Origin of the sequence: Cohnella sp., from assembly GCF_041640265.1 — a bacterium.
In the GTDB taxonomy this organism is placed as follows: domain Bacteria; phylum Bacillota; class Bacilli; order Paenibacillales; family Paenibacillaceae; genus Cohnella.
Genome location: NZ_JBEQAP010000004.1, coordinates 1 through 57,671, shown reverse-complemented (window position 1 = coordinate 57,671; position 57,671 = coordinate 1). Strand labels below are relative to the sequence as shown.

Sequence of the window (57,671 nt, the reverse complement as noted above, 5' to 3'; positions counted from 1 at the left end):
AAAGGGGGTCCAAGTATGATAAAGCCTACAACCGCTGCAAAGAACGCCGCAACAAGCACGGCGCCGGCAGCAGTATCCTTAGCCGCTTTGGCAAGCGGGTGAACCTCAGTCGTCGCCAAATCAACCGCTCTTTCTATCGCTGTATTTAACAGCTCGGATACCCATACGCCGGTAATGGCTGCGAGGAGCCACAGCCACTCCATTCGCCCCACCTGTAACCAAGCAGCCAGAATCACGACAACTATAGCAGCCGCAAAGTGAAACCGCATATGACGTTCGCGCCGAAGCGCACCCTTAATTCCATCAAAGGCATGACGGAAAGCTTGGATGAAGTGCGAACGCCCGCGGCTCATCGCATGAGTCCCGCTTCCTTCAGCACCTCTTCTTGTTTAGCAAACATACTGCGTTCTTGCTCTTCATCTCCATGATCGTGACCGAGCAGGTGAAGGAAGCCGTGTACGAATAGAAACCCAAGCTCCCGTTCGAGACTATGCCCATATTCCGCAGCCTGAGCTTCAGCTCTTGGAACAGAAATAACGATATCCCCAAGCAAATCCGCAAATGGGTTTTCCGATTTGACTTCGTCCTTCCAGTTCTCTTCTCCTTCTTCCCCATCCTCGGAAGCTTCGTATTCATCATTGAAATGAATATCCGGATCCTCGCCTTCAACAAGTGAGAAAGACAATACATCCGTAGGTTTGTCTAGCCCGCGGTATTGTCGATTCAGCTCCTGTATCCCTGCATCGTCCGTCAATGTCAGCGTAACGATTCCATCGGTAACCTCTTCCTTACGCCCTGCAATATGCAACAGCTTCTCCAATTGATCCATCCATTGCTCTACCTTGCTGCCTGCTCCGCCTTCACGTTCATCGATCCATTCCAGACTTAAGGTCATCCTTTATTCTCCTTCGCTTCTTTCATTTTCTTCAATTCTTTATCGTCGGGATACTCAATTCGCGAGTGGAACATCCCTATGACTGTTTCTTTGAGCGTCTCCGCAATTTTGTCCAATTCCCTGAGCGTTAAGTCGCATTCGTTGAATTGGTTATCATCCAATCGATCTTTAATGATTTTGCCGATAATCTCTTCAATTTGTTCAACCTTCGGGTGGTTGAGCGAGCGTACTGCCGCTTCCACGCAGTCAGCAATGCCTACGATAGCCGCCTCTTTGGATTGTGCCTTGGGTCCCGGATATCGATAATCATCTTCGGTCCACTCACTATTTAACCCTTGATCTTGCGCTTGCTTAACCGCTTTGTGATAAAAATATTTCAAGAAAGTCGTTCCGTGGTGCTGCTCGGCAATATCCCGGATGTGCTTGGGAAGCTTATGCGCTCTGAGCATGTCTGCACCATCCCTAGCATGAGCGATAATGATGGAGGCACTGACCTTAGGATCCAGCTTGTCGTGCGGGTTGCCCGCCGCATTCTGATTCTCGATGAAATAAAGCGGTCTCTTCGTTTTCCCCACATCATGATAGAATGATCCAACTCTGCATAATAGACCATTTGCCCCGACAGATTCCGCAGCTGCTTCGGAGAGGTTTCCCACCATAAGGCTATGATGATAAGTACCCGGAGTCTCGGTAAGCAGCTTACGTAATAAGGGATGGTTCGGATTAGCAAGCTCCACAAGCTTTAATGCGGACAATATACCGAAAGTCACTTCAAAGAAAGGCATAAGGCCGATCACAAGTACGGCCGTTACTAGCCCGCTGGCGAACATGAAGCTAACCCCTTGCAACAGCTGCGTGCGATTGGGTTCTGGATCAATAAGCATAAGCGCAAGTACCGCAACCGAACCGAATAGACTGACCATAATACCCGCTTTGAGGATCGAGGATCGCTGGCTGGCACGATGAATGGCAAGGACGGCGGTGAACGATACGACGGCGGCGACGAATCCGTAATGAAAATCGAAAATATGCTCTTGCTCCACGTTAAGTATGATACTGGCCAATAAAGTGAACAGAAAAGAGCTCACCAAGCCTAGATGTAAATCCAGAAGCAAAGTCACCATCATACTCCCCATGGCAACAGGGGCTAGATAGCCAATAAACGGCCATTGCTCGTTATGAGCCAGCGCAACCAAATGCATAAACAGCATATTTAATGCGAATATCAGCAGCAGCATGACCCAATGTACATTGTTTCTCTTCTGCGCAGCGGAAGCGCCTGTAGTCAGCTCTCCATAACCATACAAGGCTAGCGTGAAAATAATTGAAAATAACAGAACCCCAAGCTGCGGCAAATAGGTTTTCCGTTCCTGCAGCAGCCCAAGAGAATCAAGCTTCTCATAAATATTCTCAGTGATAACCTGTCCGGCTTTAACGACTATATCACCCTGCTTAATCAGAACCGGCGGAGTATTCTGCTTCGCTTCAACCTTCGCATCTTCCGTAGCTTTTTTATCATAGAATTTATTAGGCAAAATCGCCAGACGCGCAAGCTCCTGCACGATTTCCCGCTCTGTCTTCTGCGAGAGAGAGCTGGCGTTCACGAGCTCTGCCACCTTTGTTCGAGCCGTCTCAGCCTCTGACAAGGATTCGCTTGTCAGCTTGCGTACGACTTCTCGTCCGACTGAACGCATTTCGAACAATTGCTCTGGGGTTAGACGGGGGAGCTTGTAAAACGTTTCTTCGGGTATCTGATATCTCTGCTCTAACACGACCCGCTCCATCTCTGCAAGCAATCCCGCAGAGTAAGTCTCCGATCCTCTGTTTGCGGACAGGAACGTGTCGACATATTGCTTCACTCGCTCAGGGATAACCCGTCGGAAGATTTCCACCTTGTCGGTGTCCGTAAGCTGATCATCTAGATTAAGCTGCTCAATTCGCGTGAAAATCTCGTTGATAAGCCCTTCATTCCGAAGTGCCACAATAGAATAGATAAGTCCCACCTTATCGGCGGCTTCCTCTTGTGCCTGCAGTGTTGCCTTCTCATCCAGCTCTTGGCGGGGTGCCTTGATATCCTTGTCGCTTTTGGCGTTTAATGTTATATCGTAAGTTTCCGGGACAAGCCGCGGAGAGATGCTAAAATAAAACAAAAATACAAAAAGCAGGAGCAGGAGCCAACGCATTGCTGCACTGTTCTTCCATCCTGCCGCTGCCCTTGACAAGGTGAGCTGATTGCTGGGCGGGCCGTTACTTTTCCGACTCATCCGGCACTCTCCTCCTTATTGTTGTAGATCGTTATCCTTATTATAGGCTACGATAATTTTCTGAACGAGGGCATGCCGAACGACGTCCTGCTCGGTGAAGTATACGATACCGATTTCCTCGATCTGTCTTAATATGCGCTCAGCTTCTATTAGACCGGATTTTTTGCCTTTAGGTAAATCGATTTGCGTGACATCACCGGTTATAACCATTTGAGAGCCAAAGCCTAGGCGTGTCAAAAACATTTTCATTTGCTCGGGAGTCGTGTTCTGCGCTTCATCCAGGATAACGAAGGAATCATCGAGAGTACGCCCCCTCATATAGGCAAGCGGAGCGATCTCAATTAATCCGCGCTCCAGCGCTTTAGCGACACCTTCAGGGCCCAATACATCGTTCAGTCCATCATACAGCGGGCGAAGATACGGGTCTACCTTCTCCTGTAGATCGCCGGGAAGAAATCCAAGGTTCTCTCCAGCCTCCACCGCCGGACGGGTAAGCAGAATACGCTTTACCTTTCCTGACTTCAAAGCGGCAACCGCACAAACAACGGCTAAATAAGTTTTGCCCGTACCCGCAGGACCAATTCCGATTACGATATCCTTCTTACGGATCATCGTTACATAGTGGCGTTGCCCTAACGTTTTGGGAATAATGGATTTGCCGCGGAAGGTCGTGGCTATTTCACCCTTGAACAAGGAGAGCAATTGATCCGCTTTCATCTCTCGGGACAGCTCCAACGCATATCGAATGTCCCGTTCGTTTAGCTGCAAGCCGCCTTGAATGAGCTGAATCAACGTATCGAACAGCTGCTGCAAGGAACGGACCTCCTGTGCAGGCCCTTCGATGTAAATTTCCGCGTCGCGGGAATGAATGAGGGATACAGTTTCTTCTTCTATAATACGCAAGAACTTGTCCTGTGGACCGAATAGAGCTAGACCTTCGGCTGCATTGCGTAATGGGATCGTGGTATATTCTTTCAATTCCGCCAAAAAGCCTCATTCCCCCAGTTCTATCGTGTTTATAGTATAGGACGTTCGACCTCGATTGATTGTTCCACTTCAAAAAGGACGGTTAACAATACTTTACCATTCTCAGTATGTTCATGCAAAATCTTTTCCGCTTTGATAAGCGTATCTTTGCCGTTTTTCGCGAGCAGCTCATCTCGAGCTTGCTTCAGTCCCGCTTCTTTCGCTTGTTCGGGAGATAGCTTTAGCTCAACCTCCAAAACCTCCAGCTCATGCTCCTTCATCATTCCAATGGGCAACAGCCGTCTCCATAATTGTACTTTTTGTATAGTCGTACGGGTTTGCGAGCTCTCAAAGGCTTGACCCCGATATCCCGAGATTTGCAAGGCACGATTGCCAACCATTATGTACGAGCGATTGTTCGATACTCCCGTAAAGCTTTTAGTTTTCGTCGTTAGCGGTGAGACGATACGATATTCATGCCAAACCAGCCCCATCACTTTCCCTTTAGACACGACCAGCTTGCTGTGCTCCGCTCCATCCCCTAGAAGGCCGGAAATCAGGACATCACCCTTCCTGACTCTATCGTTACGCTCAACCTTAGGGCGGCCATTCTCAGCCACGATGCGAGTAATAACAGCATCTGTCTTGGCGACAAGATCTCTTGGACTGTCAAGCTGCCGCTTATCGGGTTTCGTGGAATCGATAACGGTAATCGTAATCGAGGTCCCCTGTTTGTCCACTCCGATCCATGCCGCTCCCGGCAAATGAACCGCTAAGCGTTGAGATAAGGATGCCGCATCTTGAAGACGGAAGGACCATTGAAAGGGATATATGCCCTCCGCTCTTGCCGCTTGGCGAATTTCCTCGTCCGAAACGGAGGAGCCCCCCTCGATTTTGACATTCCACACCAGTGTGGAAAGCACGAAAAGAGCCGCAATGAAAATAAGCATCCCGCCCGCGAAAGTCTTTCTTCTCGATAAACGCGCCAGCTTAAAAGGCAAACCGTGACGGGATAAAATACGTGTACGGCTTCCGTTATCACGTAACAAAGGACGCAGCCGAAAAAAATCGGGGATCGACACGCCGAAGGAAAGCCTTCCATCAGGCGTGAAAGAAATATTCCACAGTGTTATTTTCTCCGATGTTGCTGAATTGAGGAACCTCTCTGCCTCTCCCCCTATAAGCTTAACCCAGACGTACCCCCGCATCATGGCAACCCATGTTCCTTTCATGAACGCTCTCCTCCCGGCTCAGAGCCTGTCCATCCTAAAGACGAAAGTCCGTTTCAAACGGACTTATGTAAATCCTAGTGCCTTCTTTATCGGTGCTTCGGCATCAGGTTATGCGGCTTCTCTTTCGCGAGTAACTTTACACCAAGTATCTTTCCTTCCACGAAAACTTCCTCTGCTCCAATATTCCGAATGATTAAATCTTCGCCTGTCACTTCCATTTCCCCATTGTCCATGGCAAGCCGGAGCAATTGCGGGGAGAAATGGATGACACCACGGTGATTTTCCACCGTTAGCTGAAGACCGCCAATCATTGTGATGCGAGGCAAGTCTAGAACCACATCCTGCGGCAGGTCGAGAATGGTTGCGGTCCATTTACGCAGCTTCCGACTGACACGCATCATAGGGCGGTCCTCCCTCCTATACGGTAAAACATATGCATCACGATTGCGCTTTATGAAGCGAAGGCAGGTCAAGCTCTGTTTGCTTTTTCCTCCCCGAGGATAGGGGTTCCCAAAATTAAAATAGTGGTGGTGCAGGAATAACACCCTGCACCACCACTATTCCGTTATCACCATGATTATTTGATTACGCTGCGGGTTTAGCGGCGGTAAGGACGTCTAGCCCTTGGAGGACCTAGAATCTCTGCCCACACCACAGCACGAGATAAGTCGTCACGGCTTAAAGCCTCTGCACCAAACCCCGTCTTACTCTGTTGAGACCTCTGCAATATAGCTTTTTCCTGAGCCCCTGCAGGCGCGTAGATCGGAGAATTCCTCTTAGCGGGCATTCCCTCCTGTTGACGCGTTTCCATCCATGGCGGTTGCTCTATGGACGCAGGCGGCGGTATCTGACGGTCAGGAGCCGTTTGACCCGGCCTGCCGCCTTCTCCAAAGTCCGGCATCCGATTCGGATTTCTTTCCAGAGGCGATTTGCGGAAAAACAGGGAGTAAATAATTCCCACTGCGACAACAACAATGAAGAAATTGTCCATAATAAACGTAATTAGTTGCTCCACGTTTCACCCTCCTTACAAGCAGTTAAACCCTATCGATTGTCTTAAACCTCTCCGCGAGGATTATCATTTTGTTTGCCGATTGAGCCCCTCATTTTGGTGTCGGCTTCAATGTTCTTAAGATTCATGTAATCCATTACGCCTAATTTGCCCGATTTCAGCGCATCCGCCATAGCTAGCGGAACCTCCGATTCTGCTTCAACGACCTTCGCTTGCATCTCAACTACACGCGCTTTCATCTCTTGCTCTTGCGCGACAGCCATGGCGCGGCGTTCTTCCGCTTTCGCTTGGGCAATCCGCTTATCCGCCTCAGCCTGTTCGGTTTGCAGATGTGCTCCGATGTTCTTCCCTACGTCAACATCCGCAATATCGATTGACAGAATTTCGAAGGCTGTACCTGCGTCCAAACCTTTAGCTAGTACAGTCTTGGATATAAGATCCGGACTCTCCAACACGTCCTTATGGGATGCGGCTCCCCCATTCGTGCTGACAATCCCTTCCGCTACGCGGGCCAGAATCGTTTCTTCACCCGCACCGCCGACTAGACGATCAATATTAGCTCTCACCGTTACACGAGCTTTAACTTTAACTTCAATTCCATCTTTTGCAACGGCAGACACAACCGGGGTTTCAATAACCTTCGGATTTACGCTCATCTGTACTGCTTGCAGCACGTCACGCCCAGCGAGATCGATAGCTGCCGCACGTTCGAATATGAGAGGAATATCTGCGCGCTGTGCGGCAATCAGAGCGTTCACGACACGGTCAACATTACCGCCTGCTAAGAAGTGACTCTCAAGTTGGTTAATATTCAGTCCTAATCCCGCCTTGGTTGCTTTAATCATCGGGTTTACGATTCTGCTTGGAACAACACGACGAAGTTTCATACCCACCAGCGTTATGATGCTAATTCTTACTCCGGAAGCCAAAGCCGAAATCCAGAGCATAAGAGGGAAGAAGCTCATAAACACCGTTACCGCAATAATTGCTAACGCCACGATTACAAGAAGTTGAATGTCCATATTTTCCATTTTGTACCTCCGTCAATTTATTGGTTATCATTGTTTCATGTCATGTCTTTATTCGAATTTGCAATTAAATCTCCTTCACTAGAATCCGGGTTCCATCCACTGACAGTACACGAATCGGCTTTCCCTTATCGACATATTCTCCCGATGTAATGACATCGATACGTTCTCCGGCAATTTCCGCTATCCCTGAAGGGCGAAGAACAGATATCGAAATGCCTTCCTGCCCGATCCACTTCACTCGGGAAAGCTGAGGAACATATCCTTTATCTGCCGTCAGCTGTTCCCTTAGGATAAATCGGTTCCAAATCCCCCTGCGACGGAATACATAGGCGAAAACAACCACTAAAATCGCTGCGATCAATACTGCGATTCCTAGTGACTGCAGGGCATTACCCGTATCGTAAGCCCCCATCGTTATTCCAAATATTAGTGCTGCAATTCCAAGTATTCCAAGAATACCGAAGCTCGGAACGAACATCTCCGCAATGAGCAGCCCAATCCCTATCACGAACAAAATGATTGCTTCCATTCCTGCAAACCCCGCAATCGATTGCCCGAAAAAATACAAACCAAAAGCAACGAGACCCGTAAAACCAGGAATACCGAAGCCAGGGACAAGCATTTCAATAGCGATACCTGCGATTCCGATAATCAATAATAGCGTTGCGATCCCTGGACTTGTCACGAAGGCAGAAACGCGTTCGGCGAACGACGGATTCAAGTCAACAACCGCACGATCGGATAGACCCTTCCATGCAATGACCTCTTCAACCGTCTTTGCGAGTGAATCCGCATATCCAACCTTAAAGGCTTTCTCTGCGGACAAGGAAAGGATTTGTCCTTTCCCGTTCGTCTCACCCAACTCCTTAAGCTCCAGCACCCGGTTAGGATCCACCATCTTCACAGCGATCGCTGGATCGCGCCCGTTAAGCTCTGCTGCTGCTGCCATTTGCTCGCTCCAGAAAGATACCAGCTTCGGATTCTCAACAGCATTTCCTGATAAATCCACAATCATAGCAGCACCGATTGTTGTTCCTGGAGCCATCGCGATATCTCCTGCGTTCAGAGCGATATAAGCGCCCGCGGAAGCCGCTTTACCGCTGACGAACGCAATCGTAGGAACATTAGCATTCCTGATTCGTCCGCCTATTTCCTCAGCAGATGTCAAGCTGCCGCCTGGCGTATCGATATCTAACACAACAAGTGACGCTTTAGCTTCTTCCGCCTCGCTTAATGCGCGATCCAGGAAGGATGCCAAGCCAGTTTGAACGGTTTGTTGAACCGGGATGACGTACACAGAGCCTTCTGATGGAGTTTCCGCAGCGTGAGCGCTTTCATTCCACACACTCAGCAATGGTATTCCTGCAAGAATGAACAATAGCATCAACCGAAATAATCTTGTCCAGCCTACATTTCTTTTGCGATGGGGATCAATCAGAATCAAGCTCATTCCTCCTACAGCTAGATTTCCAAGATAAACTGTAATACGGTGAGAAATATCTTTCGTTTCATCATACCCTATATTTGGTCATTTAGAGCAAACTTTCAGCAAAAGCAAAAAGCACCCCCGATTAGGGAGTGCCTGTCGTTTACATCAGAATTATTGCAGAGATTGTTGGACAATTGCGTTGACGAGCTTACCGTCTGCAATACCCTTCACCTTGGGCATTAGAGCCCCCATCAATTTTCCCAAATCGGCTTTAGAAGAAGCACCGGTTTCTTGCATGGTCTGTAAAACGATAGCTTTGACTTCTTCTTCATTCAGCTGTTGCGGAAGATATTCTGTGATGATCTCAATTTCTGCTTTAACATTACTTACGAGATCTTCCCGTCCACCTCTTGCGAAGTCTTCAAGGGAATCGCGTCGTTGCTTGAGTTCACGGCTCAATATATTAAGCGTATCGTTATCTTCAAGCGGACGGCGCAGCTCGATTTCTTGATTCTTAATCGCTGCACGAACCATTCGAATTGTCGAAAGGCGGAATTTGTTTCCGTCTCTCATCGCTTGTTTCATGTCTTCGTTCAAACGCTCCGCGAGACTCATGAGTGCGGATTCCTCCTAGAACTTCCGTTTACGTGCGGCTTCGGACTTCAACTTCCGCTTAACGCTTGGTTTCTCGTAATGTTTACGTTTCTTAACTTCCGCGAGAACGCCGTCTTTGGCAATGGAACGCTTGAAGCGGCGGAGTGCAGCGTCGATTGTTTCATTTTTTCTTACTTTCGTTTCTGCCACCTGTTTTCCCTCCCTCCGCAATAGACCAGAACACGGTTATCAAACTATATTATATGTGAAGAGGAAAGCAGGTGTCAACTTAAGTCTGCCGGAAAATAACGAATGGTTAAATCTATTCACAATCAGCCTGCGGCTTTGGATTAAGCGGAGCTAATTTCTCTCCGCCAAGAATATGCCAATGAATGTGATAGACAATCTGTCCAGCATCTCTTCCGCAATTATTAACGAGTCGGTAGCCATTGTCTGCAAGACCTGCTTCTCGTGCGATCTCCTGGGCTTTCATTAGGATATGTCCCAATAGAGCACTGTCATTCTCTTCACAATCATTCATAGTTGCAATATGTTTCTTCGGGATCACAAGCAGGTGAACGGGGGCTTGGGGCTGAATATCATGAAACGCGACAACTAGATCATCTTCATAAACTTTACGGGAAGGAATCGTTCCTTGGACAATTTTGCAAAAAAGGCAATCCATTTTCTGACGCACCCCTTTTTTTTCCTTTATCGCTATCATAACGTATTCTCCACCGCTTCGTCCAACCGTTGCCCATACCAAAAGAGCCTGCAGCAAATGCTGCAAGCCCCTTATTTCCCTTTGTCGATTACCAATAATAAGGCAGCAGCGAGAGTGCGATCAAACTGGCTAAAGGCAGTATGAGCCGATTGAACCGTCTCGGACGGTACGGATAGTAAGGACCGTAAGATGGATACAGCGGCGGGTACGGGAAAAACCCACGCATTTCATCCACGGGTCCAGGAACAGCGATACAAATCCATTCTTCATCCACATGCTCAACAATGCCGTCATAACAAAAGCCATCAACTGATTGGATTTCGACATACCGATGCATATGGGATTCGCAATGGCCCTTTGAAACCTTTTTTGCAACCGGCTGGGCAACCGGTACATGCTGTTTGTTAGCAACCGGATGTATTTCTTTTTTGGGCATGTGATGAGTCACCGGCTCTGTTAGTTTTATTTTTTCCATGAGCATTCCCTCCTTGGGCGCCTTTATCCACAGCATATGCCGCCGTAGGCGAATGGCTACTTCGATGTGAAAAAAAGGAGCGCCGGCAACAGAATAACTCTGCAACTTCAATGGGACTTTGATAGTCTATACCTGTGTAGGAAAGAAAGAGGAGGCTGTTTCATGAGAAAGCTTTTGTGTGCAGTAGTCGTTGCGATGATAGGTCTTTCGGCCTTTGGTTCTTCAAGCTTCGCGGCTTCACCGATCAAAGTATTCGTCTATAACAAACAAATAAAGACGGATTCAGCCCCGTTTATTGAAAAAGATACAGTTCTCGTGCCCCTCCGCGCAGTTGCAGAATCACTGGAAGCTACTGTCAGTTGGGACTCGAAAAAAAATGCTGTCAGCATTCGTAAGTGGTCTGAAACCATTGTACTTACCGTAGGTCAGAGAAGCGGCCTGCTTCTAGGTAAACCTCAGGTGTTCGGTGACAGTATCATTCTGAGTGTTCCTGTTCAATTGATCAAAGGTCGTATTTATGTTCCGCTGCGCTTCGTATCCGAGCAATATGGATATAGGGTGGAATGGGAGAACAATACCGTATACATTGATTCCCCTTTTGATGCAGATGCGCATGCGACTCTCTATGAAGGTGATCTGCAAGCAGCCCGAGAGCTGATCATTAACAAACCGCTATCGGAAATTCATTACTCGGATAAACCGTTGGAAGGCATCGAGGATGATGAACATATCAGCAGCACCTATTTGTTTCCTGAGGGTGAGACGCTGCGTTTTTATTTGATAAGGAATGGTACGATTTCACTAGTCGAGATCAAGGATGACTTCTTTATTATTACTTGGCAGGCCTCAATCGGACAAGGGGATGGCTTGAAGCAGTTTATTGAGAAAAAGTTCAAGGATGAAAGAGGAACCGCACAAAAAATAGAAAAATCCTTTGTGTATTATAGCACGGGTTTTCTCGGAGATAGCAGCCATGAGTCAAGCGGGATCATTGATTTAGTGGGCAAAATTACGGTGACGGGACACAAGAGCATGATAGATGGAAAAGTATCGCAGGAAGTAGGAACGATTGGGTTAAAGCAGTCCGAAGAAATACGGACGGTTGGTTTGGAGAAGTAGTTTGAGTTGACGGGGGCGAGCAATGTTAACGGAGATATTAATGCCTCAGCACCCAAGTGACTCGCTTGCAACATCTATAGCCGTAGATTCTACTGCTTCAGCACCCCAGCGACTCGCTCATGCATCAATAGCCGTAGATTCTACTGCTGCAGCACCCCAGCTACTCGCTCATGCATCTATAGCCGTAGATTCTACTGCTGCAGCACCCCAGCGACTCGCTCGTGCATCCTATAGCCGTAGATTCCACTGCTGCAGCACCCCAGCGACTCGCTCATGCATCAATAGCCGTAGATTCTACTGCTGCAGCACCCCAGCTACTCGCTCGTGCATGTAAGTGTCTTTAAACGAAGAATATTTATATCTAGTATTTACGTTCGATTCCGGCGGTTTAAGTACAGATTCGAGGCTGTCGATTAACAGTTCATAACTTCGGAAATCTGCGGGAGACCACAAAATGAATGCGAAAAATCATACAAAATGAGCGTCACACACATCGAATCAGTCGATTCTGAACGAAATTTCATACAAAAAATGCGATTTGAGCCCGGATTCTGTAAATGTATGTGAAAAATCATATACATTCTCTGCATGTGTAAATTCACGTTAAAACTGTCCACAATTAATCGACAGCCTCGATTCTGAACCTACAGCTACTTCGGCGCTTGACTCGGCGTGTTGGTACAGATTTTATTTCAAACCCGCAGCTATTTGCTCAAGGCTCTTAGTCGCTTCTAGAGCAGGCGCAATCCACTCGCCTATCGTCATCATCTGACGAAAGCCTGCTTCGCCGGAAGGCGGACGGAAACGGCTAAGAGCCTCCTTCATTTGCGCTGCCCCATCTCGGATAATGGTTACAGACGCACTCTCATCGGCTGATAGTGGACCCTCATGCTCTGCGAGCTTCGTGATGATACCTTCGAAGCCCATAAACGCATTCACAGCTAGCATAAGCGGTTTAGCCGCTTCTTCCCTCTCTAGTCCCGAGTCTAGATGCGCGGCTTCAACTAACATTCCCAGCATTTCACTCGAAGTAATCGTTGCTTCACCCAGCAGCTTAATCGCACGCAGCCTCTCTACCTCAGACTTGGCAATCAATAGACCATCCGTTCCATCGTGAAGCCTATCGGCGAAAATCACTGCATATGCGTAACGCTCTGCCAAGCGTTGTCCTTGATCCGTCGTATGCAACTGTTGAGATATCAGCAGCTTTGAATATAGGATTACGATCAACGTAGACATGATTACAATGATGATTAACAGAACAGGCACTGTATAAGTTCGTTTGCCATTTTCCGACATGATATTTCCTCCCGCATTACCGTAAATAGATCCCATTTCCTTACTCCATAACAATCACTATATTAGACGAACCGTCTTACCCCCGTCAAAGAAATAGACGTAAGCTTCCTTGACTGGCTTACCCAGAATACTGCCGACCGCTTCACTGTATCTTTCGACTTGAAAACGATGCTTCTCTGCCGCCTCTGTCCCTGTTGAGCCTTTGAGCACATCGGTTTTGTAATCTACGAGTACGAGCCCATCTTCCTCAGCGAACAAACAGTCGATAACCCCTTGAATAATGACGGTTTCCTCTGAAGATTTCTCGACCACTCCCGGATATACTGCTGCGGCAGGAATACCATAAGTAAACGGTATTTCTCTCCATACCTGAGAAGCCAGGTAAAGTCGATTATACAACGGAGTCTGACAAAAAGCGGAAACATCCGCCGCAATTACACCCTCCCGCTGATCGACAGACAAAATCTGTTGCTTCACCAAACGAACGAGTAATTCTTCTATTTCTTTTACACCAGTCCCCTCGCGAACAGGTAAATGCTGCATGACCAAATGAAAGGCCGTTCCCCGTTCCGCAGCTGTCAGTTGCTTCGCCGACATAAACCGCGGTCGCCTTAAACGAAAATTCGAAGCTGTCGTCATAGGCGAAGAATCGTTAGAACGCTCCGACCAGCCTTCAGCCGCATCACGCTCCTGCTGTCCGTCCATTAAATCCGAAGATTCGACAGCTGCATCAGGAGCAACGGCCGATTGTTGATTTTTTAATGCAGTTATGGAGGTTTTGGCGGCAACCTGTGCCGCCGATTTGTGGTTATATTCCCAGGATAAAATCCGTGCCGCTCGGTCCATTGTCTTGGCGTCGGCTACGTCGACCTTATCTCCATTAACTACAGCATTCCATAGTTCCCCCTCATTGGAATCAGCCTCTTGAATATCCGCAGCATGACGAGTGTACGTAATGGAAGGAACAATACGACAGTTCCATCGCCGTACAGGGTCAGGAAGCTCGCGTGCCAACACGGCCGCCGGTCCCAGCCAATCCAAATATCGAGAGGCAGCCGCAACCGTATAAGTCGGCAGGCCCTCCTCTGTGATCGCAGCGGTTTCGCTCCACTGCTCCCATTGCTTGTTCGCATCCTTGCTGGTACCGATAAGATAGAGCTTCTCCTTTGGCCTCGTCATCGCGACATATAACACTCGCATTTCTTCTGCCAGCATCTCTGCCGCCAGCTTGCGGCGGATGGCCAGCTGGGGCAAAGTCGGATAAGTAACCCGAGTATCTATCTCCAGCATCCTCGGCCCGAAGCCTAGCTTCTTATGCTTCAGGAAAGCCCCGTTTAAATCTCTCCGGTTGAAGTTCCGACCTAACCCCGCGGCGAAAACAACTGGAAACTCAAGGCCCTTGCTTCGGTGAATCGACACAATCCGCACGACATTCTCGCTCTCGCCAAGCGCTCGGGCAGCTCCCAAATCCGCACCGGTATCCCTCATTCTTCCTAGGAACCGGAGAAAACGGAACAACCCGCGAAACCTGGAGGACTGCTCATACTGGACTGCTCTATGGACCAGCGCCCGTAAATTTGCCTGCCGCTGACCCCCGCCTGGAAGCCCTCCTACATAATCGTAATAGCCCGTTTCGCGATATAACATCCACAGCAAGTCCCCGAGAGGCTCTCTTCTTGCAAAGTCACGCCACTTGCCAAGACTCAGAACAAACGCCGCTAAAGCAGCCTGCAAGCCTTCATTTCTGTTAACTTCTCGTCCTTCTGCAAAATAAAAACCCGCAGCGGTAAGATTAACAGCATCCCAGAAGGAACCGCTGCGCTTAGCTAGACGAATCTGGGCGAGCTGCTCAGCCGTCAAGCCCGCGATGGGCGACCGCAATACCCCCGCTAGGGGTATATCCTGATGCGGATTATCGATGATGGAGAGCAGGGAAAGCATAATATCGACTTCCGTAGCAGCGAAATAACCTGTTGCGAGGTCGGCATAAGCGGGAATACCCGCAGCTTTTAACTCCTCGAGAAAAGCGGGCGCAAGCGCCGTAACCGCACGCAGCAGAATGACAATATCCCTATATTGAACCGGGCGGTGAAGCTTGCTCTTGCTATCATAGACTGGGAAAGGGGACGAGTGCTCCCCTTCTCCCTCCAGCCCCATTAGCTTGTGGATTTCCGCCGCAATACATCTCGCTTCAAGCTGAGCTGCTTCTGCATCCTCGATCTCTTCGGCAGCTCCGTCTGCCGAAGCTTGAGCCCCTTCGCTCCCATCCGCACTTGGATCTACAGCTTCCTTCGCTTGTGAATCCTCTTCCGATCTGGCTGCCGATGAGTCCAGTAAAATCATCTCAACGGAATAAGGGTTAGATTCCCCCTCAGCATCCGCATACCCGTCCCCATAAATGAGCTCTGCTCGAGCATCATAATTCATTTCTCCAACAGGCTCACGCATGATGAGCTGGAATACATGATTGACCGCATGAACGATTTCTCGGCGGCTCCGGAAGTTCCGAGCTAAATCGATTCGAAGTCCGTCTGTGTCTGCAACCTTGTCTAAACCTTCAAACTCTAATCCCTGAGAATAATCTGTCTCCCCCAGTGTTGTGAAAGCTTCATAAACCTTATATTTACTCAGGAACAACCCCGGTTCCGCCAGTCGGAAACGATAAATACTCTGTTTAACGTCGCCAACCATGAACACGTTGCCAGGTTCTTTTCTTGCGATTAACGAAACAATCGCTTCCTGCACCTCATTCGTATCCTGATACTCATCTAAGTAAATCTCAGAGAATCTTTCACTGAAATTAAGCGCGGCTTGCGAGGGTATGCTCTGCTCGGGCGTAGAAGAAGGATCACGCAAGATTCGCAGCGCATAATGCTCCAGATCGCCGAAATCCAGCAGTCCCTTAGCTCTTTTGGCTTGCTCATAACGCTCCCCGAATTGCACGGTAAGCTCAGACAGCCGCTTCATGGACGGTGCCAACGAATGAAGCTCGGAGGCATATTGCTCAGGGGAGCGAACAAGCCATTCCTCCGATAGACGTCCGGCCGCTTTCTTCGCTGCGTCTCTCAGCCCTTTGACCCTTTCAATTAAAGAGGTATCGTATTCGTCACCTTTGCATGGCTTTAGACGGCCAAAAGTAATATCCGCGACCGCCGCTTGCCAATCTCCCCATGTTCCTGTTTCAAAAGCACAAGCGACCTTCTCCAGGCTATCGATATCTGCGAATAAAGTATCGATATAAGGCTCTGGTCCTCCGGGCTCGTGCGACAATCGCAAAGCGCCGCGCAACAGGTACAATGTGCCTTGAAGCAGCAGTACGGCATCTTCCCGCAGGCTTTTGACCCACAAGGTATGCAGAAGCGTCTCCGCTTGAACTTCCTCGAAATCATCCGCCATCTTAGTCAGCCAGTATTCAGGCCAAGGATGGCTGCCAGCGAATTCATGCAGCTCCAGCACAAGACGGTGCAGGGGCTCGTCGCTTCTCTCCCCCCCAAAGCGATCGGCAAGCGATGCTAACGCTCCAGCTTCTCCTTCACTTTCGTATCTTTCCTCGAACAGCTCATCCAACGTATCCATCCGCAGCAATTCCGCTTCCGTAACGTTTGCCATTCGAAAGCCAGGATCAAGCTCAATTAACGGAGCATAACGCTCCACGATTTCCAGACAGAACGAGTGAAGCGTCGTCACGGAAGCTCTTGGCAGCAATGCGATTTGGCGGCGTAAATGTCTCGAGTCCGGATGTCTCTCCAGCGCTTCCTCCAGAGCGTGACGGATTCTTTCCTTCATCTCGGCAGCTGCCGCTTTCGTGAAGGTCGCTACAAGTACGGCATCCACATCCAAAGGCCGTTCCTCGTTAGCAATACGAGAAATAATTCTCTCTACAAGCACAGCGGTTTTACCGGATCCCGCAGCTGCAGCTACCAGAAGATGGGAACCATCAGCCGTGACGGCTGCCCACTGCTCGTCCGTCCAACGGCTATCCTTTGGTTTTACCGGCCAATTTCTAATCTGCTTCAATACGGTTCCCTCCGTTGTGCTCCGTCTGCGAGTCGCTGCCATAATTCCTCTTTACTGCCTGATTTACTTAGAGATTGATACGAATTACCTTCAACTTGGTTGTCAAAATGGCACACCGGACGGAAATCACAGTATGTGCATGGGCTCCGGCGATCCATCCGATACGGGGTAATGGCCACATCCCCATCCACAATCCTTTTGCCGATCCGGCGGATTTGTGATCGTACGGAAGAACGAAGAACTTCCCATTGGCTCGAATCGGCGACCTGAGAACGAGCCGAGAAAGCTCCGTCTTTCTTGAATTCCACGGGAACCACCGCGGACTTCGTATTATGATTAAGCGATTCATCCATCAGCTTAACGGATTCCCCGTCGGCTAATAACAAGCCTTGCATCCGGTATTGGCGGAAGAGAGCGTCGCGAGCATCCTCCTTAGGCATTCCATTCGGTGTGAGGAGAAGCGGATTCTGCACGTGAAAATAGAGCACGCCTGCCGGCTTAGCCGACCGACCAAGCCAATGCGGCGCATGGGAAACTACAACATCCAAATAAGTGAGCATTTGCAAAGAAAGTCCATGTGCAACCTCCTCCAGCTTCAGCTTCATCGCGCTGGATTTGTAATCCATGATCCGCAGCAGCAGCCCTGAAGAAGATTCCGCAGCATCAACGCGATCGATTTTACCCGCGATATCCATCCATCGTCCTCCGTCTAACTCAAGGGATAGAGCAGGAAGTAATCCGTTAGGACCGAAGCTAAGCTCCAGCCCGACAGGCTTGAATGCAGACAACGAAGCATGCTCCCCCAGAATGGAGGAAGCTCGACTCACGATATCTCGCAGCTTGCGCGCCATAACCTGATGTCGATGGGAGGACAATAAGATCTGGGATTGCAGACGAGGCAATAGCCTGTCCACCGCAGCCGCGGCCTCCATCTGCCACCGCATCGCATCCATCTCCGCCGGACCTTCCGCGAACAGCTTCTCCGTCGTTTGACGAAGCGCTGCATGGAATAATTGCCCGATATCGGGCGAGTCCACCCGATATAAGCGACGGTCTTGGAGACGAAGGCCGTGAACGGCAAAATGCTGAAAAGGACAAGCTATGAAGCGCTCCATCCGCGAAACGCTGGCCAGCAGACGATCACCATACAACAACCGACTCGTCTCGGGTGCCAGCGGCTTCTCTTCATTCGAATAATTCAAAGAAGAAATAAGAGAAACGAGTTTATTTCTCCATCTCTCTTGCTCCCACAGCCAGTTATAAACCGACCACCAGCCAGGCTTCATGGCTTCACCTTGACGCCAGCTTCGCAGCCTTGATAACAAATGCGTGAGAGCTTTTCCAGGATGTACGGCAAAGTCTAGCTGCTCTTCCTCTGATTGAGTCTCCTGCGGCTCGCCTGTTACCGTTCTGATAGGTAAACCTGGGAACTGATTCCGTAATCGGCGAATCCACTCCGACGGAAGCAAGCCTGCCCCCTCCTCATCGGCTAGCGGATAGCTGATCCACAAATGATGCGAGGCAGTCGTTAAGGTTAAATAAGCCAAAAACGACTCGTCTAATAACCGGCGTCGTGAGCCAGGCGCCATTGTCAAGCCAGAGGAGACAAGCTGGTCGCGTTCTTCCTCCGCAAGTAAACCATTCTCGGATATGCGCATAGGTAACACGCCGTCGTTCACCCCGAGCAGATAGACAACTTTGATACGGTCGGAGCGCGTACGTTCCGGACTGCCTATCAGAACGCTGTCCAGGGAAGGAGGAACCGCGCCCAGCTTCAGCTCCTCCATACCGGAATCAATCATGCCGGCGAACAAAAGAAGATCAGGGGACTGCTCTCCCATGAGCTCTACAAGCTGGTCCAACAAATGAAGCACGCCATCCCATAATGGCCGATGAAATGCCATTCGTCCGGGCTGTCCTGCTGCAGCATCTTCTACGCTCCAGCTTTCCAGCGTATCAGCGGCACCCGTCTCCTCCAAGAAATAGTATAGACTTTCACAGAGCTCGCGGACGGAAAGAGCATTTTTCATGCGAGCCTCGAGTGATCTGAGAGGAGTTAACAAAGCGTTACGAACAGAGAGAAGCTCCTTCATGGCTTCTTCGGCGTTGCTTGCCACCTCTTCTTCTTCCAGATCCCCTCGATAGAGAGGGGACCAAACGCGATCGTCATGCCAACGCCAACCGTCTATTCCGACTGCAAGCGCGTAATTTTCCAGTCGATCTATCTCGTCACGGGTTACTTTTCTATCGATTGTTCCAAGCAGATCCGTCTTGGCGCATCGAAAAAAAGCCTCAGCTTTCCAGCCGCCCGTCACGCATTCTAGTGCGGAACGGATGAATTCCACGAATGGATGGTGGGAAACGCTAGCTTTGCCGTCCAGATAATAGGGAATCCCGTAATCACCGAACACGGCTGCCAGCAAATCCGCGTAATCCTCCATCCGTCGAATGAACAGAGCCATATCCCGCCAGCGACCGCCTTCCTCTCTGACACGGCGAAGCATATCTCTGGCAACGGCTTCAGCTTCAGCCCTTCGATTAACGGCTGCATGCAAAGATAACCCGCATAGCGGATTCTCCTGCTGCAAATAAGCAACGTCGCCGTCCCAGCGCTTGCGACTCTCCCATTGGCTCTCCATAAACGCAATGATCGGGTTGTTCATGAAACGCGGAGCCACCTCCGAACGGAGAATGACTGGAGGGTCAAGATTGACTCCTGCAGCTTGAGCTTTCTCGGACAATTGAGCCGACGTTTCCGCGGTAGGATGAAAAACATTCAGCTCGTCAGGTCTTTCTCCCGCACCGTAAGGCTGATCTAGGCAAAGTGTAACTGAAACCCTGCCCACTCTCTTGAGCAGCGCTTCTAATACGGCGTATTCGCTAGGAGTAAAGCCATGAAAGCCATCAATCCAGATTTCGGAACCTTCAAGTACAGAGGCTTCTGCAGCGCCTTTCGCAAGCCAGCTCAGCATATCCTCGCCGTCTAGCCAGCGTCCGGTCAGCTCCCGCTCCATCTCGGAGTAAACTAGCGATAAATCATGAAGCTTGTCCGACAGCAGACTCGCCCGTGCAGAGCTCTCCGCCATCTTGGCTGCTGTTTCCGCATGCAAAGAAAGCTGGCTGCTATCGACCCCATACCTCTTCATCTCCGTGAGCAAATCGTTCATTCGGGCAATGAGCCCAGTCTCCGCTTTGCCGCCGCGAAATATCCGCAAGCTTTCTCTCCGGGCTTCAAGAACTTTATGTAAAAGCATCGCTTTACCGTTATCGTGAATAGGAACGATAGAGGAACCGCCGGTTTCCTGCATGACACGAAAGGCTAATCTTCGAAAGCTCAGCACCTGCGCCCTCATAAATCCGTCCAGTCCAGGCGAAGTTGCCATCGCGTATTCCGCTTGAAAGGTAGCCTGCTCCGGAACGAGCAGAATGAGCGGAGCACCTTGGGGATCCTCTTGCAGCCTGCTCCTAATTTCGTCCAAACAGAACCGTGTCTTTCCGCTCCCGGAACGACCCGTTATAAGCCGAAGCGACATGCCGCACACCTCCACCTTGCTTTGAGAAATAGTATAGTTTATATATGATACTCATTGTACCACACGCATGAAAAAGGGACCCTCATCAGTCATATCGACATGAGAAAGTCCCCGGTTATCTTTAAGATATATTCATATACCATTTAGTGCCATCGTCGTACTTGAAGATCGCAGCGTCTGACCAAAGCTCAATGCAGCGCACATGCTTCCAGCGGCGGCGAAATTCCAAATCGCTTACCATATCCTGCATGCGGTTGTTAAACCGACTCCGGCTAGACACCGCTTTTGCTCTATTCTCAATCGGAACTGCACGTTTCCCGAATAAGATCACTTCATGGACCATTTTAATTCCTCCCGTTTCCTAACCCTTGAATTAAGAATAATCCAGAGGCGTTAGAAATGTTCCCGAAAAGAGATCAAAACATCCTTCATTTTCCTAACATTCTCTTAACAATCTCTTCTAAGCTTCGCATCACAGCTCTTTGCGGGTACGCACCTCGAAAATTCCAAACTTCAAGTAATGCCCTTCCTCTACCCCCGCAAGCTGAGGATGGTCCTTACCCGCTCCCCGCCACTCGATACGGCGAATAATCTTGCCTGCGTCCTTAGCGGCTTCCTGGATCGTTTCCAGAAAAAGCTCAGGGCGCACATGATACGAGCAGCTAGCTGTTACGAGATAACCGCCTTCATTAAGCAGCTTCATCGCTTGTAAGTTAATATCCTTATAGCCGCGGCAGGCTCCCTCGACCGCACGTTTGGTTTTAGCGAAAGCCGGAGGATCGAGTATAATGACATCCCATGTTCTCCCCTCGGTAGAAAGTGGTTTGGACGTGTCAACCTTAGCCCCGGACAGCTTGGCATTCGCACGTACCTGACGTTCATCACGCCCAGCTACCTGCTGGCGCAAATATTCGAAAGCATCCGCAGCCACAAATTCTACGCGATCCGTATAGCCGTTAATCTCCGCATTATGGCGTGCGGTTTGCAGGGCATGCTCGGAGATGTCGAGGCAGGTTACTTTTTTGGCGCCGTACTTACAGGCATGCAAGGTAAAGCTTCCCGTATGGGCGAAGCACTCCAATACGGTCGCTCCATCCCAATAAGGGAAGGTGACCATACCGCCATTGGCATTAACCGGAACAAGCTTATTTACGCCATCCTCCGATTCTTTTTCCTGCAAGGTGATTCCGCTCCGCGCTCCCCAACCTCTTATAAGGGGTTCAATAGCAGCACGGTTCTCGCGTTGATCGAAGAAATAGCCGGTTTTCTGACCGCCCTCTATATCGACCTGCACCTTCAGCCCATTTTCTATTATTTCCGCATACCTTGGACACTCCCCGTACAGAATACCGGTCCTTTCCTCTAAGCCCTCTAATGTGCGAACGCCGACATCGCTTCTCTCATAAATACCGCGAGGCGCGAAAACTTCAATCAAAGCAGCAAGCCACGCCTCCTTAGCTTTCTCCATTCCTAGAGACAGCACCTGTACAACTAAGACGTCATTAAAGCGATCAACGACCAATCCCGGTAAAAAGTCCGCTTCCCCGTAGACAAGACGGCAAGAAGCACCGTCTCCGAGAAATCTCGTCCGATGAGCCGAGGCATGCATAAGCCTTTTACGAAAAAAGCCGGTGTCCAAACTCTCGAGCGGACCGTAAGCTACGATACGAACCGTAATTTGCGAAGCAGGATTCCAATACCCGGTTGCAAGCATTAGGCCGCGGTGATCCCGGACCTCTACGAGCTGTCCCGGCTCTGGCTCCCCTTCGGTCTTCGCGATCTCTCCCGCATATATCCAAGGGTGACCTTCCTCTATTCGCGCCCGTCGTCCTTTGTTTAACCAAATCGATGCTTGTGTGCTCAATTTAATCTCCACTCCTTATCCGTTCATAAACTTGTCTTACTTTGGCATAGTCTTAAAAGGGGGTGCTTGTATGATATCCAGTTTCATTATCCCGTCGCTTCTCGGGTTTGCGCTATTATTATCCGGAATGAAGGTCATGGAAACGTCCCTGCAGAACTGGGCCGGTCACAGGCTCTCTAACTGGATGGCCCGTTCAACCGCCACTCCGCTCCGAGGCTTCGCCGTAGGGACTATTGCATCCGCTCTTCTACAGAGCAGCACGGCCGTTACCGTTCTTACGATCAGCTTCGTAAATGCCGGATGGATCTCGCTGTCACGCAGCTTTGCTATTATCCTAGGCACGAACGTCGGGACGACTTTGACGACAGAGCTTATGAGCCTAAAGCTTCATCAATTCGGATTCCCAATCCTTGTGCTTGCCCTCGCCGGGTGGACTCTCACCGTTCTTATGAATGAGCTAAGAAATGTGACTGCGGCTCCCAGGCGGGGGCTGACCCTTCGTTATGTATCCGTAGCGTTAGGCGGATTCGGGCTCTTGCTTATCGGCTTCAAGCTGCTCCAAGGCATGGGCCCCTCCTTGCGGGAAAACGGTACCTTCGACGCTCTCATGCGAATAACAAACGATAATCTGTTCTGGGGTGTTGTCGGTGGGGCAATACTTACTGCGCTGATCCATTCCAGCGCTGCGGTAATAGCTATGTGCATGGGACTAGCAGCGACTGGAGCCATGACCCCCGAGGCGGGTATTGCCATCGTTCTGGGTGCGAATATCGGCACCTGCTTTACCGGTCTGATCGCCTCCCTAGGCGGAGGCAGAGGCGGCCGCTTCGTCGCTTTGTCGCAGCTTGCTCTGAACACGAGCGGCGCATTACTGTTCTTCCCGCTTATTGGACTATTGCAGACATTGGCTACTCTAATATCACCTAATGATCCGTCAGCGCAAATCGCGCATGCCCAGACGATTTTTAATGTCGTCTGCTCGCTCGCGGCATTGCCAATCGCTTACTTGCCTTTATGGCGGCCTTCGCCCCCGAGCCCTTCATAAAATAACTTTCATTTCATTTGTCCGTTAACAATGTCCATGCCTGAGCTGCTGCCAATCCGATTCGCCCCTGCTCTCAAGAGGGCGACGGCGGAGGCAGTGCTGCGGATGCCGCCTGCAGCCTTTATTCCCATAGAGGCTGATATCTCCGCCCTTAGATAGCGGATATCCGCTTCTGACGCCCCTGCACCGCCAAAGCCCGTTGAGGTTTGAATAAAATCCGCGCCGGCCTCCTCTGCAAGCCTTCCTCCATGCGCTTGCTGCTCTTGCGTCAGCATTCCCATTTCAAGAATAACCTTCACGAGCGCACCGCCCTGTACGGCTTGAACGACTGCGGCAATATCTCTCTCCACCGTCTCATAATCTCCATCAATCAATTTCCCAATTGGGAGCACCATATCGATCTCCGAAGCTCCGTCATCGATTGCGGCTGCCGCTTCGAAAGCTTTTGCTCTTGTCGCATGAGAGCCGAATGGGAATCCGATGACGGCGTTAACCTTAACGTTCGTTCCGCTTAGACGTTCCCGGCACAATCGAACCCAGCCTCCGTTCACGCAGACGCTATAGAAGTTATGAGCTTTCGCCTCTTCACATAATCTAATAAAATCTTTGGCACCGGCATCTGCTTTTAACAGTGTATAGTCCATAAAAGGGGCTAATGGTTGATTCGGTTCCCATACAGGCCAAATAATTTCCTCAGGCAACTGGCCCCACCTCGACTCCCAGCTTAATAAATGCTAGACGAAGTACCTCATCGTTGTTGTCATAGCCGGAGTCTCTTTGCAGTTGCCAAGCCTCTAACGGAGCATACCATGCTACACCCTTGATTTCGTCAATTTGAGCCTCCAGCTGACCCGAATTCGCCTCAACCAAGTAATAATGTACTTCCTTCTGGACCCTGCCTAACTGAGCGTGTTCATACACATATGAAATGATTGTTAAAGGCACAGATATTTGCCCCGTCATTCCCGTTTCCTCTGCAATTTCCCGCAGCGCTGTCTGCTCTATCGTCTCACCAGGCTCCATCTTACCTTTAGCTAAGGTCATTCGGCCAAATCTGTCCTCGATAAGCTGAATTTCCAACTGACCTTGTCGATGACGGTACACAACTCCGCCTGCAGAAATTTCCTTCTTCATCCTGAAAAATCCCCCTGCTCCGAATACGAGAAAAAGACTCCAACAATGGCCGGAAGCTGTGCAGCCTGCCACGGTGAAATCTTTACTCGAAACCTTTTATGCCTGCAATGCAACCGGACGGATCTTATCCTCGATAACCTCAAGGAGCTCGCCTCGGCATTCATTTACCCCGGACTCCGTAATTCGCACACGACACAGCTTGCCAATCAAGGAGTGATCTCCATTCAATACAACCTGAATGTAGTTGTCGGTATATCCGGACATCAAGCCCATCCCTTCAGCACCTTTGGCTTCACGCTCCGGAATGACATCTAGAATATGCCCGACCCATTCGCGGCCATAGGCAGCTTGCATTCGTTCAGATAAGTCGATGAGCTGATGTACGCGCTCGTGCTTCACTTCTTCATCAACCTGTTCATCCATGCGTGCCGCCGGGGTACCCGTTCTTTTGGAATAAGGGAACACGTGCATTTCCGCGAATTTCATTGACTCCATAAACTTAAAGCCGTTCTCGAACTGCTCTTGCGTCTCGCCCGGGAAACCAACTATCACATCCGTGGTAATCGCTACGCCCGGCATCGCTTCCTGAATTAATCGGATTTTCTCCGCGAATTCGGCAGTCGTGTATTTCCGACGCATTCTCTTCAGGATTTCATCGTCTCCCGCTTGCAGCGGAATATGCAGATGGCGGCACATCTTTGGAGAGCTGTTAAGAATAGCGATCATCCTCTCATCGATCTGGCTTGCCTCAATGGAGCTGATCCTTATGCGTTCTAACCCATCAATCTTGTCCAAGTCGGCAAGCAGGTTCGCCAGCCGATAATTTTCCAGGTCGTCTCCATACCCGCCAGTATGAATACCTGTGAGTACGATTTCTTTATACCCTGCCTCTACAAGCTGACGAGCTTGATTCAGAACGCTCTCCGGCTTGCGGCTGCGTGAAAGTCCGCGAGACCATGGAATAATGCAGAACGTACAGAAATTATTGCAGCCTTCTTGAATCTTCAGAAATGCACGCGTTCTCTCGGAAAAATCCGGGACATCCAGCTCCTCGAACTCACGTGTTTTCATAATATTCCGTACCGCGTTTACCGGCTTCCGGTCATTCTGTATATCGGTAATAAACGACATCAGCTTCTCCCGGTCCTGTGTTCCTATAACGAGATCAACGCCTGAAATCGCCATAATCTCTGCCGGGGACGTTTGCGCATAACAGCCTGTTACTGCAATAACGGCGTCAGGATTGCGGCGTACGGCGCGGCGGATAATTTGCCGGCTCTTCTTGTCGCCCGTATTGGTCACCGTACAGGTATTAATTAAATATACGTCGGCGGTTTGCTCGAAATCTACCTGTTCATAGCCTTCATTTTTGAATAGCTGCCAGATCGCCTCGGTATCATAGAAGTTAACTTTACAGCCTAATGTATAAAATGCCACGTTCGGCATCTCAGATTCCTCCCAACTCTCCGGACTCATATGCTAGACAAGCAAGCGCATATAGCGCCGCTGTCTCCGTCCGTAATATTCTTCTTCCCAAACCAATCAGCTTAGCGCCCGCCAGGACTGCTGCTTCCGCTTCCTGAACGGTAAACCCGCCTTCTGGGCCAATGACAACGAGTACGCGCGGGTTGATAGAGGCAAATTGTGTCCGATAATCCGATAACAAAGCACGCAGCCCGCTTCCAACGCGACCTTCTTCCTCATAACAGAACAAGATAAGATCGTACTCCGTAAATTGCTTAAGCAAAGACTTCCACGTGCTGACTGTCTTGATTCCCGGAATGACACTGCGGTGACTTTGTTCTGCGGCTTCTTTGGCAATTTTGCGCCAGCGCTCGAGCCGCTTTGCTTCTTTGCGTTCATCATATTGAACAACGGTGCGCTGCGATAAGAATGGCTGAAAGGCGATAGCGCCCGCCTCCGTGCCTTTCTGTATAACGATCTCGAGCTTGTCTCCTTTAGCGAGACTTTGTGCTACCGTAACCTTCCAAGCCATTTCCGCCTGGGCGATTAATCGTTCGGTTATTTCCGCTCTAACCCTATCTTTATCAACCGTTATGATTTGGGCTAGCACATCCTGGCCATTACCATCGCATGCGATGAAGCAATCACCGGGCTTCGCTCTCATGACGGCCGCCAAATGCCGTGCATCGTCGCCTTCAAGCACAACGGAATACTCTTCCATTTGCGCCGGAGGCACAAAATAACGTTGCATCTAAAGAAGCCTCCCGCCATTATTCCATCCTTCATAATAACTCGTTCTGCTTTCTTTCGCTAGCATCCTTTATTTAGAAGCCCCTATAAAATACGCTGCCCCCTGCGAATGAAAACAGCTGGTTCAATAACCATGCCATTCCTTCGATAATCGGTGTCCTTAAATTTAGTAAAGGTCCGATTGTATTATCGCGCAACGGCGGGATAAAGATTAGAAGAAGAAATAAGAAAGTTGTCCATTGCGCCCATTGTTGGATTTGAATACGTATCCTGACTGGCAGAAACTCCTCCAAGATTCGGTACCCGTCCAGCGGCGGAATCGGAATTAAATTAAAGATGAATAAGGCCAGGTTAATGATTATCCACAGATTAATGAATGTGGACATTCTATCAAGGAATGACACCGATACGTTATCGAATACATGGAAAGCACTCAGTAAATCAATGAATAACATAAATAAAAAGGCAAGTAATAGATTGCTAAGGGGACCAGCGGCGGAGACGAGAATACTCATGAGACGCGGGTTTTTGAAGCGGCTTCTGCGCACAGGCACGGGCTTCGCCCAACCAAAGCCGGCGATCAACAAGAAGAGCATACCAATCCAATCCAGATGGGCTATCGGATTTAAGGTAACCCGGCCTTCTAAATAAGCCGTATCATCGCCGAATTTCCAAGCGGTCCATGCATGCGCGAATTCATGCACACTGAAAGCAACAAGCATAACAAGAATAATGACGGGCAGATACTCTATTGGAAACCAGAAAAAATTCACTCGCCATCCCCCTTCGGCTTACCGGCTACGAACGCGATCCATTCCTCTTGACGCAATACATCGATGATTTCAAACCCGGCAGCGAGCAAGCCCGCTTTCACGACCATTTCCTTATTCTTGTATATACCGGAAGTAATATAAATCCCGCCAGGCTTTAGTACTTCCATGACATCGCTTAGGAAGAGTAAAATAATTTCCGCAAGAATATTGGCTACGACGATTTCTACAGGAGGAGTTACGCCCATACCCGCTTTGTCTTCGTGATCGTGGAGAACACCGAGCAAATCGCTCAATCGCACTTCGATGTCACTCTCTAACTGGTTCTGCGCAACATTTTCTGCAGCGCATTTAACTGCAACCGGATCAAGATCCAGCGCCAGCACCTTAGCTGCTCCGAGCTTCATCGCACCAATAGCTAGAACGCCCGAGCCCGTTCCGACATCAATAATTTGATCTCCTTCGGAAATTGATCTCTCTAAAGCAATTAAACAAAGCGTAGTCGTTGGATGCGTACCCGTCCCGAATGCCATACCGGGATCAAGCTCAATGACAAGCTCGTCTTCACGTGCCGTATAATCCTCCCAGGTTGGTTTTATCGTTAGGCGTTCGGTTATTGCGATGGGCTTGAAATATTGCTTCCATGCATCCGCCCAATCATCCTCATGAACTTCACCTGCCGATATCGAGAATTCACCGGCGTCATAGCCGAATTCCGGTAAGCCTTTCAGTAGGGCGTCCAGATCGATCGCTATCTGTTTCATATCCGTGCCTTCAGCGAAATAAGCTTTAAATTCCGCATAACCTTGGCGGATATCATTCAACTTCGTGTCGTATAGTTCACCAAAGGAAGTATCTCGGGGCTTATCGGCCGACCACGATTCCTCAATGGAAACTCCGCCTGCACCAAGCTCTGTTAAATAATGGGTCACCATCTCCTGTGACGATTCCGTCGCAAGGACGGTCAATTCATGCCATCGCAATTCTGTTCCCCCTCAACTGCTCAATGAATTTCATTATACACGTACTCTTTTGCAGGATGCAAAATGCCACATTCCACTTTATTGTGCATCATCCGTTTCAAACAACGACTTCAGATAAAAATAGGACGCACCGCTGAAAAACAGCGGTGCGTCCCTTCCTCTATATCATTTCGCCGCCAGCTTGTAAAATGACTGTGCGAGCCTGCTCGGCGGCTTCACCCGGTACGTTCGCGGATAACGTAAATTCAGCTGTGGGGCCGCCTTCCGGCGAAACGCCCCATTGATGGGCCGCCGCATCTGCGGATGCCATAATTCCGCTTGACGATTGAAAGGCGGAGCCCGCCAATACAGATGCAGTCAAACCATCTACGGATTGAGATGCATCGATAGCTGGAGTACCGGTATCGGCATAAGCACCGACCCGCTCTAATCGGAAACGGTCGCCGCGGAGAAAAGCCAGCTTTCGTATAGCTGATTCAGCTTGATCCTGCGTTGCAAACTTAGCCTGCATGGGCTGCATGTCCAAGAGAATCACTCCTCTCTGCCAGCGGTGGCTCGCTCGTCAGCCGCTGCCGCTCGTTGCTGTGCTTCTTGGTCTTCCTCATCCGCAAGCTCGTCGGAAAATTCAATGTCTTCCGCTGATGCAATAGGCAGATTCGATGGCCGAGAAAACTCCTCAGCGCTAATATCTTCAGTCATTGGAATCCCTCCTTCTTGCTGGCGTCCCATTATCCGCCGCACGATGATTCCTATATTGCACTTTCGGTGTTCCGCTTATGCAAATAAAAATAACCGCCAAGAAGTTTCCTTGACGGTTCTGTTCTATAGATGAAGAATCAATCGCCTAAGATGGCACGTTTCATTCTCTCGAATATGTTGCCGCTATGCTCATGATTGGACTCTCCGCTCTTGTTCGCGAAGTCGCGCAGCAAATCCCGTTGCTCCTCGCTGAGCTGTGTTGGAGTAACGATCGTTACCTTGACCTGCTGATCGCCTTGTCCATAGCCTCGAAGCTTCGGCACGCCTTTGCCCTTAAGACGGAAGTAGGTTCCCGTCTGGGTACCCGGAGGGATCTTCAGCTTCACCTTCTCGGTTAAGGTCGGGATTTCAATCTCATCGCCTAACGCAGCTTGGGTGAAGGTGAGCGGAATTTCGCAATAGACATCATCGCCTTCGCGTTCGAAGAATTCATGCGATTTAACGCGCAACACGATATACAAGTCACCTGAAGGGCCGCCTCGAACTCCGCCTTCTCCTTCGCCGGTTACGCGAAGCTGAGCGCCTTCGTCGACCCCCGCAGGAATTTTGACGTGAATTTTACGTTGCTTTTTCACTTGACCGTTACCGGCACAAGTCCCGCATTTTTCCTTGATAATCGTACCGCGTCCTGCGCATGCCGAGCATGCTCTACGATTGACAACACGTCCGAAAGGCGTATTCTGAGCAACTTCCTGTTGACCTGTGCCTCGGCAAACCGAACACTTGTCTGGCTTAGTGCCCGGCTTCGCTCCATTGCCATGACAAGTATCGCAGGTTTCGGTACGAGGAATGGTGATATCCATCTCTTTGCCGAATATAGCTTCTTTGAATTCAATGGTCATCGTATATTGCAAATCGTTGCCGCGCTGAGGGGCATTCGGATCCCTGCGTCCGCCGCCGTTGCCGCCGAAGAACATATCGAAGATGTCCCCGAAGCCGCCGCCGTTAAAATCCGCTCCACCGCCGCCAAAGCCGGAATTAGGATCCTGGTGACCGAATTGGTCGTAACGGGATCGTTGCTGATCATCGCTTAATACGTCATAAGCTTCTTTGACTTCTTTAAATTTCGTTTCCGCATCCGCTGCCTTATTGACGTCCGGATGAAATTCACGTGCTTTCTTACGGTACGCTTTCTTAATATCCTCCGCGGAGGCGTCCCGTTGCAAGCCTAGCACGTCGTATAAGTCTCTCTTGTCGGCCACTTCTCCACCTCCTCATGAGGAAAGTCAAAGCTTTTCCGAATGATATTTGAAAGATGAAAATCGTTATTGGATTACAAGCCGGGACGTCGGTCTATATCTCCTTCCAGCCGCTGTTCTCGAACCTTCACCTGAATGATTTATATAAGGTGGCGAAGGTTCTCAAAAGGCGGACGTTGCACTCTTCCAGGAGATATAGACCTCTGTCCCTCATAATCCAAATAAGAAATTCATCTAACAAAGATCAAAAAGGAACTACTTTGACTTTCGGTTTTTTTATTAATTAAACCTTACTTCTTGTCTTCGTCTACGACTTCGTAGTCAGCGTCTACGACATTGTCCTTGTTGGGAGCCGCGCCTGCATCTCCGCCTTCAGCGCCGCCTTGAGCTTCCTGTGCTTGCTGAGCCGCTTGCTCATATAGCTTAACGGAAAGCTGTTGTACGATTTCGGACAGCTCGTCGGTTGCCGCTTTGATTTCCTCAAGGTTCTCGCCAGGAAGCGCAGCCGCCAATTTCTCTTTCGCTGCATTGGCTTTTTCGACTTCTGCCGCATCTACTTTGTCGCCAAGGTCTTTAATTGTTTTCTCAGCACTGTAGATCAACTGATCCGCACTGTTCTTCGCTTCAACAAGCTCGCGGCGAGCTTTGTCTTCCTCTGCATGCAATTCTGCCTCTTGCTGCATACGGTCGATTTCTTCTTTACTTAAACCGCCGGAGGAAGTGATCGTAATTTTTTGGCTTTTGCCCGTACCTTTATCGAGTGCCGATACGTTAACGATCCCGTTCGCATCGATGTCGAAGGTAACCTCGATTTGTGGAACTCCGCGTGGTGCGGCAGGAATTTCGCTAAGAACGAAACGTCCCAATGTTTTGTTGTCTTTAGCCATTGCACGCTCGCCCTGCAGCACGTGGATTTCGACTTGCGTCTGCATATCCGCGTAGGTGGAGTAAACTTGCGATTTGCTTGTTGGGATTGTCGTGTTGCGATCAATCATCTTAGTCAGAACGCCGCCCGCTGTCTCGATACCCAGGGACAATGGAGTAACGTCAAGCAGAACGACATCTTTAACTTCACCGGTAAGAACGCCAGCTTGAACAGCTGCGCCCAGAGCAACAACCTCATCCGGGTTTACGCCTTTGTGCGGCTCTTGACCTGTCAGCTTCTTGATCGCTTCCACGACTGCAGGAATCCGAGTCGATCCGCCAACCAAAACTACTTTATCGATATCCTTAGAAGTCATTCCAGCATCGGTGAGTGCCTGGCGAGTTGGTCCCATTGTACGCTCAACCAAACTTCCAGTTAATTCATCGAATTTGGAACGGCTAAGGTTAAGCTCCAAATGCTGAGGAACTCCGTCTACAACCGTGATAAACGGCAAGGAGACAGTCGTTGATACGACTCCGGAAAGCTCTTTTTTCGCTTTTTCTGCCGCATCCTTCAGACGTTGCACCGCTGCTTTGTCTTTCAACAAATCAATGCCATGCTCCTTCTTGAACTCGCCGGCAAGCCATTCCATAACGATTTGGTCGAAGTCATCGCCGCCTAGGTGGTTGTCTCCGCTTGTTGCTTTAACTTCGAAGAAGCCTTCGCCAAGCTCAAGAATACTTACGTCGAATGTACCGCCGCCCAAGTCGAATACAAGGATCGTTTGATCTTCTTGTTTCTCGAAACCATAAGCAAGTGCTGCCGCAGTCGGTTCGTTAACGATACGAAGAACTTCAAGTCCCGCAATGTTGCCGGCATCTTTGGTCGCTTGACGCTGGCTGTCATTAAAGTAAGCAGGAACGGTAATTACCGCCTGTGTTACCGGTTGACCTAAGTATGCTTCTGCATCCGCTTTGAGCTTCTGCAGGATAATAGCGGAAATCTCAGGAGCTGTATAGGCTTTGTCCTCAATGGTTTCCTTGTGGTTAGTTCCCATGTGACGCTTGATGGAAGCTACCGTACGGTCCGGGTTAGTAATGGCTTGACGTTTAGCCGTTTCGCCAACGACGCGCTCTCCGTCTTTCTTAAAGCCGACGACCGAAGGTGTCGTGCGGTTTCCTTCCGCATTAGGGATAACGACAGCTTCGCCGCCCTCCATTACTGCTACGCATGAATTTGTTGTACCCAAGTCAATCCCAATTACTTTACTCATAACTGTATGTTCCTCCTCTATAAAAGTGCGTAATTTATTGGCTGACTTTAACCATTGCCGGACGAATAACTTTGTCTTTCAGTACGTATCCAGGCTGAATAGCCTCGACAACAATACCTTCTGCGTATTCATCGCTTTCTACCTGCATAACCGCCTGATGCCATTCTGGGTCGAAAGGCTGACCGACGACATCCATTTGCTTCAAGCCTTCTGCTTCCAGCACTTGGAACAGCTGACGATAGATCATATCCACGCCCTTGGCAAAAGCTCCGCCTTCAACGGCTTCAGTAGACGTTTGCAGCGCCCGCTGGAAATTATCTAGCACCGGCAGCAATTGACTAACCAGCTTCAGTGAAGCATATTGCATTAACTCTTCCTTTTCCTTAATTGTACGCCGGCGAAAATTATCGAAATCGGCTTGTGCACGAAGATATCGATTATGGTTTTCATCCGATTGCTGCTGCAGCGCGGTTATAACGTTGTTCTCGTCAACTGCTTCTGCAGCGGCTTCACCTTCAAGGGGAGTCGTATCATTAGTGTTCGTTATGTTCTCTTGTTCCCCGTTAGCCTGTTCTTGCTGCTCCATCGTATCTTGCTCCTTCATCTCGTTCGTACTCATGCAGAATTCACCTCCTTACCGTGCCACCCATAGTTGGGTGCTATGCAATTCCTTACTTATACCAACGGGACATCAAGAGTGCGATATCCTTGGATAAATAATCAAGTAAATTAATAACTTTACCATATTCCATTCTTGTTGGCCCAAGTATACCAATCGTACCTAACTGCTGGCCCTCAAAAGTATACGTAGCTGTAATCAAGCTGCACTGATTGATCGCTTCCATCGTATTCTCCGTACCGATTCGCACTTGTATACCGCCAGGATTAGACTGAAACAGCTGCATCAGTATCTGCGTTTCCTCGAGCATTCCGAGAATAGTCTTGGCTTTGTCGACGTCCTTGAATTCCGGCTGAGTCAGCATGTTCGATGCTCCGCTTAAGAACACCTTCGGTACCTGCTCTTCCGTAATCGTGTTCTCCAAAAGAGTTAAGATATCTTCGCAGTGCTCTACGTAACGGCTCAGCTCTTTGGCAATCTCGCTGTGCAGGACGGATTTGACTCGGTAGAAAGGAATTCCGGTTAGCTTCTCGTTTAATAGATTCACGATTTTACTCATGTCATCCATTGATATTCCGTCCGGAATGGAAATCGTCCTATGCTCAACATGTCCGGTATTGGCTACGATAATCGCAACGGCAGAGACATCGTTGATCGGAATAAGCTGGAAATGCTTTAATGTCGTACTGAACATCTCCGGTCCTAGGACGATCGACGTATAATTAGTCAGTTGCGACAAGATTGTCGCAGCATGCCCGATCACGCCTTCCCAGTGGTTCATTTTCTCGGCAAAAAAAGTACGGAGCTTGCGAACATCCTGGTCTCCCAAGCCTTCCAGGGTCACCAGGTGATCGACATAATAGCGATAGCCTTTAATAGAAGGAATACGGCCCGCAGAAGTATGCGGCTGCTCAAGCAAGCCCATCTCCTCAAGATCCGCCATCTCATTGCGAATGGTAGCCGGACTGAAGGTTACGTCTGCGCGCTTGGAAATACTGCGAGACCCAACAGGTTCAGCGGAACGGATATAATCGTCAACAATCGCGCTTAAGATCATACGTTGGCGTTCACTCAGCATCCAAGATTCCTCCTTTTTTGCTACCGCTTGTTTCGTTAGCACTCCGCTGTAGTGAGTGCTAATTGCTAATACAAAAATACCAAACCAATTCGGACCTGTCAAGAACGTTCCGGTTTGATTTGGCACGTTAAATCAGATTTAGGCGAAACTTAATTGCTCATACTGCGGGGCAGGTTCGATCACCTTCAGCACGGCAATTTCATCACAGCACTGCTGCTTCGGACAATGGATGCAATCCGTCCAAACTTTCTCCGGAAAAATCTCTTTTTCCACGATTTGAAAGCCGTTTTTCTGAAAAAATTTCGCTTCGTAGGTCAGAGCCATTACTTTAGGAATCTTAAGCTCTCTTGCTTCCTCAATTAATGCGTCTACTAAACGGCTTCCAATGCCATGCCCCTTGTAGCCATCCACAATTCCTAGCGAGCGAATCTCCACCAAGTCATTACCCAATCGACACAAAGAACCGCATCCAATGAGGCGATCCTCATCCTGCGCAACAAAAAAGGTATCGATATTACGAGCCAAAGCCTCTCTAGATCGCGGTAACATGATCCCTTGGGCAGCGTAGCCCTGTATAAGATCATATAGCGCATCCACATCCTCGAGCAGCGCTTTGCGGCAGATGACTGACATGTGAATTCCTTCTTTCTAACCAATAAATAATGTATGTATAAATATACATTAAAACGAATGAACTCTCAAGGGAGAAATTTTAGGGTGATGGTTGAAATAATATATCGTATGATGAATTTACATCATTATCCATCGAAGGGGGTCTATTAGTGAACGACGAGCAGCAGGATTCGCTTGAAGTACATGTACTGGAAACCGCAATTAGCAGCTTTAGAAGTATAAAAGCACTGGGTGACGGCGCGCTTTCCCAATTGTATGAGGATGGAGTGAAATGGGTTCCGGACAATGAAAGCAACAGTATTGCATTAATAGTCAAGCATATTGCCGGCAACATGCTTTCCCGTTGGACGGATTTCTTAACGTCTGATGGCGAGAAACCGAACCGAAATCGTGATGATGAGTTCGTGGACGACATTAAGGACTTAACCCATCTAAAGGCTATTTGGGAAACGGGCTGGTCCGTCTTATTACACACTCTCGAAAGCTTGCAGCCAGAGGATCTCCTTCGGAACGTGACCATCCGCAGTCAAGATCACACAGTAATCCAAGCCATACTCCGACAGATCTCTCACTACGGCTATCACGTTGGTCAAATTGTCTACGCGGCCAAAGCGCATAAATCCGCCAGTTGGCAGACGCTTAGCATCGCAAAAGGCGGATCTGGCAAGTTTAACGAGAATATGATGCAGAAGTGACCGTCTAAACAAAAGCTCCGAACACTTCATTACCGAAAATAACGCCCTTAGGAGTCAATCGATATCCGATTGGCTCTTCTTGTTTCTCAAGCAATCCCTGAGTCTGAAGTCTCTTTAGAGCAGGACCGAAAACCTCTTCAAGCTTAGCTCCCTCGAATTGACGGCTGAAGTCTAGCTGCGTAACGCCAGTCTGCAATCGGAGTCCGACCATCATAAAATCTCCCATCGCTTCCTCAAGGCTTACACGGCTCTGCTCCAATAACGGTAGAGACTTATTAGCAGCGTCTATATAAGGCTGTACACCTTTAATATTGATATGACGCAGCCCTTTGGCATATCCGTGAGCTCCTGCGCCCAAACCGTAGTAGGGTTCATTACGCCAATAGGTCGTATTGTGGCGGCTCTCATAACCCGGTCTCGCGAAGTTGCTGATCTCGTAATGACGATATCCAGCCCCGCTTAACCTCTCCATCAAGTGCTCATACATGGCCAGCTCATCATCCTCTTCCGGAAGGGGAAGCTCGTCTCGTTGGTATAAGCGATGGAATAGAGTATTTTCCTCCACTTTTAGGCCGTAGAGGGAATAGTGCGGCAGGTCCAACCCTAACGCCTTGGTAACGCTATCCCTAAGCTGCTGCAGCGTTTGGTTCGGCAATCCGAACATCAAGTCAATTGACAGGTTCGTGAAGCCTGCTGCTTTGGCATTCGCGATACTTTGAACGACGTCCTGAGCTGCATGAATTCTCCCGATCGCAGCCAGCAAGCCGTCGTCGAAGGTTTGTGCTCCGAAGCTAATACGGTTAACGCCGCCTTCACGCATCGCCGCGAGCTTCTCCATATCCGTCGTGCCCGGATTGGCTTCCATCGTAAATTCCACGTCTGGTGCAAGAGGAAAATGCTTCTGCACAGACGCAAGAAACCGCGCCATTTGGGATGGATTGAGCACGGTTGGAGTTCCGCCGCCCACGAACACAGTATCGATCCTAGTCGGAGGCAGCTGGGCAACCGTAAGTCTCATTTCATTCTCCAACGCATCCAGATAGGCATCTATTGGCTGACCCGCAGCCACATAAGAGTTGAAGTCGCAGTAAAAGCATTTGTTTGTGCAAAATGGGATATGGATATACAAGGCCCTTGGCGTCCAGGAATGGACGGCAGGGGTGGGTTCAATTTGAATTTCTGAAGGATGCTGCATGCTGTTTCACCTCGATTGCTAAGATTTAGGGCGGCTACAAAATACGGCTTCGCCGTCCTGCTGAGTCTGCGAACGATTGGGTCGGTGATTAATTGTACGTTAAATAAGAAGCAGGGTTTTCGGAGTTATCTGTTACGTTTAGATGTATATCTACCACTAATCTTATTGCATTTTCCTGATTTCTAAGATATAGCGGCAAATCTACATGTAATCCGATGCCACCAGCCTGTTTGGGCAAATTTCGACCTTATTACTGGCACTTTTGCCACAAGTTTCTCTTTTAATGATTTTTTGAAGTAATTAGCGGTAGAAATAAAATTAATTAACAAGATAGACGGCTGTACACATTTGTATTGAGCTTGCGTCCGTTTTTCACGGCGTTCAATCTTTATGTCGGAGACATTCAGATCAAGTATATAATCCGAGAAAACGAATAGCGGGCAAGAAGCCCGCTATTGTTCATTATTTTTTAGGTAGCGCAAGTTAACTAAATAGCTCAATTAATCATTATCCAGCTTAAGGACGGCCATGAACGCTTCCTGAGGCACTTCGACATTGCCGACCTGCTTCATCCGCTTCTTACCTTCCTTCTGCTTGTCGAGCAGCTTGCGTTTACGGGAAATATCTCCGCCGTAACATTTGGCAAGAACATTCTTCCGCATCGCCTTTATGGACTCGCGGGAGACGATCTTCTGGCCAATCGCGGCTTGGATAGGCACCTCGAACATTTGACGAGGAATCAGATCCTTGAGCTTCTCGCAGATTACCCGGCCACGGGCATAAGCCCTGTCCTTATGCACGATGAAGGACAGCGCATCGACCTTCTCCGCGTTTAACAGAATATCCATCTTAACAAGGCTGGATTGGCGATAGCCGGTAAGCTCATAATCGAATGATGCATATCCCTTCGTGCTAGACTTCAGCTGGTCGAAGAAATCGTAAACGATTTCGGCTAACGGGATGTTATATTTCAAGGTTACACGGTTCGTGTCTAGATATTGCATATCGATGAACTCGCCGCGTTTGTTCTGACACAGCTCCATAATTGCCCCGACAAATTCATTCGGCACGATAATAGAAGCTTTGACGTAAGGCTCTTCAACGAATTCGAGCTTTCCAGCCTCTGGATAATCCGCGGGATTGGAAATTTCAAGCACTTCGCCATTCGTCAAGGTGACCTTGTAAATAACGCTTGGCGCTGTCGTGATAAGCGGAATATTGAACTCGCGTTCAATACGCTCTTGAATGATCTCCATGTGGAGCATGCCAAGGAATCCGCAACGATATCCGAAACCTAATGCCTGCGATGACTCGGGCTCGTAGCGGAGTGAAGCATCATTAAGCTCGAGCTTCTCTAAGGCATCCCTTAAATCGTTATAATCCGTCGTTTCAATCGGGTACAGCCCGCAGAACACCATCGGATTCACTCGTCGGTAGCCTGGAAGGGCTTCCGCAGTCGGATTCTTCATATCGGTAATCGTATCTCCGACACGCGTGTCCTTCACGTTCCTAATCGAAGCCGTCACGAAGCCGACATCTCCGGGTCCAAGCTCTTGAACCGCCGTAGGGCGAGGCATGAAGGTTCCTACCTCGATAACATCGAAGTTGGCTCCTGTCGCCATGAACTTCATTCGCGTACCCGCACGGATCGTTCCGTCGACGATACGGATATAACAGACTACCCCTTTATAAGGATCATAATGGGAGTCGAAAATCAGTGCTTTGAGCGGCTTGTTCCGATCGCCCTGAGGAGCCGGAATCTTGGCCACGACCTGCTCCAAAATCTCCTTGATCCCAATGCCGTTCTTCGCGGAAGCCAGCACGGCATCACTGGTATCGAGGCCAATTACATCCTCGACTTCCTTCTTAACCCGCTCCGGATCTGCGCTGGGCAGATCGATTTTGTTAATGACCGGGACGATTTCCAGGTTATTATCGAGCGCAAGGTAAACGTTCGCTAACGTCTGTGCTTCAATCCCTTGAGCGGCATCTACGACTAGCAATGCGCCTTCACAAGCTGCCAAGCTCCGCGATACCTCGTAAGTGAAATCTACATGTCCCGGAGTATCGATCAAGTGAAGCATATAGGTTTCCCCGTCGTCCGCTTTGTACAAGAGTCGAACCGCTTGCAGCTTTATCGTAATTCCCCGTTCGCGTTCAAGGTCCATCGAATCCAAAACCTGCTCCTGCATTTCTCGTGAAGTGAGTGTGCCCGTATATTCCAAAATGCGGTCGGCCAACGTTGATTTCCCGTGGTCGATGTGCGCGATAATACAGAAATTGCGAATGTTGCTTTGTTTAAAAGTTGTTTCTGCCATTAAAATAAGTACCTCCAGCCGGTTCCATGCGTCAGATGACGATCACTTCATTATAACAGCGTCTATTCGATGCATCAATGAGGCGATTTCTCGGAAGGCTTCTCGATCGACAAACCTTCGACATGCCGCTTGCTCATCAACTTGCGTTTCTTCCTGTGCTCCACGGATTCGAAGACGATATCCATATCGTAGTCATCACCTGGATACAAGAGCTTCTTCTCGATGTAGCGGCGAACCCTCTTGCGGTTAATCGTCAGCTTTTCCTTCTGTACCTGCACGATCATATTCCCCCGCTCATCGGGTAGTCGATACACAACTCCAGATTTACGCAATTGCGGAATATACACGACATCTCCGATTTCCCAGCTCACAAATGCACCTTGAGCCTCTTTTGTCGACTTGTACTTTGATGCAGTTGTTCGCAACTTCTGGCCTCTCGGGGATTCTGTTTGCTTGCTGCTGTTTCTAGGAAAGGCTGGAATTACAGCGGTACTTTCGCCCGACTTCAAGCTGCTTGCAATCGTTTTTGCCCGGTCGATGATCGCTTCGGAGATACCTAATTTACTTGCGATGACGAATGCATAACTATTGCCCGCTTCCCCCATATCCAGTCGGTACAGCGGTCGCAGGGTTTCTTCGTCGAACGCCATCCGCGCATTTTGGAATCCGGGCGTCACTCTGGCATATTCCTTAATTTCATTAAAATGCGTTGTCGCCATAATAACCGAGCCTCTGCGATACAACTCCTCCAGTACAGCAATGGACAGACCGACGCCCTCGCCGGGATCCGTTCCCGTCGCCAGCTCATCGAGCAGCACCAGTGTAGATGAACCCGCATGCGTTAAAATATCAATCACATTGCGCAGATGCGAGGAAAATGTGCTGAGCGAGGAATCCAAGCTTTGATCATCGCCGATATCGACCTCAACCGCCTGGAAGACCGCCAAGCAGCTTCCTTCGGCTGCCGGAATAAGCAAGCCGGACTGGGCCATTAACGTCAGTAAACCCACCGTTTTAAGCGCAACGGTTTTACCGCCCGTATTCGGACCTGTTATGAGCAAAGCTTTATATTCATCTCCTATCTGAATATTCAAAGGGATAGGCTTAACCGTCAGCAAGGGATGCCTGGCGTCACGCAAATCTATGCAGCGATTCTCGTTCAGTATGGGTGCGATTCCTTCAATAAAAAGCCCCCACTTCGCCTTAGCAAATAGGAAGTCGTAGTGACCGACGGTTTCAAGGTTTATGTTTAGCTCATAGGCATAAGACTCTACCTCTGAGGAAAGCTGAGCTAATATTTGCGTTTCTTCCTTTGTTTCCTCCGCTCTTAATGCGCTTAAATCCATCTGTAAGCCTGCAAGCTCAGAAGGCTCGACAAACACCGTTTGTCCGCTTGCGGATTCATCGAGCACCGTACCCGGAATCCGCTTACGGTATTCCTTCTTGACCGGCAGCACGTATCTTCCGCCCCGTTGGCTGATCAGCCGTTCTTGCAAAATATCCGCATGACGGGACAGCATGCCCTCTAATCGTTTCTGTAATCTTTCTTCGGCGGTTCGGATTTTTTTGCGGATTTTGTGTAATTCCGTGCTCGCCGTATCCACTATGCGTCCCCGATCGATGCAAGCTTCGATCGCATCTCTGAGCGGCTTTAGATCATGCATGGATGCGGCATAAGCCGCTACGTCTGGAGCCTCCGCTTTCTTGGAGGACATGTACTGTCTTAATTGCTCGCAGCTGCGAGCGAACTGGGCAACGTAGCTGAAATCCTGCTCCGCCATCACATATCCTGTGCCGAGCAGAGTCATAATGGCCTCCATTCCTTCCAAGGAAGGAAGCGGAGCAGAGCCTCCCTTGGCGAGCAAACGACCTGCTTCTTGTGTCTCCGCTAATCTGCGGGAAATGATCTGACGATCATGAAGCGGTTGGAGCGATTCGATATGACCTCGTCCGAGGTAAGTGGTTGCATATTTCATCAATGTGTCGATAACGCGGTTATATTCAAGCTTGTTCATTGAATGTTGTCTCAAGGGTAAAACCTCCTAATGGGTTGTGAGAATAAAAAATAGGCTGCAAGAGCGCCATCGGCGCAAGCTCGCAGCCTGTCGGAAGCATTTCCGGAGAGAGCGCAAACAAGGAGATACATCCTTTTTTGCACAAAAAAAACCGTACCCTGAATGAGCACGGCTGATCTCCCCGAAAAGGTTCTTCGTAAGGGGCGGTCTTCACCGGTTCTTCACTGGTCATCAGAGCCGCTTCAGGAGATACAAGGAAATAAACCATCCTATAGACGGTTTCTATCCCTTGCCATATCCTATTCGCAGCTTATGAGATGAATCAGTTCAGAACCGATACCAACATACAAATTTGCCCCTTAAAATTCATTTGAGCTAATCATAAAACAGACGCACAGCAACGTCAAGCCTAGACTCATCCTGTTACACGATCAAATAGGGACACGACCAATTTGATTCCGTTGCGTGATAAATCATGCAGTACCTCCGCGGTTTTGCCGGATAATCGATCTACAATCGGCTTACGGTCATCGCGCGGAATTCCGTACTCCTCCTCGTCCCAATCATAATAAGGCGTATCATCAACGGGGCTCTGCGTCGCTCTGGATTGTCTTTCCTCTTGTACGGGCTCCTGTGTCGGAAGAGTCCATTCCTCATTCTCTGACGTGTCTCCACGCTCGGTTGCCGGGCTCGTCGTACTCCAAGGTCCATTCACATCCTCGATCCCTTTGGAGGAAAGCTCCATTCCGTACAAGACCGCAAACGCTACGATCCCCGCAAAAACAAGCAATTTTATTGTACTCCGACGCATATGAATCCCCCTCTAAAATTATTTTTCCGCGCTCACTTTGACCGCTTCCTCATTCTCCCAATACAATTCTGCGATAACCTTCGCGAGCACATCCGCTGTCCGATAGCTTTCCTCGAGCGTATTGTCGACACCGCCGATTTCCAGGAGAACGCTGTCCGGCGCTATGGATTGGTTATATTCTCCATTCCCGCTAGCTGCTGTTTTCCCCCATACCCCTCGCGATAATCCCGGGTAGTCCTTCTCAAGCCGTTCGTGAATTTGATTCGCGAAATCTTCATTTTCCCGCCAATTTGGATTGCGATGTCCGATAATGAAATAAACCTGAGCATAATCCTTCGCATTAATGGTGGCCGTCGTTTTCTTGCGTCGCTGCGAATCGCGATGAATATCGAAGAAAAATTTCAATTGCTTGTTGCTTGCCAACGCTTGGCGAACCGTCTGTAATGAATATTTATAGGAATAATTCCAATTATAGCCCTGAACAGTAGTGGGATAATCCTTCGAGGAATGTGTGCTCCCTACGCCCAGCGAATCCAATTGCTTCGCTAAATGTTTGCCGACAAGAGTAATATTTACGCTATCGGAGTTCGGGTCCTTCTTATCCGACTTAAGCTCGGGATACCAAGACTCCCGGTTATGGGAATGATAGATGAAAACCACCTTCCGTCCTTCCGTTGTTTGTTGATCTGCATTGTCAGGTAAATGGTCCCCATTAGCGGCAGAATCCGGCGTCGGCGTTGCTTGAGCCGGATCCTGTTCGTCTCCTTGGATCTCAATCGGATCGGGCAGGCCAGTAATATCTGAGAATCCGCCACCCTGCTGCATTCCCTCTTCGTCAAGAGGACCGTGATCCTCCGGAGCATCCGGATTTCCTGAGCCAGGACGCAGCAGAACCGAGTGGTCCCTCGGCATTCCGGGCATCTCCAAAGCTAGTAAACTCTTAGGATCATCCGGGTTTATATCCGTTAAGAACCGGAGCAGGAATGAAGCCATCCGGACCGTCTGAAAAGGCGACCCTTCAACGGGAGCCATATGTGGAAGCTCCATCCCTAGCAGCGATTGAAAAAATTGCCCAGATACAGAAGCGGCGAAGCCTTTCATCGATTGCACGGGTGAGGCAGCCAAGGATTTCTGGAGCATTCCCCCGAGTCCTAATAAAACAAACAGCACCATCGAACATACGCTTAATATAAAATAAGCTCGGCCTGTAATCAGAATCCGCCGCCATTTGGCTTTCAATTGAGACCAATTCAGCGATACGACAGTACGTTTCATCACTCATCCTCCCCGGAGCCTCCAGCCTGCAGAGCCTTCCTTCTCTCATTTTCTAAAGGTATAGAAGCATATGAGAGAATCGAAAATGATAGAACCAACGGTTTAGAGAGGTTCATAGAGTGAGTGATTAAAAAACCGGCCCGCTGATCGCTTGGCCGGTTTTCGTGCATATCGACTTAATATTTAGAAAGCTAGTGTGTATAAGCCGCTACATTATGTGTATCGACAGCCTCATGAAGCGATGCGTTAAGGCCGCTTGCGATGATATTGGCAATGTCCTCCATAAACTTGTCTACTTCCTTCGGGGTTACCAGCAGGTCATGGCCAAGCGGCTGGAGCACTTCCTTCACCAGCATCAATCGCTGATTTTCCTCCATCGTTCCGAAAACGCCGAACAAAGATCCTGTCTCGGGAGTATGTTTCTTCATATGGGCGAAAACTAAATCCATCGTGTTGTTGACGATGGTTGATGCGTATACCACGGTGGGAACTCCTATTGCAATACAAGGAACCCCGAGTACTTCTTGGGTAAGCCCTTTGCGTTTATTGCCTACGCCTGAGCCGGGGTGAATTCCTGTATCCGCGATCTGTATCGTCGTATTCACTCGTTCCAAGGATTTTGCAGCCAATGCATCCACAGCGATAACGAGATCAGGCTTTGCTTTATCTACAATTCCATGTACGATATCGCTCGATTCGATCCCCGTCGTTCCGAGCACACCCGGTGCGACAGCACTAACTCTCCGATAACCAGGACTCACCTGATCGGGCATTAATTCGAAATAATGCCTTGTCACCATCACATTCTCGACGACAAGCGGCCCTAATGCATCTGGTGTAACATTCCAATTCCCCAGACCTACGATCAGCACGCTGCTTGTCTCATTGATTCCGACTCGTTTCAAGAACGCCTCGAATTCACGAGCGAACGAGGTGGCGACCTTATCCTGAAGCTCGGTGTCTCCTTGGCGAAGCTCAGGAACCTCCAGCGTCACATAATGGCCGATCATCTTACCAATTTTCTGTGCGCCTTCTTCCGTTTGGATGTGCATACGAGATATGTTTATTCCATCGTCGTTATTATCCACCTCAGACCAAACACCAGCTATTTCCCCCGTAGCTCCAGACAATTGCGTCGCGATCTCTTTGGCTTCCAATGCTAAATCCGTCCGTACATTGTACATTGACAAATCATTATCCATTAGGTGATAGACAGCCCCTTTCGTATGCGGATTAAGATGGGAAGTTAGCTTGCTTTTTACCCCCTTGCATGATAGAATGTTACAAGTTGTGTGGAGAAATACTTCTGTTTTTGCTTGGAGGTGAAAAGAATGCCAAACATCAAATCCGCCATTAAACGTACCAAAACGAACGAAGCTCGTCGTCAGCGTAACGCTTCTCATAAATCTGCTCTTCGTACGGCTGTTAAACAAGCCGATCAAGCGGTAGTTGGAACAGACGTTGCTGCTGCGAAAGCAGCACTAGGCGTAGCTCAGAAGAAATTGGATAAAGCGGCAACTAAAGGCCTCATTCACAAAAATGCAGCTGCCCGCAAAAAATCCCGTCTAGCCAAAAAAATCAACGCATTGTCCGCACAAGCGTAAGCTCGTGCCTGATGCATATGCGACCGCCTTGTCCCGCTGACATAGCGGTCAGGAAAAAAGCCATCCTAATGCAGGTTTACCTGTTTAGGATGGCTTTTTTTGTTGGTTTTGATGTACTCATTCCACGCTGTAGTTTGCAAAAGTCGAACAAAAAGATTAACTTGCCCCCGCTGACCCTGTCTTCATTAAGAAGAGCTCAAGACCTAGAGCTTTGTCAATGCGGCCAGTCTTCATGGCAAAGTCTAGATCGGCTAACTCGGACAGTAAGGCGGCCAGTCGCTCCGGACTGAACTTGCGTGCTTGCTCGCCTGTTATCTTAACAGCATAAGGATGCAGACCGAGCTGAGAAGCCATCTGCTGCGGAGAGTAGCCTTGGGAGCTAAGCTCTTTAACATAGAGCATATTGCGAAATTGGCGGACCAGTAGAGCCATAAGCTTAATTGGTTCTTCCCTCTGCTTAAGTAAATCGTAATAGAGGTTTAACACTTCTGCAGTCCGTAATGCTGCAAGCTCCTCCGTCAATTTGAATACATTCTGCTCTGTCGCCATAGGTACTAACGCGACAACCGATTCGCTTGACACAGTACCGCCTGCACCAGCGTGCAAGCATAGCTTGTCTACTTCGGCCGCTAATGCATTCATGTCTGTTCCTATGCGTCGCAAGAGCTCCTCTGCGGTCTGCTTGTCGATCGAACGCCCTTGGCTCCCCACACGTTTCAGTAACCACTGTAGAAGCTCCTCGGATTGCAGGGGAGTGAAAGAGATTACGAAATCACTTGATTTAGCGGTTTTGACAAGCTTCTTGCGTTCATCCAGCTTCTCGTGGGGTACGATAAAGACGAGCACTGTGGTCTCAGAGGGCTGTCCTATGTAGGTTAACAGACGCTCCGGTCGATGCTCGACACGGCTAGATTCTTTACCTGAAGCGAATAAGACGCTGTCCCGGACGAGAACGATTTTGCTGGGGACCAGAAAAGGAAGGGTCTCCGCCTCTTCGATAATGCTGTCGATAGGAGTTTCTCCGGTATCGAAGCGCACGATTGCCATCTCTCGATGCTCAGGCTCTACAAGCTGCTCGAGCAAACGTTCAATAAACTCGTTCATAATATAGGCTTCAGTTCCATAACAAATATATATTGGGGAAATGCTGCCTTGCTTGATATGACGAAAAGCTTGTTTGACTTCCATTTCGTTCCCCCAACTCTCATATGGATGACAAATAACAAAGAGATCACACCATTAGGTTTGGCGCGATCCCTCTGTCCTCGGACATCTATATCAACGTTCGCCGGCCGGCCCATGGTACCGTGCGCGAACGACCGCGACGAAAGTCCGAAGACGATCGCCAACTCCTTCTGTACACTATACGCTAAACGATCATAAATGGTGACAGAGGAGTCAGCGAACGGATTCAACTACATTTAATATGTCGAACACATAGCGGGTCTGCCGACCTTCTGCATCCGTATGAGTATAATACAGCAGCGTACTATCTTCATTCCAGCTCAGCAGGCTGATCTGGCCCTCCCTAAGCTCGGAGTGAAACCACTCGCTTTCGTCTTCTGTTTTATACACCTGTATGATACCTGAGCCTTGGACAGCGATAGCTCTCCACTTCTCATCAGGTGATACGGAAGCTTCGGTAGAGACTGGTTGCTTAGATGTGAGTGAAGTCGAACTCTCGGTCACTGAAGAATCAGGGTTCTCAGTGGACGTGATGCCACGACTCTCTTGCTCTCCGCTCCCGCTGGCAGAATCGTTCTTGTCTATTCCCTCGCCGAACTGATCTTTCGCTGAAAACTCTTCTGCAGGTGCGTAACTCGTAGCATCGGACACATCAGGTTCATTGGCCTGGTTTCCCGTACCATCGGCTGCTTCGCTATTTTTCATCATATCAGAGGATTCTGCTGTGTCTGAAATCTTAGCTTTTGCCGAAAATTCGGTTACATTCTCCATCTGAGCTGCCATTGGAGCAGGTGCCGCTTCATCATTGCTTACTCCACCGGTAAATGACCAGTTCTGAGGCTGGCTGAAGATCAGAAGCCCTGCGATAACGCCAGCAGCTACGACACCTGATATTTTACGGATCACATCACGTCTAGGGCGATTTGATCTGGTTAGAGTCGCAGGCGCCGTATCGGTTACAATCTCCTCGCTGTGTAAGCCCTCTGATTGCTCAGAATGGAGCCGATCCAATTCCGGAAGAATAGCGTCTACGAGACTATACCTGGGAACAACTCGCGGCAATTGCTCCAGCTCACTGGATAATCGTTGCAATCTACCTAGCATGGCAGCACAATCCGGGCAATGACCAACATGATCCATCATGAGCGACGTTTCTTGTTGATTCAAATCGCCGTCAATGTAACGCTGCATGAATTCCATCACCTCTTGGCAAATCATCCCCGGACACCACCTTTCTGATAATCATGAAGTAGAATTTGCAATTGCTGTCGGGCTCTGAATAAATACGATTTAACAGTGTTAAGCGGTAAATTTAAGGCGTCAGCAATCTCATTATAAGAGAAATCTTGCAAATAACGGAGTACGACAACCGTTCGATGATGCTCCGGCAGCTTGCCGATCGCTTCGCGAATTTCCTCAGCAGCGTATGCGGAAAGAACCTCGGTTTCTACATTATCCCCCGCATGGAAAACCATATCATGCTCATCTATAGAGACGGAGGGTTTTTTGCGCCGAAATTTATCAATACATATATTCGTTACGATCCGCTGCACCCACGTGCGAAATTGAGCTTTTTCCTCGTATGAATTAATTTTCGTATAAATTCGTATGAGTGCATCTTGCGATGCATCCAAAGCATCCTGCTCATTGTTTAATAGATAATAAGCAGTGCGATAGACATGTTTCTCAATATCGCGGAGCAGCGCAACGAGTGCTTCCCGGTCGCCCGCTTGCGCGGCTTTGATCAGAGCCGGCTCCACCACAGAAGATCCTCCTCCCCTGCATCCTCTCAGACGTTGTTATCTGCATAAAGGTTGCAATCCCCCAGAGGGATTTTTCGGCATTATTTTCTTTCTAACTTTTAGTCTAGCAAAAATGTTCTAAAACGCATAATGTTTTATGTTGGATGAACGGAACCAAATGGGATTACGTACTGTCTAATAGGTTGGAGGTGAACCTATGGGTTCTGAATATTTGAAGCACGTGGATTCCATCGATGACTCGGAGCTAACTCTGCTTATGGATCAATACGGCGACGATGTCTGGAAATATGCTTATTTTCTGACCAAGAACAGAGAACAAGCCAAAGATATCGCACAAGAAGTGTTTATTAAAGCACATTACAAAATCCATACGTTCAGAGGTCAGTCTTCCATCAAAACCTGGCTGCTCACCATTACTAGAAATATATCCTTGAACTATTTATCCTCCAGTTATTTTCGAAAGGTGCTATTATTCGGATCTGTCAAATCCAGACAATCGGCCCCGTCTGCAGAGGCGGATTATGTGGATAAGCAATCCGCCGACGAAGTTTGGAGCATCATCATGAAGCTCTCGAACAAGCTTCGCGAAGTACTCATTCTGGATTTGGAGTACGACCTGACCATTCAAGAAACAGCTCAAATGCTGAACCTTCCAGCAGGCACAGTTAAATCAAGGCTTCATCGCGCCCGCATGGAAGTAGAGAACCAATTGAAGAGGTGGGAAAAATGAATCAACCTAAACCGGATTGGTATGAACAAGCCAAGGGCGGCCCTTTTGCAAAACCGTTATTTACTGAAGAGATGAAGCAAGAAGTTAACAGACAGGTAATGGAGGAACGGCCTCGTAAAAGGAATTTTGCGATGTGGACCGCAGCGTTAACAATTGGCGTTTGTCTAACCGGACTATTGCTGTTTATTTATCCGAATATTAATAGTCCGGCGCCAGCGCCAGCCTCACCTGAGCCGTCGCTAAACTTGGAAAGTCCTTCACCTGTACCACCTGAGAGCACTCAAACGCCGGAAACTCAAGTTCCCGAGCTTGATGAACAAATCCGGCTGGTTTACGAGAACCCGCTCGATTTCCCGGGAGCTTATCCGGTGGACTTAAGGAGGGTTGAAGCGACTCGAATACCCAAAGCTTCTGTTATCGTGAAACGAACCATTGAAGCTGAAGGCGATCTTGGTAATTATTTTATTTATGTTAAAAATGAAGGTGATTCCCAGCTGTATTCCGGCATGGAAATACTTACGGGCGGCGTGGGCACCCTGCCAACCAGTGATATTTATGAACTCGGTCCTGCAGGCGAGCTGCCCTATCTGGATGATATCGAGGTTAGAGGGAGCTATATCTTCGGCGAATTTTATATTCGGATCTACGGCGTTTGCGGGGCAAATTGCGTAACGAATGACTGGATTCACTTCGAAGAAGGTCTGCCCGGCGTTCCAATAAGAGACTTTCAGCTTAATACTCACATTCAGGAAGTCGATATCGACGAGGATGGGATTTCCGAGGTTATTGCGACGATCTCCTCTACGATCGGAGAAGTAGGCATCTTCAAAAAAATAAACGGACAGATTAGATTTGTCGATCTTAACAAAGCGTTTCAAGCCGAGCATCCCTATTCCGTTATTTACGACCACAACCGGAAGATTTTCTCGGCAATCTTCCCTAATCTGAAACGAATGTATCAGTATAAAAAAGGCGAAGACGTTATGGAGCTCATCCAAAATGCAGAAGGCGGGAAAGATCCGCTCATCATCGGCGGTTTGTATGACGGAACGGATTCTATACAATTACAAGTTGGGAAAGCTTCCTTAGAGGCAAATTGGTTCAAAGTCCCTTACAAGGACTTCGGTCTTTACCTGCCTTCCTCCATCAAGGAGGTCAAATTCGAGGATGGGTCCGAATATGAGGCGGAAAACGGCATGGGAATCATCCAATTTAGGGATGCTGATGAATCAACGTTGCCTTACTTACGGAAAGAATCCGATCTCGCGCAGTATTCCGAATATGTAGGCACTGAATTCTGGGGAGATGACAAATCCATCCGTTACGACTACTTCCTGTACGAGCACGATGAGGAACGTAGAACCTATATCGCAATCCGCTATAAGACAAAGGATACAGAACAAATACGTCCGTTGTTCCTCTCCGTCGTCGCGAATATTCGCTACGCCCCCGATAATTGATCCTTCGACCCGCTGATTTCCGGAATCAGCGGGTTATCCTTATACTGGGTATTGCGGCGTCCAGCCTAATACCGTTTCCAGCATGATTTTCAAATTTTTCGCGTGATTTATTTCCGGCTTGGCCCTTGTCAGCTTGAATTCTTCCTCGATGTACCGGATATAATCGCTGCGCAGCCGCTCCAGCTGATCCTCCGTTAATGCGTACAAGAAGTGGTGAACATATTCATATGAAAAATACCCTTCCATGCTCTCCAGGAATGTATGCGGTGACTGCTGATACCACTCCTTGGCAAAAGCCTTCAAGGCATCCGTGCTCGTATCGTCACCTCCTGACATCGCATAAAGTCGGTCGGCCGAGATGAGGTTTCGGTAACTAACGGCATTCCCCTCAGGGTATGTATTCGCCAGGGCATAAAATTGCAGAAGTTTATCCAAGATTTCAACATATAACTCCGATACCGCTGGCTTGGCATGAAACTGACAGCTTACCGCAGCATGTGCGATATCCTTCAATAATTGGAGTGCGTCTTCCGCTTCCTTTTTGCTGGGCGTACCTGCAAAAAACACTCCCTGGTTTCCCGCACGAATCTCCGCTCGGTCTATCGCATCGTGGAGCTCATCCTCAAACCGTTCCTTGCTGTAAGGTGCCCACTGCTTGAAGTGATCCATCAACTCCGTATTTATACCGAACTCCCTGCGGATGACGGGACTGAGGTGAATTCCGCCGTTACCGCTAACCTGCATAAATATTTCGTGCAGCAATTTTTCCAACGATTTGGCTTTTTTCACGGCTTTTATGATCTCGTCGGGAACGAAATATATGGCTGCAGCCTCTTTTTGCTCGAGCTCGACTACAAACTGCCTCAGTTCTGATAGCAACGCTTCATGCATCTTCATTCACCCTTTCTTGATGAAATTACTTTTGCTTTACAGTCACAGTCGTTTTTTGACCAAGCACTTTAATTTGCCATAATCCTTGGGTGTCAAATTGCAGGACCCCCCAGTAGTGTGTAATCGGCGTCATGTTACCCGCTTCATTGAAAGACCCGCTTTTACGGAATGTGATGTTATGTTGTAAATCCGCGCTGCCAACTGGTGAAACACTAACTTCGATCGTTTCATCATCCCTAGTGCCTGGAACAACCAGGACTGTCCCGATCTGCCCAGTAACTGCATCGTCCTTGGAGAGTAGAAAGCGGGTTGTATCTGTTTGTATATACTCGTCTTTAACCGGCACAACGATGGAGCCGTACCGCTTATCATTGATATCTATATCTATCCGCCAAATACCTTTTTGAGGAAACGGATGAAACGTAGTTACAGCATGTGCATCGGCACCATGAAAAGCTCCTTGGAGTGTCACGGTATTTAGTAAAAAGGATGAACCCGACTGCAAATTGACAGCTGTGGCTGTTAATGTCGATTGTATTAGTCGATCAGATTCTCCCCAAGCATACCAAAAAATCTTTGCTACCGTTTCTTTTGAGTTCGCAATTATATCTGTGTGTTCCGTAAATGCTATTTTTCCCTTGACGCCTCTTAATTGCTGTGAATAAATAACGGTGCCATCTTTACTCACATGATCGAACTTCGGACTGATTTCCCAAGTTTGAGAACGACTCGTGATCGGGAAAACTCCCTGAAACCAATCCCCTTGTTTCGCTTTTTCAACGATTAAAGGTGTAAACGGAAGTGCCCCAATGAATACAATAACGGTCATAAACAGCAGGACATTTCCTAACAAATGATATCTGTTATGCGTTCTACCTGCTTTAACAACCCTTTCCCGCAAAGAGTTCAAAATGGTTCGACTCGCTTCCGCTGAAAGCTCTTTTTTTGGCATAGCCTTTAGCAACTCAACGACGTCATGCTCTTTCTGCAACATGTTCCACACCACCTTCAATCTTGTCATAATGATCGCGCAGTTTTTTTAATGCACGATGCAACGTTACGTTAACTTTAGGTATAGACCAGTGAAGAATGTCTGCCGTCTCAGCAGCCGTGAAATCACCCATTACCCGTAATAAGAGAACTTCCCTATAGCTGCGCTTCAATTTTTTCATAATCGAATAGATGGATGCCAAATCCTCACGCATGAATATCAATTCATCAAACGTCTTATCAGAGATTCTTATCTCCTTCGATAAGCGAATCGTCAACAGCCCAGCAAGCTTATGTTTCCGTTCATGATCCATTGCTACCCGGCGCGCAATTGCAAACAGCCATGTTTTCGGACTGGATCGTCCTTCGTACCGATAGAATCCTTTCAAAGCTTTGATAAAAACATCCTGAACAAGATCTTCTACGTTGTTATCCCCTAGATAATAGACCAAAAAATGATGAACATCCGATCCATATGCACAAAACCACTCCTCAATCTTAGAGTACCGCTCCATTCTCACACCCCGCTTATCTTCTCTAAGTAATTAGACGTGGATATGATCAATAAATTACACTATTGTAAATTTTATTTTACCAGACACGCACATCTTTATTCTCCACTCGGGAATACAGAGTTCTACGAGCCATCGTTCCATCCGCAGAAATACGGTATTGGATCTCTCCGTCCAGATCGGTACGCAGGATAGCGCTTCCTAAAGCAAATAATCTTTGCATAACAGTTGGATGAGGATGTCCGTATAGGTTATTAAGGCCGGCTGAAATGACAGTTTCTTGCGGCTGCCAATAGTTAAGCCAGGCTTGCGTCGTGGAAGTTTTGCTGCCGTGATGGCCAGCTTTTAATACATCGATGTGCCTTTGCATCGTCTCGCCTGCATTGATTTGTGCCTCTACGACGGCTTGCTCTCCCTTCGATTCCAGATCGCCCGGAAGCAAAAATAGACGTTCATATATGGTAATCAGTAGAACAATGCTCCGTTCATTCTGATCACTTGAAACCTTTATCATGTCGCTCTCACCGGTCAGATCCTCCGCAGGATAAAGGGCGCTGAGCGTTGTCGATTGGTCGACCTCCCATTCCATGGGAGCATGAACGGCATAAAAAGGAATGCCCTTATCCAATGCCAGCTGGAACATGTTATTAGATGCCGGAGCATCCTTCACAGTACCGTTGAAAAGTATTGCACGAACCGGAATTTGATCAATAACTGCTCGAGCACCTCCCATATGATCTGCATCTAAATGAGTAAGCACGAGAGCATCTAGATCACGGACTCCCCGCTTAAGCAGCAAAGGAACTAACAGCTTGCGCCCTATCTCGTAGGGATCCCGTCGCTCTCGCCACTCCTCGCCTGGTTTACGGAAATTAATGGTACCCCCGGTATCGATGAGGATATGTTTCCCTTTTCCGGTGCGGATCAGAATACAGTCTCCTTGGCCCACATTAATAAAAGAAACTGTCGCACTTCTGTCCAGTATCGCCAGCTGATAACCCCAAATTAGCCAACCCAAACCTATAACGGCAATTGAGAGCTTAAGAATACGAGATTTTCTCTTATTCTCATCCGATTGCGCAGGCACATAAACGAGGGGTGCTGTCATTTCGCCCAGTCCAATTGTTAGACTCGCATCAGCTGATTGGCTAATCCACCATTCCCGGTCTTTCTTCTCGACTATTCTTCTTTTTAACAAAACGATACCCGCACCCATTAGCATATAGGCGATGATCACCCACAACAAGGAAGTCTGAGGCCATACCGTTCTTAACTCTTCGAATCGGCTAAGCCTCTCTACAATCGCAAAGGTGAAGTGGTTTCCCATTGTGGCAAGCTTTGCTGGGATGATTCCCAACGGTAACCATATGGCCCCCATTGCAATAGAAGCCATTCCTAACGGCATAACTATAAAGCTGATGAAGGGCACGAGAAGTAAATTGGCAGGCAGGGACAGCAAATGAACGGAATGGAAATAATACGCTGTCAGAGGAAATGAAACCACCTGTGCTGTCAACGTGACTGCAATGGCTCCCCTCAGCCATTTCCATCGAAAGGGCAGCGACTCTGTCACCGTCGGGACGAAAAGCAGCAAACCGGCAGTCACGATAAACGATAGCTGGAAGCTGACATCGGCAATGAGAGAAGGATTCCATATAAGCATAAGCAGAGCCGCAGCGGACAGAAGATGAAGTCCATCCTTCAAAGCGTGACGACGTGCTAACCAAAGCGCTAGCATAGCCATAAGACAGGCCCGAACAGCTGAAGGAGAAGCGCCCGTGATCATCATGTATATAGGCATCAACGCTATTGTCATGTCTAAGGTACGCTCTCTCGTTAACCTCATCCATGCCCCGAATTGCAGGAGGAGAAATACGATAACCCCTACATGAAGCCCGGAGATCGCGAGCACATGCGTTAATCCCAGCCTTGCGAAATCATCGAATTGCTCCGGATTTAAATCGGATCGAATACCCACAACCAAGCCTTTCATATATCCGGAATCCCCATGAGGGTACATTCGGTCCATCAATGCGCCGATCGCCCTCCGGAAGTCATCCAGAACCCGAAGGCATTTCATCCTCAGGTCTATTTTTTCTTGTATATGGGTAACAGAATTCGTTCCTTTAACATTTAGCTGCCAATGGATTCCCTGCTTCTTCAAATAACTCCGATAGTCAAAGGCTCCGAAATTACCCGCATCACCTGGCTGCTTCATCTCTCCCTTCAGTTGGACGGTATCTCCTCTTTTCCACATGTTTGCAGTCTGCTGCTCTGATTCCTCTGCAAGCTTCACTCTTATGACTACTGTATCGCTCATTGACTGCTTTGGAGCCGTCTGCGAGAGCTGAATCTCTTGGGCCTTTAGGCGAAACATTACCAAATCTCCATCTACCTCAACATCCGAGGAAATATAACCTCTTAATGTAACCTCATTTCCAATAGCCGCTTCGTTAGCGGGAATGTCTGATATATTACCTCGTTCTATCCATAGACGTTCTCCGCTTGAAAGTAACAAAGCTAAAACGCAGACGAGCAGCAGCTTCCAATTTACTGTGTATAACAAACCTGTGCCTACGAGCAGAAGCAACAATGAGACCATGGCTAGAGCGGCATCTAATCCCTGAAATAAAGACAGAATGGAAACCCCCATCACCCAGCAGCAAGTAACGGCGACAAGCGGCCTTCTTTCCATGCTCGATCTCTCTCCTTTCAGACAAAAAAGAACCTCCTTACCGATTTAGGCCGGTAAGGAGGTTCTTCCTCCGTTAGCTATTTTTGTCCATCACTTCGGTATCCGCAGGTGGAACATAATTCTCGATCTGACGGAACAGTATTCCTCTTCGGCTCATGAGGGTCGCTACTTTCCCGTGATCCTTCGGATAAGGGCGATTATATACAATTTCCACTATACCGCTATTCGCGAGCATGTTCGCACACGTCCAGCAGGGCTGATCTGTAACGTATACAATCGAGCCCTCTCGATCGACCCGATCCGTGAACAGAAGCAGATTCTGTTCAGCATGAATGGTGCGGATACACCTCTGTTTCTTGATCATCACGGTTGATTCGTCATTTGCGGGAGCGGATTCATATTCTTCCACAATCATACAGCCCGCTTCAGAGCAATCCTGAACGCCCATCGGGGCTCCATTGTATGCTGTACCCAGAAGTTTCTTCCCTTGCACGAGAACCGTACCGACATGGCGGCGCGGACAGCGTGATCGGGTTGAGACCATAAAAGCGATATCCATAAAATACGTATCCCAGTCTTTGCGCAGGGATGTCATCATCCATAACCTCCGAGATTAGAGCTAGCTAATCGCCAATAAGTGAATTATTGCATTCATTATTCATTTTCTCATATTTTCTCCCAATGTAAAAGAAAAGTATGGCGGCAAATTCATTCTGGTTTGGAGACGCGGATAAGCGTTGATATACGATCAAGCATTTTTGGGCCAATCCCCTTTACTTCTAATAATTGCTTCACACTGCTGAACCCGCTTTTCTGTTGCCGGTAAGAAATAATCGCTTGGGCTTTGGATGGTCCGATACCCGGTAACGTTTCCAACTCAGCTTGCGTCGCATGATTCAGATCGATTATTGCGGAATTGCTATCCGGCTGTTCTGAAGCGATAGGGATAGTTAATTTAGGAGAGGTTGTTGCCTCGGACTTAGGCTCAACTTTAGATTCGGATAAGCTTGGAGAAGTGTCTTGATGAGAAGTTTGGGTTGGGTTAGCTGTACTAACACTTGGCTTTGTGTTGGGGTCTTTGGTGGATTGGTTTGTGTCGGTGTCTTCGGTTGTTTTCATCGTTTCCAGCGCTTTCTTCAAAGAAGAGTTAACTGGCACCCATTCCGACATTGTTGCATTTGATTTGTTGTGAAATAGAGCATAGGCGAGAAGTATCCCTCCGATAGTTAACATGCCGACAATCAAAAGCTTTTGAGTAAAAAACACATTTTTTTCCGTCATCGATACCACTCCTATTTTTTTAAATAAAAAACCGGTATGTCGGCCAACCTCTTGCTCATAGGATGAAAAGAAGATCACTTGCAAAGTGGAGGGATACAAAGATGAAGATCGGCTTCATCGGCGCGGGTAGCATGGGGAGCCTGCTAATAGGGGCATTCATACGCGCTGGCGTCATGCACCCAGACAATATCGTTGTCAGCTCCCGAACACCCTCCAAGCCGTCCATTCTAGCGCAACAATATCCAGGCCTGCAAATTGCTGCAAACAATAAGCAAGCAGCGATCGGGACGGACTATTTGTTTTTGTGCGTAAAGCCATTGGATTTTCGAGGAGTGTTGAATGAAATTGCCCCTGCTCTAAATCAAAACCAAATTGTCATTTCTGTAACTAGCCCTGTAAAGATAAGTTCTTTGGAAGAGATTCTACCTTGTAAAGTCGTTAAAATAATACCAAGCGTCGTGAATGCCGTCGGGAGCGGAGCATCCTTGTTCATGTGGGGTACAAGGCTAACGAATGAAGACCGAACCGCATTGTGGAATATGTTCTCCTCTATAAGCAAACCAATCGAAATATTGGAGGAGGAAGTACGGGTCGCCTCAGATATATCTAGCTGCGGACCAGCTTTTCTCGCCAATCTGCTGGAACAGTTTATAGAAGCGGCAGTCATGTCCACGGGTATGGAACGGGAAATCGCTACTGAGCTTGCCTGTGAAATGATGCTTGGAACAGCACGACTCATGCTAGAGCATCCCTGTACACCGAGCGAGCTGCAGGCCAAGGTCTCTGTTCCCGGCGGTATAACCGCAGCTGCTCTAGAAGTTTTGCGCAAATCGACCCGCGGTGCTTTCCTGCAAGTTATCTACACAACACACGAGAAATTCGCGGAGGATCTAGACCGAGTCGACTCCTCCTTATTCCCCCGGGAGCGAACCTAGAGCGAGGGCGGACTTAGCAATAGGCTAAACCGCTCTTTTTCGTTTGCTCTCGAAAGCCACTGAGACTGCCGCGCAGTTTCGCTTCTGCAAACTACAGCTCTCGAAAGCCACTGAGACTGCCGCGCAGTTTCGCTTCTGCAAACTACAGCCCTCGACAGTCGCTGAAATGGAGTTCTGTCAAGAAAGTAGACACAAACTTATGCGGCCTGCTGCTGCTCGTAGTACCTCTTTTCGCATAAATGCGGGGTTAAGTAACCAATGGAAGAATGAATGCGGATTCGATTGTATTC

The 57,671-nt window shown here is 48.7% G+C and carries 53 protein-coding genes (1 of these 53 running past the window's edge); 7 read left to right on the top strand and 46 right to left on the bottom strand.

Annotated features, from left to right (window positions below; translation table 11 throughout):
• The 13 genes from ACESLK_RS04555 to ACESLK_RS04495 form a co-directional block, all read right to left on the bottom strand.
• A protein-coding gene (locus tag ACESLK_RS04555) for a diacylglycerol kinase family protein (RefSeq protein WP_372662916.1) crosses the window boundary here: on the bottom strand, positions 1-353 show its 5' portion. It extends 34 nt beyond the left edge of the window; the window shows 353 of its 387 coding nt (coding positions 1-353); the start codon lies at positions 351-353; its stop codon lies beyond the left edge, outside the window.
• Complete coding sequence (gene ybeY / locus ACESLK_RS04550) at positions 350-895, bottom strand: rRNA maturation RNase YbeY (protein WP_372662913.1); 546 nt, start codon at positions 893-895, stop codon at positions 350-352. The genes ACESLK_RS04555 and ybeY overlap by 4 nt, the downstream gene beginning before the upstream one ends.
• Positions 892-3,159 (bottom strand): HD family phosphohydrolase, encoded by a 2,268-nt coding sequence (locus ACESLK_RS04545; protein ID WP_372662910.1) that lies wholly within the window; start codon positions 3,157-3,159, stop codon positions 892-894. Before ACESLK_RS04545 ends, ybeY begins: the two co-directional genes overlap by 4 nt.
• A 15-nt stretch (positions 3,160-3,174) precedes the next feature.
• On the bottom strand, positions 3,175-4,146 hold the full coding sequence (locus ACESLK_RS04540) for a PhoH family protein (RefSeq protein ID WP_372662907.1): 972 nt from the start codon (positions 4,144-4,146) through the stop codon (positions 3,175-3,177).
• A gap of 29 nt (positions 4,147-4,175) precedes the next feature.
• Positions 4,176-5,357 carry a sporulation protein YqfD gene (yqfD, locus tag ACESLK_RS04535; protein WP_372662904.1) on the bottom strand — a complete coding sequence of 394 codons (1,182 nt, stop codon included), beginning with the start codon at positions 5,355-5,357 and terminating at the stop codon, positions 4,176-4,178.
• A gap of 86 nt (positions 5,358-5,443) precedes the next feature.
• Entirely contained in the window at positions 5,444-5,758 is a 315-nt protein-coding gene (yqfC, locus tag ACESLK_RS04530) for a sporulation protein YqfC (protein ID WP_372662901.1), read from the bottom strand.
• Positions 5,759-5,955: 197 nt separating this feature from the next.
• Entirely contained in the window at positions 5,956-6,372 is a 417-nt protein-coding gene (locus ACESLK_RS04525; protein WP_372662898.1) for a hypothetical protein, read from the bottom strand.
• 41 nt (positions 6,373-6,413) lie between these two features.
• Complete coding sequence (floA, locus tag ACESLK_RS04520) at positions 6,414-7,391, bottom strand: flotillin-like protein FloA (protein WP_372663303.1); 978 nt, start codon at positions 7,389-7,391, stop codon at positions 6,414-6,416.
• Positions 7,392-7,464: 73 nt separating this feature from the next.
• A complete protein-coding gene (locus ACESLK_RS04515) occupies positions 7,465-8,844 on the bottom strand; it encodes an NfeD family protein (protein ID WP_372662894.1) in 1,380 nt (459 codons plus the stop codon).
• A gap of 156 nt (positions 8,845-9,000) precedes the next feature.
• Complete coding sequence (locus ACESLK_RS04510) at positions 9,001-9,444, bottom strand: GatB/YqeY domain-containing protein (protein ID WP_372662891.1); 444 nt, start codon at positions 9,442-9,444, stop codon at positions 9,001-9,003.
• 15 nt (positions 9,445-9,459) lie between these two features.
• Positions 9,460-9,633, bottom strand: a complete 174-nt coding sequence (rpsU, locus tag ACESLK_RS04505) for a 30S ribosomal protein S21 (RefSeq protein ID WP_115990702.1) — start codon at positions 9,631-9,633, stop codon at positions 9,460-9,462.
• Between the two features lie 112 nt (positions 9,634-9,745).
• Entirely contained in the window at positions 9,746-10,108 is a 363-nt protein-coding gene (locus ACESLK_RS04500) for a histidine triad nucleotide-binding protein (protein WP_372663301.1), read from the bottom strand.
• A gap of 127 nt (positions 10,109-10,235) precedes the next feature.
• The gene (locus ACESLK_RS04495) at positions 10,236-10,622 is read right to left on the bottom strand and encodes a hypothetical protein (RefSeq protein ID WP_372662888.1); all 387 of its coding nucleotides are present in this window, start codon (positions 10,620-10,622) and stop codon (positions 10,236-10,238) included.
• A gap of 162 nt (positions 10,623-10,784) precedes the next feature.
• Here ACESLK_RS04495 and ACESLK_RS04490 point away from each other — a divergent pair, with 162 nt between their 5' ends.
• Positions 10,785-11,741: a copper amine oxidase N-terminal domain-containing protein gene (locus ACESLK_RS04490; RefSeq protein WP_372662886.1), complete on the top strand. Its 957-nt coding sequence runs from the start codon at positions 10,785-10,787 to the stop codon at positions 11,739-11,741.
• A 687-nt stretch (positions 11,742-12,428) separates the two neighbouring features.
• On the opposite strand, the gene ACESLK_RS04485 is transcribed toward ACESLK_RS04490, so the two are convergent.
• The 5 genes from ACESLK_RS04485 to ACESLK_RS04465 form a co-directional block, all read right to left on the bottom strand.
• The gene (locus ACESLK_RS04485) at positions 12,429-13,040 is read right to left on the bottom strand and encodes a hypothetical protein (RefSeq protein ID WP_372662883.1); all 612 of its coding nucleotides are present in this window, start codon (positions 13,038-13,040) and stop codon (positions 12,429-12,431) included.
• Between the two features lie 57 nt (positions 13,041-13,097).
• On the bottom strand, positions 13,098-17,057 hold the full coding sequence (addA, locus tag ACESLK_RS04480) for a helicase-exonuclease AddAB subunit AddA (protein WP_372662880.1): 3,960 nt from the start codon (positions 17,055-17,057) through the stop codon (positions 13,098-13,100).
• On the bottom strand, positions 17,054-20,590 hold the full coding sequence (gene addB / locus ACESLK_RS04475; RefSeq protein WP_372662877.1) for a helicase-exonuclease AddAB subunit AddB: 3,537 nt from the start codon (positions 20,588-20,590) through the stop codon (positions 17,054-17,056). The genes addA and addB overlap by 4 nt, the downstream gene beginning before the upstream one ends.
• 121 nt (positions 20,591-20,711) lie before the next feature.
• The gene (locus ACESLK_RS04470; protein WP_372662874.1) at positions 20,712-20,933 is read right to left on the bottom strand and encodes a hypothetical protein; all 222 of its coding nucleotides are present in this window, start codon (positions 20,931-20,933) and stop codon (positions 20,712-20,714) included.
• Positions 20,934-21,062: 129 nt separating this feature from the next.
• Positions 21,063-22,454, bottom strand: coding sequence for a class I SAM-dependent rRNA methyltransferase (locus tag ACESLK_RS04465; RefSeq protein ID WP_372662871.1), 1,392 nt, complete (start codon positions 22,452-22,454; stop codon positions 21,063-21,065).
• Between the two features lie 70 nt (positions 22,455-22,524).
• Between ACESLK_RS04465 and ACESLK_RS04460 the strand changes: the two genes are divergently transcribed.
• Positions 22,525-23,499, top strand: coding sequence for a Na/Pi cotransporter family protein (locus tag ACESLK_RS04460; protein WP_372662868.1), 975 nt, complete (start codon positions 22,525-22,527; stop codon positions 23,497-23,499).
• Between the two features lie 8 nt (positions 23,500-23,507).
• Here ACESLK_RS04460 and deoC read toward each other — a convergent pair whose 3' ends face one another.
• From deoC to ACESLK_RS04395, 13 genes are all read right to left on the bottom strand, one after another.
• Positions 23,508-24,200 (bottom strand): deoxyribose-phosphate aldolase, encoded by a 693-nt coding sequence (deoC, locus tag ACESLK_RS04455; protein ID WP_372662865.1) that lies wholly within the window; start codon positions 24,198-24,200, stop codon positions 23,508-23,510.
• Complete coding sequence (locus ACESLK_RS04450; protein ID WP_372662862.1) at positions 24,193-24,633, bottom strand: NUDIX hydrolase; 441 nt, start codon at positions 24,631-24,633, stop codon at positions 24,193-24,195. The genes deoC and ACESLK_RS04450 overlap by 8 nt, the downstream gene beginning before the upstream one ends.
• A 96-nt stretch (positions 24,634-24,729) precedes the next feature.
• The gene (gene mtaB, locus ACESLK_RS04445) at positions 24,730-26,079 is read right to left on the bottom strand and encodes a tRNA (N(6)-L-threonylcarbamoyladenosine(37)-C(2))-methylthiotransferase MtaB (protein ID WP_372662859.1); all 1,350 of its coding nucleotides are present in this window, start codon (positions 26,077-26,079) and stop codon (positions 24,730-24,732) included.
• Position 26,080: 1 nt separating this feature from the next.
• Positions 26,081-26,848, bottom strand: coding sequence for an RsmE family RNA methyltransferase (locus ACESLK_RS04440; RefSeq protein WP_372662856.1), 768 nt, complete (start codon positions 26,846-26,848; stop codon positions 26,081-26,083).
• Positions 26,849-26,921: 73 nt separating this feature from the next.
• Positions 26,922-27,620 carry a site-2 protease family protein gene (locus ACESLK_RS04435; protein ID WP_372662853.1) on the bottom strand — a complete coding sequence of 233 codons (699 nt, stop codon included), beginning with the start codon at positions 27,618-27,620 and terminating at the stop codon, positions 26,922-26,924.
• A complete protein-coding gene (gene prmA, locus ACESLK_RS04430) occupies positions 27,617-28,600 on the bottom strand; it encodes a 50S ribosomal protein L11 methyltransferase (RefSeq protein ID WP_372662850.1) in 984 nt (327 codons plus the stop codon). The genes ACESLK_RS04435 and prmA overlap by 4 nt, the downstream gene beginning before the upstream one ends.
• Before the next feature lie 160 nt (positions 28,601-28,760).
• A complete protein-coding gene (locus tag ACESLK_RS04425) occupies positions 28,761-29,126 on the bottom strand; it encodes a hypothetical protein (RefSeq protein WP_372662847.1) in 366 nt (121 codons plus the stop codon).
• 5 nt (positions 29,127-29,131) lie between these two features.
• Positions 29,132-29,299, bottom strand: a complete 168-nt coding sequence (locus tag ACESLK_RS04420) for a YfhD family protein (protein ID WP_372662844.1) — start codon at positions 29,297-29,299, stop codon at positions 29,132-29,134.
• 137 nt (positions 29,300-29,436) lie between these two features.
• Entirely contained in the window at positions 29,437-30,561 is a 1,125-nt protein-coding gene (gene dnaJ, locus ACESLK_RS04415; protein WP_372662841.1) for a molecular chaperone DnaJ, read from the bottom strand.
• A gap of 287 nt (positions 30,562-30,848) precedes the next feature.
• A complete protein-coding gene (dnaK, locus tag ACESLK_RS04410) occupies positions 30,849-32,696 on the bottom strand; it encodes a molecular chaperone DnaK (RefSeq protein ID WP_372662838.1) in 1,848 nt (615 codons plus the stop codon).
• 34 nt (positions 32,697-32,730) lie between these two features.
• Entirely contained in the window at positions 32,731-33,300 is a 570-nt protein-coding gene (grpE, locus tag ACESLK_RS04405; RefSeq protein WP_372663299.1) for a nucleotide exchange factor GrpE, read from the bottom strand.
• 67 nt (positions 33,301-33,367) lie between these two features.
• Complete coding sequence (hrcA, locus tag ACESLK_RS04400) at positions 33,368-34,393, bottom strand: heat-inducible transcriptional repressor HrcA (RefSeq protein WP_372662835.1); 1,026 nt, start codon at positions 34,391-34,393, stop codon at positions 33,368-33,370.
• A 138-nt stretch (positions 34,394-34,531) separates the two neighbouring features.
• A complete protein-coding gene (locus tag ACESLK_RS04395; protein WP_372662832.1) occupies positions 34,532-35,026 on the bottom strand; it encodes an N-acetyltransferase in 495 nt (164 codons plus the stop codon).
• 149 nt (positions 35,027-35,175) lie between these two features.
• Here ACESLK_RS04395 and ACESLK_RS04390 point away from each other — a divergent pair, with 149 nt between their 5' ends.
• The gene (locus ACESLK_RS04390) at positions 35,176-35,721 is read left to right on the top strand and encodes a DUF1572 family protein (RefSeq protein WP_372662829.1); all 546 of its coding nucleotides are present in this window, start codon (positions 35,176-35,178) and stop codon (positions 35,719-35,721) included.
• A gap of 4 nt (positions 35,722-35,725) precedes the next feature.
• On the opposite strand, the gene hemW is transcribed toward ACESLK_RS04390, so the two are convergent.
• The 6 genes from hemW to gpr form a co-directional block, all read right to left on the bottom strand.
• Complete coding sequence (gene hemW, locus ACESLK_RS04385; RefSeq protein WP_372662826.1) at positions 35,726-36,916, bottom strand: radical SAM family heme chaperone HemW; 1,191 nt, start codon at positions 36,914-36,916, stop codon at positions 35,726-35,728.
• Between the two features lie 500 nt (positions 36,917-37,416).
• Positions 37,417-39,234, bottom strand: coding sequence for a translation elongation factor 4 (gene lepA / locus ACESLK_RS04380; RefSeq protein ID WP_372662823.1), 1,818 nt, complete (start codon positions 39,232-39,234; stop codon positions 37,417-37,419).
• Between the two features lie 74 nt (positions 39,235-39,308).
• Positions 39,309-41,264, bottom strand: a complete 1,956-nt coding sequence (locus tag ACESLK_RS04375; protein WP_372662820.1) for an endonuclease MutS2 — start codon at positions 41,262-41,264, stop codon at positions 39,309-39,311.
• A gap of 400 nt (positions 41,265-41,664) precedes the next feature.
• Entirely contained in the window at positions 41,665-42,060 is a 396-nt protein-coding gene (locus ACESLK_RS04370) for a hypothetical protein (protein ID WP_372662818.1), read from the bottom strand.
• 18 nt (positions 42,061-42,078) lie between these two features.
• Positions 42,079-43,335, bottom strand: coding sequence for a stage II sporulation protein P (locus ACESLK_RS04365; RefSeq protein WP_372662815.1), 1,257 nt, complete (start codon positions 43,333-43,335; stop codon positions 42,079-42,081).
• Positions 43,336-43,526: 191 nt separating this feature from the next.
• Complete coding sequence (gene gpr, locus ACESLK_RS04360; RefSeq protein ID WP_372662812.1) at positions 43,527-44,537, bottom strand: GPR endopeptidase; 1,011 nt, start codon at positions 44,535-44,537, stop codon at positions 43,527-43,529.
• A gap of 129 nt (positions 44,538-44,666) precedes the next feature.
• On the opposite strand from gpr, the gene rpsT reads away from it, so the two are divergent.
• Entirely contained in the window at positions 44,667-44,939 is a 273-nt protein-coding gene (rpsT, locus tag ACESLK_RS04355; protein ID WP_372662809.1) for a 30S ribosomal protein S20, read from the top strand.
• A 156-nt stretch (positions 44,940-45,095) separates the two neighbouring features.
• Here the strand turns inward: rpsT and holA are convergent, their stop codons facing one another.
• The 3 genes from holA to ACESLK_RS04340 form a co-directional block, all read right to left on the bottom strand.
• On the bottom strand, positions 45,096-46,127 hold the full coding sequence (gene holA / locus ACESLK_RS04350) for a DNA polymerase III subunit delta (protein ID WP_372662807.1): 1,032 nt from the start codon (positions 46,125-46,127) through the stop codon (positions 45,096-45,098).
• A 210-nt stretch (positions 46,128-46,337) separates the two neighbouring features.
• Positions 46,338-47,342, bottom strand: a complete 1,005-nt coding sequence (locus ACESLK_RS04345) for an anti-sigma factor family protein (RefSeq protein ID WP_372662804.1) — start codon at positions 47,340-47,342, stop codon at positions 46,338-46,340.
• Positions 47,339-47,887, bottom strand: coding sequence for an RNA polymerase sigma factor (locus tag ACESLK_RS04340; protein WP_372662801.1), 549 nt, complete (start codon positions 47,885-47,887; stop codon positions 47,339-47,341). The genes ACESLK_RS04345 and ACESLK_RS04340 overlap by 4 nt, the downstream gene beginning before the upstream one ends.
• 196 nt (positions 47,888-48,083) lie before the next feature.
• Between ACESLK_RS04340 and ACESLK_RS04335 the strand changes: the two genes are divergently transcribed.
• Positions 48,084-48,617, top strand: a complete 534-nt coding sequence (locus ACESLK_RS04335) for an RNA polymerase sigma factor (protein WP_372662798.1) — start codon at positions 48,084-48,086, stop codon at positions 48,615-48,617.
• Positions 48,614-50,077, top strand: coding sequence for a hypothetical protein (locus tag ACESLK_RS04330; protein WP_372662795.1), 1,464 nt, complete (start codon positions 48,614-48,616; stop codon positions 50,075-50,077). Before ACESLK_RS04335 ends, ACESLK_RS04330 begins: the two co-directional genes overlap by 4 nt.
• A 39-nt stretch (positions 50,078-50,116) precedes the next feature.
• On the opposite strand, the gene ACESLK_RS04325 is transcribed toward ACESLK_RS04330, so the two are convergent.
• From ACESLK_RS04325 to ACESLK_RS04300, 6 genes are all read right to left on the bottom strand, one after another.
• Positions 50,117-50,968 (bottom strand): hypothetical protein, encoded by an 852-nt coding sequence (locus ACESLK_RS04325; RefSeq protein WP_372662792.1) that lies wholly within the window; start codon positions 50,966-50,968, stop codon positions 50,117-50,119.
• Between the two features lie 25 nt (positions 50,969-50,993).
• Positions 50,994-51,962, bottom strand: coding sequence for a hypothetical protein (locus ACESLK_RS04320; protein ID WP_372662788.1), 969 nt, complete (start codon positions 51,960-51,962; stop codon positions 50,994-50,996).
• The gene (locus tag ACESLK_RS04315; protein ID WP_372662785.1) at positions 51,943-52,473 is read right to left on the bottom strand and encodes an RNA polymerase sigma factor; all 531 of its coding nucleotides are present in this window, start codon (positions 52,471-52,473) and stop codon (positions 51,943-51,945) included. The genes ACESLK_RS04320 and ACESLK_RS04315 overlap by 20 nt, the downstream gene beginning before the upstream one ends.
• A 76-nt stretch (positions 52,474-52,549) precedes the next feature.
• Positions 52,550-55,165, bottom strand: coding sequence for a DNA internalization-related competence protein ComEC/Rec2 (locus tag ACESLK_RS04310; RefSeq protein WP_372662782.1), 2,616 nt, complete (start codon positions 55,163-55,165; stop codon positions 52,550-52,552).
• Positions 55,166-55,238: 73 nt separating this feature from the next.
• Positions 55,239-55,763: a deoxycytidylate deaminase gene (locus ACESLK_RS04305; RefSeq protein WP_372662779.1), complete on the bottom strand. Its 525-nt coding sequence runs from the start codon at positions 55,761-55,763 to the stop codon at positions 55,239-55,241.
• Between the two features lie 110 nt (positions 55,764-55,873).
• Positions 55,874-56,446, bottom strand: a complete 573-nt coding sequence (locus ACESLK_RS04300) for a ComEA family DNA-binding protein (RefSeq protein ID WP_372662776.1) — start codon at positions 56,444-56,446, stop codon at positions 55,874-55,876.
• Positions 56,447-56,547: 101 nt separating this feature from the next.
• Here ACESLK_RS04300 and comER point away from each other — a divergent pair, with 101 nt between their 5' ends.
• Entirely contained in the window at positions 56,548-57,381 is an 834-nt protein-coding gene (comER, locus tag ACESLK_RS04295) for a late competence protein ComER (RefSeq protein WP_372662772.1), read from the top strand.
• Positions 57,382-57,671 lie beyond the last annotated feature (290 nt).

Excerpts from the sequence above, each read along its gene's own strand:
- ybeY (WP_372662913.1), bottom strand. The coding sequence starts at position 895 with ATGACCTTAAGTCTGGAATGGATCGATGAACGTGAAGGCGGAGCAGGC.
- ACESLK_RS04545 (WP_372662910.1), bottom strand. The coding sequence starts at position 3,159 with ATGAGTCGGAAAAGTAACGGCCCGCCCAGCAATCAGCTCACCTTGTCA.
- yqfD (WP_372662904.1), bottom strand. The coding sequence starts at position 5,357 with ATGAAAGGAACATGGGTTGCCATGATGCGGGGGTACGTCTGGGTTAAG.
- yqfC (WP_372662901.1), bottom strand. The coding sequence starts at position 5,758 with ATGATGCGTGTCAGTCGGAAGCTGCGTAAATGGACCGCAACCATTCTC.
- floA (WP_372663303.1), bottom strand. The coding sequence starts at position 7,391 with ATGGACATTCAACTTCTTGTAATCGTGGCGTTAGCAATTATTGCGGTA.
- ACESLK_RS04510 (WP_372662891.1), bottom strand. The coding sequence starts at position 9,444 with ATGAGTCTCGCGGAGCGTTTGAACGAAGACATGAAACAAGCGATGAGA.
- ACESLK_RS04500 (WP_372663301.1), bottom strand. The coding sequence starts at position 10,108 with ATGGATTGCCTTTTTTGCAAAATTGTCCAAGGAACGATTCCTTCCCGT.
- ACESLK_RS04495 (WP_372662888.1), bottom strand. The coding sequence starts at position 10,622 with ATGGAAAAAATAAAACTAACAGAGCCGGTGACTCATCACATGCCCAAA.
- ACESLK_RS04490 (WP_372662886.1), top strand. The coding sequence starts at position 10,785 with ATGAGAAAGCTTTTGTGTGCAGTAGTCGTTGCGATGATAGGTCTTTCG.
- ACESLK_RS04485 (WP_372662883.1), bottom strand. The coding sequence starts at position 13,040 with ATGTCGGAAAATGGCAAACGAACTTATACAGTGCCTGTTCTGTTAATC.
- addB (WP_372662877.1), bottom strand. The coding sequence starts at position 20,590 with ATGTCGCTTCGGCTTATAACGGGTCGTTCCGGGAGCGGAAAGACACGG.
- ACESLK_RS04470 (WP_372662874.1), bottom strand. The coding sequence starts at position 20,933 with ATGGTCCATGAAGTGATCTTATTCGGGAAACGTGCAGTTCCGATTGAG.
- ACESLK_RS04460 (WP_372662868.1), top strand. The coding sequence starts at position 22,525 with ATGATATCCAGTTTCATTATCCCGTCGCTTCTCGGGTTTGCGCTATTA.
- ACESLK_RS04450 (WP_372662862.1), bottom strand. The coding sequence starts at position 24,633 with ATGAAGAAGGAAATTTCTGCAGGCGGAGTTGTGTACCGTCATCGACAA.
- mtaB (WP_372662859.1), bottom strand. The coding sequence starts at position 26,079 with ATGCCGAACGTGGCATTTTATACATTAGGCTGTAAAGTTAACTTCTAT.
- ACESLK_RS04440 (WP_372662856.1), bottom strand. The coding sequence starts at position 26,848 with ATGCAACGTTATTTTGTGCCTCCGGCGCAAATGGAAGAGTATTCCGTT.
- ACESLK_RS04420 (WP_372662844.1), bottom strand. The coding sequence starts at position 29,299 with ATGACTGAAGATATTAGCGCTGAGGAGTTTTCTCGGCCATCGAATCTG.
- dnaK (WP_372662838.1), bottom strand. The coding sequence starts at position 32,696 with ATGAGTAAAGTAATTGGGATTGACTTGGGTACAACAAATTCATGCGTA.
- grpE (WP_372663299.1), bottom strand. The coding sequence starts at position 33,300 with ATGAAGGAGCAAGATACGATGGAGCAGCAAGAACAGGCTAACGGGGAA.
- hrcA (WP_372662835.1), bottom strand. The coding sequence starts at position 34,393 with ATGCTGAGTGAACGCCAACGTATGATCTTAAGCGCGATTGTTGACGAT.
- ACESLK_RS04395 (WP_372662832.1), bottom strand. The coding sequence starts at position 35,026 with ATGTCAGTCATCTGCCGCAAAGCGCTGCTCGAGGATGTGGATGCGCTA.
- hemW (WP_372662826.1), bottom strand. The coding sequence starts at position 36,916 with ATGCAGCATCCTTCAGAAATTCAAATTGAACCCACCCCTGCCGTCCAT.
- lepA (WP_372662823.1), bottom strand. The coding sequence starts at position 39,234 with ATGGCAGAAACAACTTTTAAACAAAGCAACATTCGCAATTTCTGTATT.
- ACESLK_RS04370 (WP_372662818.1), bottom strand. The coding sequence starts at position 42,060 with ATGCGTCGGAGTACAATAAAATTGCTTGTTTTTGCGGGGATCGTAGCG.
- ACESLK_RS04365 (WP_372662815.1), bottom strand. The coding sequence starts at position 43,335 with ATGAAACGTACTGTCGTATCGCTGAATTGGTCTCAATTGAAAGCCAAA.
- gpr (WP_372662812.1), bottom strand. The coding sequence starts at position 44,537 with ATGGATAATGATTTGTCAATGTACAATGTACGGACGGATTTAGCATTG.
- rpsT (WP_372662809.1), top strand. The coding sequence starts at position 44,667 with ATGCCAAACATCAAATCCGCCATTAAACGTACCAAAACGAACGAAGCT.
- holA (WP_372662807.1), bottom strand. The coding sequence starts at position 46,127 with ATGGAAGTCAAACAAGCTTTTCGTCATATCAAGCAAGGCAGCATTTCC.
- ACESLK_RS04345 (WP_372662804.1), bottom strand. The coding sequence starts at position 47,342 with ATGATTTGCCAAGAGGTGATGGAATTCATGCAGCGTTACATTGACGGC.
- ACESLK_RS04335 (WP_372662798.1), top strand. The coding sequence starts at position 48,084 with ATGGGTTCTGAATATTTGAAGCACGTGGATTCCATCGATGACTCGGAG.
- ACESLK_RS04330 (WP_372662795.1), top strand. The coding sequence starts at position 48,614 with ATGAATCAACCTAAACCGGATTGGTATGAACAAGCCAAGGGCGGCCCT.
- ACESLK_RS04325 (WP_372662792.1), bottom strand. The coding sequence starts at position 50,968 with ATGCATGAAGCGTTGCTATCAGAACTGAGGCAGTTTGTAGTCGAGCTC.
- ACESLK_RS04320 (WP_372662788.1), bottom strand. The coding sequence starts at position 51,962 with ATGTTGCAGAAAGAGCATGACGTCGTTGAGTTGCTAAAGGCTATGCCA.
- ACESLK_RS04315 (WP_372662785.1), bottom strand. The coding sequence starts at position 52,473 with ATGGAGCGGTACTCTAAGATTGAGGAGTGGTTTTGTGCATATGGATCG.
- ACESLK_RS04310 (WP_372662782.1), bottom strand. The coding sequence starts at position 55,165 with ATGGAAAGAAGGCCGCTTGTCGCCGTTACTTGCTGCTGGGTGATGGGG.
- ACESLK_RS04305 (WP_372662779.1), bottom strand. The coding sequence starts at position 55,763 with ATGATGACATCCCTGCGCAAAGACTGGGATACGTATTTTATGGATATC.
- ACESLK_RS04300 (WP_372662776.1), bottom strand. The coding sequence starts at position 56,446 with ATGACGGAAAAAAATGTGTTTTTTACTCAAAAGCTTTTGATTGTCGGC.
- comER (WP_372662772.1), top strand. The coding sequence starts at position 56,548 with ATGAAGATCGGCTTCATCGGCGCGGGTAGCATGGGGAGCCTGCTAATA.